Source organism: Lysinibacillus capsici (assembly GCF_003367505.1).
GTDB lineage: Bacteria > Bacillota > Bacilli > Bacillales_A > Planococcaceae > Lysinibacillus > Lysinibacillus capsici.
In genome coordinates this window covers 173,015-222,908 of the sequence record NZ_PXXX01000008.1, presented here as the reverse complement: position 1 = coordinate 222,908, position 49,894 = coordinate 173,015, and the positions used below count along the sequence as shown (strand labels likewise).

The window sequence follows — 49,894 nt, the reverse complement described above, 5'->3', positions numbered from 1 at the left end:
CCGAAACCGTCTTTCAGTCTTTCACCATGAAGCAAAAGAGATTATTCGGTATTAGCCCCGGTTTCCCGGAGTTATCCCAAACTATAGGGTAGGTTGCCCACGTGTTACTCACCCGTCCGCCGCTAACGTCAAAGGAGCAAGCTCCTTTTCTGTTCGCTCGACTTGCATGTATTAGGCACGCCGCCAGCGTTCGTCCTGAGCCAGGATCAAACTCTCCATAAAAGAAATTTGATTAGCTCAAATTGTTTTGCTGGCATCATGTTTGATGTCCAAAATTTTTGTTTTGTTCACTAACCGAAGCTAGCTACTTAAAACTTTATTGATTACGTTTTGCTTGTTCAGTTTTCAAGGTTCATGTTTCTTTATTTCGTTGTCACCTCTTGGCGACTTATACATAATAACATCGATTATTCATGAAAGTCAACACTAAATCATAAGTTTTTTTAAAGAGATTCATTTTTTATTTTAATTTTAGAAACGAGGTTATCATTATGGTCCGTAAAACGTTGATTTCACTGCTTTTAATTGTAATGCTTTTTGCCTTTTTAAAGCCTATAAATTCAACGATGATTTCTGTATTTAATATTGCGAATGCACCAGTAGTGGTCACAAAAGGACATTATGGCACATCTCTTATTGTAGAGATCTCTTTCTCTGATGACTCTCTATTAGAATGGCTCCAAACGGTGAAAGAGCCTTATCCACTTCTACTTTTAGATGCTGATTGGATAAAACGGTCACCCGAGCATTTAAAAATTATCCAACAACGAAAATTGCCTACAGGATTACTTGGGCCGGATGATTCAGTAGAAGAACCCGTTGACATTGCACTCATCCAAAAGGATATTGATACTTACGAAAAATATTTAAAAGAAAAACCTTTATGGTTTGCTACCCGAAATCATCAATATTCACAGGATTTACAGAAAGCCTTATTCCAACAACAAATGAATTTACTATCTCCTTCGCTTATTTGGCAAGGTGAGAAAACTCCGAAATTACAAAAAGGTGATTTTGTCTTTTTCCCGCTCCATCAAAATAATCAAATATCCTTTAAAGAGCTTAACACTCTCATACAACAGCATAAGTTTATGTCGATTGAAGAAAATATATTTGGTTATAAGGTTCAAACTAAAAAAGCGCCATAAAAAAATTGCCTCCAATACAGCGAGGCAATTTTTTCCTTATGCGTTTTTAGCCTGTTCACGACGAGCTTGGCGTCGTGCTTCTAATTTTTGACGATCTTCATCAGATTTTGCATTATATTTAGGTAATACTAATAATTGATACGCATTAACCGCCAATAATGGGAATAATAAAAGAGCAACATACTCATTAATATTTTCATCGCGACCCATCAAGGCAATTGTCCATTCCAACGTTGTAATGACAATCATAAAGAATAGTGCCGAAATCATTACATGTTTTTTCCCTGTTAATTTTACTTTTTGAACAGCTGTTGCTATTGCCCCAAAAATGAGGACAATTAATAGTCCTACATAGAACAACCAGCTTTGCCCATCCTTCACACCAGGAATAAAGCGGAAGAAAATTATATCGAAAATCGTTATGGCAATTAATAATAGCTGTACCCAATTCCATAATGTCAGTGTTCTAAAAATATTAACACCTACCTGATGAAGTGTTAAATAAGCAAAAAAGCCAGCTTGCGCTATAACACTCATTGTAAACCCTAAGAAAACCATCCATAAAAGTCCAGCGAAAAACTCACCCCATTGACCGTTTGCTATGTATGGTTGGAAGAATTCCCAGCGAATAAATAAACTAAAAACTCCGTTGACTGCACCACCAACGAGCATTGCAAAGAAGAAAAACTTTGCCCAATTTCGTATCGTCACAACTAAAAGTCCCCCAATTTCTCAATATATCTGTCCTTATTTTATCAATGCCTTGTTAAAAAAGCTATTTCTCATCCTAACCAATACATAAAGTCCTGAGAAATGTGAACAATAATTGAAAGAGTCTATCTAGAGAAAGGACTGATTGTCGATGCGAAAATTCACCTTATTACTGATTCTAATGCTTTTTCTTTCTGCCTGTTCACAAGATAAAACCTCTACCATGTCCTATGATGAAATAAAAAAAATCATGATTGACTCTTTACAAACAGAGGATGGTAAAAAGGCATTGCGACAGCTTTTAGAAGAGCCGAGTTTCCGTGAGCTCTTGATTTTAGAGCATGATGAAGTGAAAAAAGCTACCGAGGAAACTTTACTTTCCAAGGAAGCAGAAGACTTTTGGAAAAAAACCTTTGAAGATCCAAAGTTTAAAGAAACTGTTGCGAAAAGTATGCAAAAACAGCAACAGGATATTATGAAGAACTTAATAAAAGATCCGACTTTCCAAAAGGATATGGAGGCATTTTTCGGGCAACCCGATATGCAAAAGCAGTTGGAGACTATCCTTAAATCATCCAATATGCGCAAGCAAATGGAGGAAGTTGTAAAGGAAACGATCGAAAGCCCTTTAATGCAATCTAAATGGCAGGAACTTATTAAGAAAAGTGGCGAAACAGGTTCATCAGGAAGTGGCGATAAGAAAGAAGCGAGTGGCGATAGTGGTGGCGGATCGGATAAGGGACAAAAAAGTACCGAGTAACCTTGGTAATGTAAAAACGGATTTCCCCATAAAACTGGTGGAAATCCGTTTTTTATTATTTATTTAATTTATCGATGATTTTCGTCGCGATGTCTAAATAAATTTGTCCTGTTGTATGTTTTTCAGCGTATACAGAAGGAGCAAAATCTTCATCTGTCCAATCTGGTTGCCCAAGCGGGATTTGTCCAAGCAACTCTGTACGTAGTTCGTCAGCTAGCTTTGGTCCTCCTCCTTGCCCAAAGACAAATTCTCGGTCACCTGCTTTAGATTCAAACCAAGCCATGTTTTCGATAACTCCTAAAATTTCATGGTCTGTTTGAAGCGCCATTGCCCCTGCACGAGCTGCAACAAATGCTGCTGTTGGGTGTGGAGTTGTTACAACAATTTCTTTTGATGATGGCAACATTTGATGGATATCTAATGCAACGTCACCTGTGCCAGGAGGTAAATCTAATAATAGATAATCTAATTCACCCCACTCAACATCACGGAAGAATTGATCTAATACTTTACCAAGCATTGGTCCGCGCCATACGATCGGTGCGTTATTTTCTACAAAGAAGCCCATTGAAATCATTTTTACCCCAAAGCGATCTACTGGGAAAATACGATTATCGACTACCTTAGGCATATCCGTTACACCCATCATATCAGGTACACTAAATCCATAAATATCTGCGTCAATTAAGCCGACTTTCTTTCCTAGACGAGCTAAAGCAACAGCTAAGTTTACTGATACTGTCGATTTACCAACTCCACCTTTACCAGAAGCAATTGAAATTACTTGGACTGTGCTTAATGGAGATAAAATATCTTGTGCTTCCGACTCTGTTGCTGTGCCACGGAAGCTTTGCAATTTTTCTGTTGATAGTTCTTCAAAACGAATACCAACAGTGTTTACACCTGCTTCTTTCAACACCTCAACAACTTTCATTTGTAGTTGTAATTGTTCCGGTGTATTCAGTTTAGCAATGGCAATTTTTACACTGACATGATTTTTTTCTTCTTTTATTGCTACGTTCGTAATACCATCTGTTTCTGCAAGCGATTTATGTAAAAATGGATCTTGTAGTTGTCCCAGTATTTCTCGTACTTGTTGTTCAGTAATCACGACGAACACTCCCCTTATATTGTCTCAATATTAGTATATCATAATGATTTGATTTACGTTGTAGATGTTGCTCTACTCAATTTTGGCTAATAAATAGTCTTCTATACCTTCAACTATGGCATCTGCCATTTTTTCTTGATAGTTTTTGTCCACTAATAATGCTCGTTCCTCATCATTACTAATAAAACCAGTCTCCACTAAAGCTGCAGGTACTTCCGCTTTCTTCAATAAATAGATTTGCTTAATAGACAATGCTTCACGATCTGTATTTTTTAAATTAGTGCGAATGGATTCTTGAATACTCTTGGCAAGAATCTCTCCATCAGCATGTCCTTCCTTATGGTAAAATACCTGTGCGCCACGCCATTTTGTTTCAGGAATGGCATTTGCATGAATAGTTATAAATACATCTGGCTTTTCCTTTTCCACGATATCCTTTCTTAGGAAGATATCTTGCTTTTTCCGTTCTCTCATTGTTCCATATTTTTCTGATGGCGCATGCTCATCGATTACATCACCATTTTTCGTTCGTGTCATTATAACCGTTGCGCCTTTTTTCTTTAATTGCTTCTCTACATGCTGAGCAATTGCAAGTGTAATATCCTTTTCAATCACTTCGCCCTTTGAAGCTCCTCCGTCCTCACCACCATGCCCTGCATCAATGACAATTTTTATGCCACCAAGTGGGTCCGGTAAGAAGAAGTTACGGTCCGAAGCATTTGTTTCATATGCCACGACCACTATACTCATAAGCATAATTACTCCTAGTGCAAGCCAGCGCTTCACCCATATACACCACCCTTTTACATTTAGTGTACGAAATTAGTGGATGAACTATGCCAGAAAGTAAAAAAAACTCCCAAGTCACAAACTTGAGAGTTTTAATTTCTTCTATATTAAGGGAGGAAGAACAATTTTATTGGTTTGTAAAAGTAGGTTTGAATTCACCTGTATATGGCTCATGCTCTACAAATACAGTTATATCATTGCCATCTTTGTCTTTACCTGTTCGTTTATACGTGAACTTCTTATCGTTGATTTCTGTAATTTCAAGAGCTACACCATACTTATTATCACCGACAGAAACATGCGCTCTTATTTTATTATCATGAATGACATTAAAGTAACCATAGTCTCCACGACTTTCACCTGTTTCAGGATTAAAGAACTCATATTTGTTAGTATTTGCATCATACTTTGCAATGCTAATGAAATTTGAATTGAATTCTGTTACATCATTACCCGCTTCATCTAACACAACTGTTCCATGCCATAGTGTATCAGCGAGAATTTTATCTCCGTCAACGTCTGTAACAATTTGACCTGTAGAAGCATCTAACGTTTTATCGGAATCAGTAAATGCCAGTTCTTTTTCTTTATATGGAATATGTTCCACGAATATTTCTACATCATTGCCCGCAGCATCTTTACCTATTCTCTTATAAGTAAAGATACTATCGTTTAGCTCAGTGATCTCGACAACTGCTTGGTAGTTTTTTGATTCGGAAATTAATATTCTTTGTTTCCCATCATTTGTGATAAAGAATGTCCCTTTATCCTCACGGCTTTTACCTGTAGCCGCGTCAAAGAATTCATAATGACCTGTCTGGGCATCATATTTTGCTAAGCCAATGAAGTTTGCGTTCTCCTCCGTTAAATCATTGTTATCTTGATCATAAACCTTTGTACCTTGCCAATTTGTACCACTTAGAACATTAGCCATTTCTTGTCCCTTTGTTAATTGCTCTTTGGCAGTATTTTCTGTTACAGTACTTTCTGTTTTAACTTCCTCACTATTTGTCTTATTACCTTTTGCAGGCTCCTTATCTTGACATGCTGCCAGTAATGCAATAGCAGCAACAGATACTATTAATATTTTTTTCATACCTACTTACCTCCATTGGTTAGTTTATATTTTGAGTTACATCAAACCCATAATGACAATTTTTAAAAATGAAAGGTTTGTTGTACCTTCTAAAAACTATATTAAAGTGGAATGTTAAACTCCCCCTAAATAATTTCTTAAAAAAACATAAACTTATACGAAAATATTTTTAATATATATTAAATCTGTACACTAATAGTGAGGTTTATGTAAAAAGCTATTTATTTTTTTCTACATATACTTAATTTATGGGTGATCGACATTTCTCACAAACGAGTACTTCAACATTATTTATTATAGGAAAAAGCTAAGCCTAGCATATCTTTTTAATATTACTCGTATAATTCGCAACATGTTACCATATTTTTATAAACGGAAAAGTAGGCTACAGTGATATACCATTAGTCATTTGGCTGTTTTAACCAAAGAAAAGAGGGTGGAAAAATGAATGATCAATTAATACTTTCAGCAGCGAACGGTGATACTGATAAAGTATTAGCACTTCTGCAAAAAGGCATCAATATTAATACAACGGATCAGAATGGAAGAACCCCTGTCTTAGCTGCCACTTATAATAACCAGGTGGATACTGTGAAGGTGCTCATTCAACATGGTGCTGATATTAATATTAGAGATAATAACCTTGAGAACGTACTTTTACATGCAGGGGCATCAGGCTATTTAGAAATCGTTAAACTTGCCATATCTGCAGGGGCAGATACAAAGCTAACTAATCGCTTTGGTGGAATTGCCATCATCCCTGCATCCGAACGTGGACATGTTGAGGTGGTCCGAGAGCTACTTAATCACTCGGACATTCATGTCAATCACATTAATAATTTGCATTGGACAGCTCTATTGGAGGCAGTCATATTAGGCAATGGTGGGGAGAAACATCAAGAAATTGTGCAATTATTGGTGGATCATGGTGCTGATATAACTATTGGAGATCAAGATGGTGTCACACCATTGCAGCATGCAAAAAAACTAGGCTTTTATGAGATTGAGCAAATTTTAAAAGAAGCTGTACCCGAACGAAATAACAGTTAACACTATAGGAGATATTTTCATATACTTTTCTAGATGGCCTCACTTCGGAATTAGCTTACCTGTTGCATCAATTTCACCTGCAATTTCAAAAGAAATAACGTTAAGCAATCTTTGGGTTACTTCACAGATTGCTTTTTATGATGGAATGACAAAAAGACTCTTTCCTCGAAAGTAGAAAGAGTCTTAGGATAGATGTTTCGTCTGCCTCTGACTCCGTAAAGACCAAATCATCTTTAAACGGTACGCCATTTGTAAAGGTTACGAATTCTCTTCTGGTAATAGAATAATAACAGTAGTTCCTTTTCCTTCTTCACTATATATACGAAAACTGGCATTTCTCATAAGCTTAAATTTTTTCAAAGGATTCGTAAATCCAATACGTGAGTTTTCTTCATTTACTAATCGTTGCAACTTTTCTTCTGAGATACCGACCCCATTATCATAAATTTTAATACGTATAAATTGACCTTCTCGTTGCACACTCACCTCAATAGTACCACCTTCTTTTTTCTTCGAAATCCCGTGAAAAACTGCATTTTCAACTATAGGCTGAATTGATAATGCTGGAATCAAAGATTGAATGGACTCATCAATATCATACGCAACTGTAAGACGATCACCAAAGCGCATTTTTTCAATATAGAGATATGCTTTTACAAGATCTATTTCATCTTCTATTGAAACCATGCTGTTACGATAATGGACATTTAGCTTGGCACGGAAATAGGTGGCTAAACTGTATAACGCCTCTCGTGTATTCTCTATATTTGTATAGCTTAAGCCGATAATAGTGTTAAGTGTATTGTAGACAAAATGAGGAGTTACTTGCGCATATAAATAATTCATTTCATCTTCAATCGCATCAATGGAAGATTGTCGAACCGCTAGTAATGATTGAATACGCACTAGTAATTCATCCATCGTAATCGGTTTTTGCAGATAATCATTTGCCCCAACTTGTAAAGATAACACTAAATCCGAATGCTGCATAATTGCTGTTAAAACTATAATCGGTAATTCCAACATATCGTATTGCTTTCGTACTTGTTTGCATAATTCATAGCCTGACATACCATTCATCATTAAATCGACTAACATACAATCTACTTTATGTTTCTTTATATAATCCATCGCTTCAAACCCATTATCTACTCCAATAACGGTATAGCCTTTTTGAATTAATGCGTCCACTAGTACTTTTATATTCACATGATCATCATCAACAATAAGTATGGCTTTGTCATTACCTTTATGCAGTAATGGTAAATCTAGCTGTAGTATAGTATTATCTGCTCGATTGCCTATCTGGTGTTGTGTTTCAATATCTAGTTTTTCGAGTGTGGCAAGTGGCACCGTAAATGTAAAAATTGTTCCAACACCTAATGTACTTGTTACATGAATTTCCCCATTTAACTGTTCTACTATATTTTTTGAGATACTTAATCCTAACCCAAGACCCCCACTTTTTTTACCTTTCTTTACTTGATAAAAAGAATTAAAAATTCGATCTAAGTCTTGTGATGGTATACCAATTCCAGTATCGCTTACTTGTATTTCCATATAATCATTACGTACACTAGCTAAGACTGTAATTTGCCCATGTTTTGTATGTTGCAGAGCATTATAGAGTAAATTATAAAGCACTTGTTTCAATCGTAATTCATCTGTATACATATGGGGTAAATTAGAATCTACTGCACTCATTAACCTTATGGATGTATCACTCGACATTAAACTACGAATTTCCTCAATTACTTCATCAATTACGCTTATCGGAACAACACGAGGGATAACACGAACTTCTCCGGTCATATGATTCGAAGAAATCAATAAATCCTCTACTAAATAACCTAAACGTTGCGCGACATTATGTATTAAAATAACATTTTCTTGTTGCTCACGCTTTAAAGGTCCTTGTACACCTTCCATTAATGATTTGGATATATTTAAAATACCATTTAAGGGCGTACGTAATTCATGAGACGTTTTCAATAAAAACTCATCCTTCATTTGATTATGCATCAAAAGCTCTTCCGATAACGCTTGAACTTCCTTAAAAGATGTATTTGCTCGGAAGCTAAGCAGAGATGCAAAACTATATAGCGTAAAAATAAACAATAATTGTTCACTATAAACCATAGGTATATCGAAAATGTAATACATTACCATTAAAAAAGTATAACAAGTAAGAGATACTAAAAGAATTAGAATATAATGTGAGCCATCTACACCTTTCACAAGCACACGTAATAGCACAAACACATTATAAAGCCCAACTGGAATAAAAATTACTGCAAAGATTATTTGGGAAAGAACTAGATTTTCTATTGGTATAATCATGCTATTTTTTGTCATCGGGTTGTAAATCCCATAGATAAAAAAAAGTAAACCTAACAAAATACTAATAATATAAATCGCTTTTTTCCTCATAAACTCCGGATACAAATAATAGAGAAATAATGCTAAACAAACATCAACAAGTGGTAAAATCCCTAATTGTAAACGCACTTGTTCATTTATAGTTAAATGTGTAAAAATAAGGAAAAATACTTTTTCATTTGTAAACGACATGTACAGTCCGAATAATATAGTGAATAACCCCAAAAACAATTCTTCTTTTCGCTTCCGATTTTGACTATACGATATAATATAAATTGCACCGAATACAATATAACCAATACATACAAACGATTCTGCTAAAATTTTCATGCTAAAATCTCTTTGAATAGCTTCCTTTGTTCCAAACTCAATAGGAAAAGTAATACCAGATTTTGGATAATTATAATTCCCGACATGAATTACTATATCAAGCATTAGATTCTCACTTTGTGCAAACACCGTATATTTATCATCATTTTCGAACTTAAAGTCCTTTAAGGTTTCACTCGGATTCCCCTTACTACCTACATCTTTTCCATTTATGAAAACACGGTTAGATTGACGAATTGAACGAATATATAATCCATATTCCCCTTCAACTGGTACATTTATCTTAACATGATACGTTCCTACAGTAAGTCCTTCCTCATTTGGTTCTACAAAGCTATTCCAAGTAGCTGGCACCTCAATTGGTATTTTCTCGCTCTCGTACGCGTCGAATGAATCGCTTGATGCTATTAAGATATTTGGATAGAAAGACCATTCTCCATCTAGTTTTAAAATAGTCTTTTCTTGTAGTTCCTTTTCTTCAATCGTAACGATCCCATTCTGCGCAATCGGCTGACTACTACTAACAAAATACTCTCCATTGCCAATAAAGTATACGATAATAAATAGCATGATAATGGTCAAAGTAATGCTAATATTTTTTTTCACTATCCCCCCTCCCCTATTTTGAACACAATTATATATAACATCAAACTATCAGTTAGTTAGAATGAAATCCATTATGCAATATGACTTTCACCTGTATTTCATTAGTCCTCTTAGGCATCCTATCATAGGGCTGTTAAACAAATTCTGAACAAATCCTATTGTTTTTGTTATCGACGTAAAAAAAGCTCCTCTCAGGTAAACCTGAGAAGAGCTTGAAATCGTTGATATAACAACGATATTAACGTTTTGAGAACTGAGGTGCACGACGAGCGCCGCGTAGACCTGGTTTTTTACGTTCTTTCATGCGTGAATCACGAGTAAGTAATCCAGCTGATTTTAATGCAGCACGGAAATCTGGGTCTACTTGAAGTAGAGCACGAGCGATACCGTGACGAACAGCACCAGCTTGACCAGTGTATCCACCACCGTTAACGTTTACGTGGATATCATAGCTTCCTGTAGTTTCAGTAGCTACTAATGGTTGTTTAATTACTTCGCGTAATGCAGCGAATGGTACGTATTCTTCGATTTCACGTTTGTTGATAACAATTTTACCTGTACCTGGTACTAAACGTACGCGAGCTACAGAGCTTTTACGGCGACCAGTGCCGATGTATTGAACTTGTGCCAAAGTAATATCCTCCTCTTAATTTATATTATCCGCGAAGCTCGTATGCTTCTGGTTTTTGTGCAGCATGTGGATGCTCTGTTCCAGTGTAAACATTAAGTTTAGTGAACATTTTGCGACCTAAAGAGTTTTTAGGAAGCATTCCTTTAACTGCTAATTCGATCATTCTTGTTGGGTACTTATCTAGCATTTCACCAGCAGTACGTGTTTTTAAACCACCCGCAAATTGAGTGTGGTGACGGTATAATTTACCCTCTAATTTGTTACCAGTTAAATGGATTTTGTCAGCGTTGATGATGATTACGTGATCACCTGTGTCAACGTTTGGTGTGAATGTTGGTTTATGTTTACCACGTAAGATTGCAGCTACTTCAGAAGCTAAACGTCCAAGAGTTTGGCCTTCTGCATCAACTACTAACCATTTACGGTCTACTTCGTGACCTTTAGCCATGAATGTTGTACGCATGTATATATCCTCCTAATCGATTCGATTACCGTTATTTTTCATTAGACTACACTATAAGTTTCGGGGCTTATTTGTGGTGGTAATGAAAATACCATCTGTTATCATATAATGAATGACTTTTAAAGTCAAGCAATTTCATTAAACACCTGGTGAAGTTGTTCAGAATTATAGAACGCCACTAATAGAACACTTTTTCTAAGTATAGCCCTTGTGGTGGAGCGGTTTTTCCTGCCTTATCACGATTACCTGAAGCAACTACATAGGACACATTGTCAATCTTACGTCGACCTATCCCAACCTCCCAAAGAGTACCTGCAATAATACGTACCATATTATATAAGAAGCCATTCCCTTCAATCACCATATGTAGCTCTTCACCATGCCATTCAAATTGTAACAATGTTACTGTGCGTACTTTATCTTTCACGCTTGTATTCGCAGCGCAAAAACAAGAAAAGTCATGTGTACCAATAATAGCCTTAGCTGCCTCTTGCATCGCCTCTACGTTAGGTTTGACCCCATTGGTCTCCACAGTATAATATCTGCGGAATGGACTTTGGATAGGCTCACAAGACCAAATATAGCGATATCTTTTTCCAGCCACATCGTAACGCGCATGAAAGTCATGTGCCACTTCCTCAACCGATAATACACGAATATCTCTTGGCAGTTGCACATTCAAAGCCTTACTATATTTTTCTGCTGGAATGGCAAGTGGTGTGTCGAAATGCAATGTTTGCCCTGTCGCATGTACTTTAGCATCTGTACGACCACTTGCGGTTACCTTAACCTGTTCTCCCTTATGCATAATAGCTAGAACACGCTCAAGCTCAGCCTGCACTGTGCGTTCACCTGGCTGCACCTGATAGCCCGAAAAAAGTGTGCCATCATAGCTTATAATTACTTTTAATCGTCGCATATAGCCTACTCCTTTAACTTCTATAGAAGAATAGCAATACGCCTATTGCTACTAATAACACAATCGCAAATGTGTCCCCCATATCCCATTTTAACCTACGGTACCTAGTGCGTCCTTCACCACCACGATAGCCTCTTACTTCCATCGCTGTTGCTAAATCCTCAGCCCGTTTAAATGCACTGACAAAGAGAGGCACAAGCAATGGTACTACTGCCTTTATACGGTCCTTAATTGGCCCAGATGATAAATCAGAGCCTCTTGCCATTTGTGCCTTCATAATTTTATCCGTCTCATCCATTAAGGTTGGAATAAAGCGTAATGAGATGGACATCATTAAAGCCAATTCATGTACGGGTACTTTTATTGCTTTTAAGGGATTCAGTAGAACCTCGATACCATCTGTAATGGAAATCGGTGATGTAGTTAACGTTAAGATTGACGTCATAAATACTAATACTAGAAAACGAATTGAGATAAATATTCCCCGCCTAATCCCTTCGTCATAAATCGTAATGAATTTTGATTCAAACACAGGGACGCCTTCCTTCGTCATGAAAATATGGAGAAGGAATGTGAAGGCCATCAAAAAGAGTACTGGTTTGAGTCCATTTATTAAAAAGTATAGACGAATGCGCGATACTAATACAATCAGTAGCGTGAATGCGAGTAACATAGCATATGTCACGGTATTATTGGCTAAAAACACAATAATAATAAAGGCGAACACAAAGATCAGCTTTGACCGTGGATCAAGTTTGTGTACAGGTGAATCACCAGGTAAGAAGCGACCAAAGATCATTTTTTCCATCATGACTCTGCACGCTCCTCTCTAAGGGCTTGAGCAATTTCAGTAGCAAGCTCTTCCTCTGTTAAGCAAACCTTAGACAAGGAATGCCCCATCATGTGCTCAATCTTTTGCTGAAAGCGGACAATACGTGGTGGCTCTAAACGGAATTCCTTTAATGTTGCAACATCTTTAAAAATAACTCGTGGTGATCCATTTAAGACATTCTTCCCTTCATGCATAATCACAATATTATCTGCATATCGAGCTGCATCCTCCATACTATGGGTTACTAGAATGGTTGTGAGATGACGTTCTTGATGGAGCTGATAAAACATATCCATAATTTCCTTTTGACCACGTGGATCAAGACCTGCTGTTGGTTCATCTAAGACAATAACCTCAGGGTCCATCGCCAAAACGCCTGCAATCGCTACTCGACGCATTTGACCACCTGATAAATCAAACGGTGATTTATCCAAAACGTTATCTGGCAAACCGACTAAGCTGACAAGTTCTCTTGCACGAGCTTCAGCCTCCTCCTCTGATATACCAAAGTTCATTGGGCCAAACATAATGTCCTTCAACACGGTCTCTTCAAATAGTTGATGCTCTGGAAATTGAAAGACAATGCCGACCTTTTGTCTTACAGCTTTTAAATCCTTTGCTTTTTTCCCAGCTACAATAAGACGATCCCCTATATGTACTTCTCCTGAAGTAGGTCTTAGAAGTGCGTTAAAATGCTGCAAAATCGTTGATTTCCCAGAACCGGTATGGCCAATTATCGCTTGATAAGTATGAGATGGAATGTCAAAATCCACATCGAATAATGCCCGTTTTTCAAAGGGCGTTCCTTGTGCATAGGCATAGCTTACTTGTTGAAGTTTGATGTCCATAAATCATTCACCAACTCTTCTTCTGTCATATGTTGCCCCATTAATGGAACACCTTCCTTTTGCAATAGCTTTGATAACTTCAAGGCAAATGGCAAATCTAGTCCAAATTCAACTAGCTTGTCCCCAAGTGCAAAGATTTCAGCAGGTGTACCTTCTGCAAATTTCTTACCATCATTCATAAAAAGAACACGATCCGCTAACATTGCCTCTTCTAAATCATGGGTAATAGATAAAACTGTTAATCCTGTTTCTGCACGTAATGTTTGAACCGTTTGTAACACCTCTGCACGCCCCTGAGGATCTAACATGGATGTAGCCTCATCTAAAATTAAAAGCTTCGGCTTTAATGCAAGTGCCCCAGCAATGGCTACACGCTGTTTTTGTCCACCAGATAAATGATGTGGCTCATGGTCTAAAAACTGACTCATTTTTACCTGTTCGAGTGCCGCATGTACACGTTTTACCATTTCTTCAAAGGGGATACCGTTGTTTTCCAAGGCAAATGCTACATCATCCTGTACCGTTGCTCCAACGAATTGATTGTCAGGGTTTTGAAAGACCATTCCCATTAAAGAGCGAGATTCCCAAAGATTTTCTTCATTCAAGGGTTCTCGCAAAATTCGTACATCTCCCTGTTGAGGAAACAATAAACCATTCATCAGCTTGGCAATAGTGGACTTACCAGAACCATTATGTCCTACTATAGCAATCCACTCACCTTCTTCCACAGCAAAGCTAACATTTTCAACAGCATTACGACTATTTGGATTTTCTGGTGTATATGAAAAAGTTACATTATTTAAAGATAAAATTTCAGGCATATCTAGAACTCCTCTCCCTACGCTCAGCTCTACTAATTAACTTACACTTTTTTATGTATGAATTCTACTACAATCCGTATGTCGATAAAAGAAAAATACTACAATAACAACTCAAATTGATATTGGTTTAATAAATAACAAAATAACACCCATATATTAAAAAAAGCACCACAAATTGGCGCCATCTAATCTAATAAAAAAGCGCGCACCTCATTCGATAGAAATGCGCTAGTCGTTACATTTACAAGAAATATGGGTGCTCAAGCCCTTATTTCTCCTGAATGAGGTGCGGAGAGCTAAACGAGACGCCACACTAATAAGTGTCCGCTCATCATAACGCTCAGCTTAATTATTTGTCGTATAAATCATTTATAAAGAAAGAGGGTGGTGATTCCCACCCTCTTCACCACAAGTTTTCTCTTATGATTAAACTAGTTCAATCACAACAACAGGTGCACCGTCGCCACGACGAGGACCTACTTTAAGAATACGAGTGTAACCACCTTGACGCTCAGCATAACGTGGTGCAACATCATCAAATAACTTTTGAAGTGCAAATGATGTTGATTCGTTACCTTCTGCATCAGTCGTTGTTACTAGTTCACGACGGATAAATGCAGCAGCTTGACGGCGTGCATGTAAATCTCCGCGTTTACCTAAAGTAATCATTTTTTCAACAGCTTTACGTACTTCTTTAGCGCGAGCCTCAGTAGTTTCGATACGCTCGTTGATGATTAAATCAGTAGCTAAGTCACGTAACATCGCTTTACGTTGAGAACTTGTACGACCAAGTTTTCTGTAACCCATGGATGTTTCCCTCCTTTATAGAAAAAAATCTGATCTTGTTAGTTGTGTTTAAATCGCTTAGTCTTCTTTGCGTAATCCTAAACCAAGCTCTTCTAACTTCGCTTTTACTTCTTCTAATGACTTGCGTCCAAGGTTACGAACTTTCATCATGTCGTCTTCTGATTTATTCGCAAGTTCTAGTACTGTATTAATACCAGCGCGTTTTAAACAGTTATAAGAACGAACAGAAAGATCAAGCTCTTCGATAGTCATCTCTAAAACTTTTTCTTTTTGATCTTCTTCTTTTTCGACCATGATTTCAGCAGTTTGTGCCTCATCTGTCATGCCAACGAAGATGTTAAGATGCTCGGTTAAAATTTTTGCTCCGAGCGAAATCGCCTCTTTCGGACCGATGCTGCCATCTGTCCACACATCAAGAGAAAGTTTGTCGTAGTCAGAAGACTGACCAACACGAGTATTTTCCACTTGGAAATTGACGCGTGATACTGGAGTGTAAATAGAGTCGATCGGGATCACGCCGATAGGAAGATCCTCACGTTTGTTTTGATCAGCAGGAGTGTAACCACGGCCGCGTTGTGCATACATACGCATACGTAAATGACCGTTTTTAGCGATTGTTGCAATATATAGATCTGGGTTTAAAATTTCTACGTCACTGTCATGTGTAATGTCAGCAGCCGTAACTGTACCATCGCCTTTAACATCAATCTCAATAACTTTTTCTTCGTCAGAGTAGATTTTAAGAGCTAGTTTTTTCACGTTCAAAATGATTGAAGCTACATCTTCTACTACGCCTTCTACAGTTGAGAATTCGTGAAGAACACCATCAATTTGAATTGAAGTGACAGCAGCTCCTGGTAATGAAGACAGAAGGATACGACGTAAAGAATTACCCAAAGTGTTTCCATATCCGCGTTCAAGCGGTTCTACAACAAACTTTCCATATTTGGAATCTTCGCTGATCTCCACCGTTTCAATCTTTGGTTTTTCAATTTCGATCATTTTATTTACCCTCCTTCAAAACATCGAATGTATAGGTTCTTTCCATCATAGATTCGATCGTCAATGACGTATCGTTTATTATCTGCACAAGACAGTCTGTACAAAAAATGATGTTCTCATACAATATGAGACGCACCCATTACACGCGACGACGTTTTGGCGGACGGCAACCATTATGAGGAACTGGAGTAACGTCTTTAATAGCAGTTACTTCTAAACCAGCAGCTTGAAGTGCACGAATAGCAGCTTCACGACCAGCACCAGGACCTTTAACAGTTACTTCCAACGTTTTCAGACCATGTTCAAGGGATGTTTTAGCAGCAGTTTCTGCAGCCATTTGAGCAGCGAATGGTGTAGATTTACGTGAACCACGGAAACCAAGAGCACCAGCACTTGACCAAGATACAGCGTTACCTTGCATATCTGTAATCGTTACGATTGTATTGTTAAATGTAGAACGAATGTGTGCGATACCAGATTCGATATTCTTTTTCACACGACGTTTACGAGTTTGTTGTTTACGAGCCATGTTAAGAAGGAACCTCCTTTACCAATTATTTTTTCTTGTTCGCAACTGTTTTACGAGGACCTTTACGCGTACGCGCATTGTTCTTCGTATTTTGACCACGAACAGGTAAGCCACGACGGTGACGGATACCACGGAATGAACCGATTTCCATCAGACGTTTAATATTTAATGAAGTTTCGCGACGTAAGTCACCTTCAAGTTTGTATGAATCTAATTGTTCACGGATTTTGTTTAACTCATCTTCAGTTAAGTCGCGTACGCGTGTATCTTCTGAAATACCTGCATCAGCTAGTACTTTCTGAGCTGTAGTTTTACCAATACCGAAAATGTACGTTAATGAAATTACCACGCGTTTGTCGCGAGGAATATCAACACCAGCAATACGTGCCATGTACGTTGTGCACCTCCTTTAGAATTAACCTTGTTTTTGTTTATGTTTAGGATTTTCACAGATTACCATTACTTTACCGCGTCGGCGAATTACTTTACATTTTTCGCAGATCGGTTTCACAGATGGTCTCACTTTCATCTAACCTAACCTCCTTAGTAGTCCGGAGCGCAAAAGATTATTTAAAACGGTATGTGATACGACCGCGAGTTAAATCATAAGGAGATAACTCAATAGTAACCTTATCTCCAGGTAGAATACGGATAAAGTGCATACGAATCTTACCAGATACGTGTGCTAGAATCACATGTCCATTTTCTAATTCTACCTTAAACATCGCGTTTGGCAAAGTCTCAACAACTGTCCCTTCGACTTCAATTACATCATCTTTCGCCATCTACTCTGTCTCCTCTCTATATGCAAATTAAAGTTCTCATCGTTACATCAAACGGATATCTGCTGCAACTTTAGAAGCAACCTCGTTTCAACATATGTTTGGATTGTATGAGAGATGTTTGAAAGACGCTCGTCTGGTTTCGCTTCACACAATCCACGGAATATACAGAACCAGTAAGGGCACTGAATCTCCCATGTTTACACGAATACCGGAATGTCTTGGATGAGATATTCATACCCGTTACACAGATGCTTCCACGAAACCCATTATACTCCTCCAAAAGGTATGTTGCACTTTTAAGAAGAAATATATACCGGGCACAATATGCTTTTGCAACTCTCAAAAAAATTATGTTTCGTTGTTGCTCCCGCATGCCTCCCGCGGAAGCAGTACTCTGCGCCCGGAGCCGGGTATCAGCTGCGGCTGCTCTGTAATAGAGCATCAAGATCAGCAAACACTTTGTTAATATCTTGCTGTCCATCTATATTAGTTAACACGCCTTTAGCTTGATAGAAATCAAGTAGAGGTTGTGCTTGTTTCATATTTACTTCCAGACGGTTCGCAACCGTTTCAGGATTATCATCTGCACGTGTATAAAGCTCGCCACCATCTTTATCACATTTCCCTTCCTCAGCAGGAGGATTGAAAATTAAATGATAGGATGTACCACAAGTTTTACAAATACGTCTACCTGAAAGACGAGCAATTAACTCATCCTTTTCAACTTGAATGTTTAATGTATGCTCAATAGCTTTACCTAGGTCAGCAAGAATGCTATCTAAGGCTTCAGCTTGAGGAACAGTACGTGGGAAACCATCTAATAAGAATCCTTTTTCACAATCAGGTTTAGCCAGTCGCTCACGAACAATACCAATCGTTACTTCATCAGGTACAAGTGCACCTTGATCCATAAACGACTTAGCTTGTAAGCCTAGTTCAGTACCTTCTTTAATTGCAGCACGGAACATATCGCCTGTAGAAATATGAGGAATTGCGTACTTCTCAACAATTTTATCTGCCTGCGTACCTTTACCAGCACCTGGCAGACCCATTAAAACGATATTCATTAGGAAATATTCCTCCCACAAAAGGTTTGCTGATTAAAGGAAACGATGGAACGTTCCCTAAAAACCAACATTATTTCATAAAGCCTTTGTAGTGACGTTTAACAAGTTGAGATTCTAGCTGCTTCATCGTTTCGAGCGCTACGCCGACTACGATAATAATACTAGTACCACCGATCTGCACTGAGGCAGGTAGATTCATAAAGTTTATGAATATAACCGGCATTACTGAAATAACAGTTAAGAAAATCGCGCCGACAAATGTCAGACGATATAACACGCTTGTTAAATACGTTTGAGTGTTTTCACCAGGACGAATACCTGGAATATAAGCACCTTGCTTTTTCAAGTTATCTGCCACATTTTCTGGATTCACTTGTACGAATGCATAGAAATATGTGAATGCGATGATTAATGCCACATAAATAATCATTCCAACAGGTTTTGTATGATCAAACGTGTTATTAATGAAAGTAGTAACATTATTTTCACCGAAGAACGGAACTAACGTACGAGGTGTCATCAGAAACGCTGAAGCAAAGATTACAGGAATAACCCCTGCAGCATTTACTTTTAACGGTAAATGAGTTTGTTGACCACCAGTTTGTTGATTTCGCCCAGTAACTCGTTTTGCATATTGAATTGGAATTTTACGTAGTGCTTGTTGCACGTAGATAACTCCAATAACAACCGCAAGCAAGATTAAAACAAGTAGACCAAGGATAATTAGGTTGATAAATAGCTTATCACCCGCACCCTCGATTTGTTGTGCATAGATTTGGTTGATACCTGTAGGTAATGCCGCAACGATACCTGCGAAGATTACAACAGAAATACCATTACCAACGCCATGCGCAGTAATTTGATCAGCAAGCCATACTAGGAATGCTGTACCCGCTGTTAATACAATAGAGATTATAACATATGTTAAAACTCCTTCTTCCTTAATCAATGACCCGCCATACATTCTATTAAAACCAAATGACATCGCGAATGATTGAATAAAAGCAAGAATAATAGTAAAGTAGCGTGTAAATTGCGCAAGTTTACGTCTTCCGACTTCACCTTGCTTTGCCCACTCAGCAAACTTCGGTACTACGTCCATTTGCAATAACTGAACAATAATTGAGGCTGTGATGTAAGGCATAATCCCCATTGCAAAGATGGAGAAGTTCTTTAAAGCACCACCGCCAAAAGTATTCAGGAAACCAACGAGGTTAAACTCATCAGTTGCCTTTAATACATTAGCGTCAACGTTAGGTACTGGAATGAAAGTTCCAATACGAAAAACGATTAACATTAAAAGTGTGAAAATGATTTTATTTCTTATATCTCGAACACGCATAAAGTTAGAGATTGTCTGAAACATTAAATCACCTCAGTAGTTCCGCCGGCATTCTCGATTGCTTCTTTCGCTGAAGCTGAGAATTTATGAGCTTTGACAGTAAGCTTTTTATTAAGAGTTCCGTTGCCTAGAACTTTAATTCCAGCTTTTTCATTGCTCACTAGACCAGTTTCAAGTAATAATGCAGCAGTTACCTCTGCACCGTCTTCGAAACGGTTTAAAGCATCAAGGTTAACGATCGCGTATTCTTTACGGTTAATGTTCGTAAAGCCACGTTTTGGTAAACGACGGAATAATGGGTTCTGACCGCCTTCAAAGCCTGGGCGTACACCGCCACCAGAACGAGCGTTTTGACCTTTATGACCTTTACCTGCTGTTTTACCGTTACCAGAACCGATACCACGACCAACGCGGTTGCGTTGCTTACGAGAACCTTCTGCTGGTTTTAACTCATGCAGTTTCATAGTGGGTGGCACCTCCTTGTTCAATAATTGGAAATTAAATTTCTTTTACAGTAACTAAGTGAGCTACTTTATCAAGCATACCGCGAGTAGCTGCGTTATCAGCTTTCTCTACAGTTTGGTGTAATTTACGTAAACCTAAAGCTTCAACAGTTTTGCGTTGTGCAGGTTTAGTACCAATCACAGATTTAGTAAGGGTGATTTCTAATTTGTTAGCCATTATCTTTCCCCCCTTATCCTAATAGTTCTTCCACTGATTTACCACGTAATTTAGCTACGTCCTCTACGCGTTTTAATTCAGTTAAACCTTGAATTGTTGCACGCACCATGTTAATTGGTGTGTTAGATCCAAGTGATTTTGAAAGAATATCAGTAATACCAGCAAGTTCTAGTACAGCACGTACTGGACCACCAGCGATAACCCCTGTACCAGGAGCAGCAGGTTTGATTAGGATTTCTCCTGCACCAAAGCGACCTTGCACTAAGTGTGGAGTTGTTCCACCTACGCGTGGCACTTCGATTAAGTTTTTCTTCGCATCTTCAACAGCTTTGCGGATAGCATCTGGCACCTCTTGAGCTTTACCAGTACCGAAACCTACATGACCGTTTCTATCGCCAACTACAACTAATGCTGTGAAGCGGAAGCGACGTCCACCTTTAACAACTTTAGCAACGCGGTTAATAGTAACTACGCGTTCTTCAAGTTCTCCAAGTTTGTTTGCGTCAATACGACTCATGAAATGTGTCCCTCCTTCTTATTAAAATTCTAAACCGTTCTCACGTGCAGCTTCAGCTAAAGCTTTAACACGTCCATGATATAAGTAACCACCACGGTCAAATACTACAGCAGTAATATTTTTTTCCGCAGCGCGTTTTGCGATTGTTTCACCGACTTTAGTTGCTGCGTCAACATTGCTACCAGCACCTTCGAAACCATTTTCTTGAGAAGATGCGCTAACAATTGTTACGCCTGCTACGTCATCGATAAGTTGCGCGTAAATGTTCTTGTTAGAACGGAATACGTTTAAGCGTGGACGCTGAGCAGTACCCGAAATTTTAGAACGAACGCGAGCATGACGTTTTTTACGAACCTGATTTTTATCTTGTTTCGTAATCACAAGGGTCACTCCTTTCTAATGCTTAAGCTGCATTATTTACCTGTTTTACCTTCTTTACGACGAACATATTCGCCTTCATAACGAATACCTTTACCTTTATAAGGCTCTGGTGGACGAACGTCACGGATGTTAGATGCAAGAGCACCAACGCGTTCTTTGCTGATACCTTTAACGATGATCTTAGTGTTTGAAGGAACTTCAATTTGTAGACCATCTTCAGGTGTGAACTCTACTGGATGAGAGTAACCTACGTTAAGTACAAGTTTATTACCTTGTAATTGCGCACGGTAACCTACACCGATAAGTTCTAAAGCTTTTTCGAAACCTGCAGAAACACCAGTAACCATGTTCGCAAGAAGCGCACGAGTAGTACCGTGGTTTGTGCGGTGTTCTTTTGAATCAGAAGGACGTACTACAGTGATTACGTTACCCTCTTGCTCAATTTTCATATCTTGGTGGAAAGAACGAACAAGTTCGCCTTTAGGACCTTTAACAGTAACAGTGTTGTCAGCTGCAACAGTAACAGTTACGTTAGCTGGTACCTCGATAATTTTTTTACCTACACGAGACATTTAGTTGCACCTCCATTCATTTATTGCTAATTACCAAACGTATGCTAGAACTTCGCCGCCAACTTGTTTAGCGCGAGCTTCTTTATCTGTTAATAAACCTTGTGAAGTTGACACTAAAGCGATACCAAGACCGTTCAATACTTTAGGTACTTCATTTGTTTTAGCATATACACGTAAACCAGGTTTAGAAATACGTTTTAAGCCAGTGATAACGCGCTCGTTATCTTTTCCATATTTTAAGAAAATACGGATGATACCTTGTTTGTTGTCTTCCACGTATTCTACGTCACGTACGAAACCTTCACGCTTTAAAATTTCAGCGATTTCTTTTTTCACGTTGGAAGCTGGTACTTCTAACTTCTCGTGACGAACCATGTTCGCATTACGAATGCGAGTAAGCATATCTGCAATCGGATCAGTCATTGTCATTACATTTACCTCCTTCCCAAATTAGGGGATTACCAGCTGGCTTTTTTCACGCCAGGAATTTGTCCCTTATATGCAAGTTCTCGGAAACAAATACGGCAAAGTTTGAATTTGCGATATACTGAATGTGGACGACCACAGCGTTCACAACGTGTATACTCTTGCACTTTAAACTTTTGCTTACGTTGTTGTTTAACGATCATAGATTTTTTAGCCACGTTTTCGCCCTCCTTGTTTGATTACTTTTGGAACGGCATACCGAATTGTGTCAATAACTCGCGAGCTTCTTCGTCAGAGTTCGCTGTCGTTACGATCACGATGTCCATACCGCGTACTTTTGAAACTTTATCGTAATCGATTTCTGGGAAAATTAATTGTTCTTTAACACCTAGTGTGTAGTTACCGCGACCATCGAATGCTTTTTTAGAAACACCACGGAAGTCACGTACACGAGGTAGTGAGATAGAAATTAATTTGTCCAAGAATTCATACATACGCTCACCGCGTAATGTAACTTTAGCACCGATAGGCATACCTTCACGAAGACGGAAACCTGCGATCGATTTTTTAGCTTTAGTTACTACTGGTTTTTGACCAGTGATAATTGTTAATTCTTCAACAGCTGCATCTAACGCTTTAGAGTTTTGAACTGCATCACCAACACCCATGTTGATAACGATTTTCTCAACTTTCGGTAGTTGCATAACTGATTTATATCCAAATTTGCTCATAAGAGCTGGAGAAACTTCATTTAAATATTTTTCTTTTAGGCGGCTCATGTGTGTACCTCCCTTCTATTTATACTAATTAGTCGATTACTGCACCTGATTTTTTTGCTACACGAACTTTTTTACCGTTTTCGATTTTATAACCTACACGAGTCGGCTCGCCAGATTTAGGATCGATTAGCATTACGTTCGAAACGTGAATTGCAGCCTCTTGGCTAACAATACCACCTTGTGGATTCAATTGGTTAGGTTTAACGTGTTTTTTCACGATGTTCACACCTTCAACAAGAACGCGATCTTGTTTTGGGAAAGCAGCAAGGATTACGCCTTCTTTGCCTTTATCCTTACCAGTGATTACCTTAACCTTGTCACCTTTTTTTACATGCATGCTGTCGCACCTCCTTGATTGGCACTGTCATGAAATTAAAGAACTTCTGGAGCTAGAGAAACGATTTTCATGAAGTTGCTGTCACGTAGTTCACGTGCAACAGGTCCGAAAATACGAGTTCCGCGTGGTGATTTATCATCACGAATAATTACACAAGCATTTTCATCAAATTTGATGTACGTGCCGTCTTTACGACGAACGCCTGATTTAGTACGAACGATAACAGCTTTAACAACGTCACCCTTCTTGACAACGCCACCTGGTGTTGCTTTCTTAACTGTACAAACAACGATATCACCGATGTTAGCAGTTTTACGGCCAGAGCCACCAAGCACTTTAATTGTAAGAACTTCACGTGCACCTGAGTTGTCAGCAACTTTCATACGACTTTCTTGTTGGATCACTTAGGTTACCTCCCTTCGGAAATTGGTTGTTCCGAAATAGTTATTAAATAATAACCGCTTTTTCTACAACTTCTACTAGACGGAAACGTTTAGTAGCTGATAGCGGGCGAGTTTCCATGATACGTACGATATCACCGATTTTCGCTGTGTTTAACTCATCATGAGCTTTAAACTTTTTAGAGTATTTTACACGCTTACCATAAAGCTTGTGCTTTTTGTAAGTTTCAACTAAAACAGTAACAGTTTTGTCCATTTTATCTGAAACAACGCGGCCCGTGTAAACTTTGCGTTGATTGCGCTCAGTCATACTTGAAAACCTCCTTTATCAGTTATTTGCACTGATTTCTCTTTCACGAATAACAGTTTTCATACGCGCGATTGCTTTACGCACTTCACGAATACGAGCTGTGTTTTCTAATTGACCAGTCGCCAATTGGAAGCGAAGGTTGAAAAGCTCTTCTTTCAGTGATTTCACTTTTAATTCTATTTCAGAAGTAGCAAGGTCACGGATTTCATTAGCTTTCATTAGATTCACCACCAGTTTCTTGACGTTTTACGATCTTACATTTAACAGGAAGTTTGTGTGATGCTAAACGAAGTGCTTCACGTGCAACTTCTTCAGATACGCCAGCAATTTCGAACATTACTTTTCCTGGTTTAACTACTGCTACCCAACCTTCAGGAGAACCTTTACCAGAACCCATGCGGACTTCTAGAGGTTTTTTAGTGTAAGGTTTATGTGGGAAGATTTTAATCCAAACTTTACCGCCACGTTTCATGTAACGAGTCATCGCGATACGAGCAGATTCGATTTGACGGTTAGTAATCCAGCTAGCAGTTTGAGCTTGTAAGCCCCATTCGCCGAAAGTTACTTCTTTACCGCCTTTCGCTTCGCCACGCATGTTGCCGCGGTGTTCACGACGGTATTTAACGCGTTTAGGCAATAACATATTATTTGCCTCCTTCCACAGATTTCTTCGTAGGAAGAACTTCACCACGGTAGATCCATACTTTAACGCCTAATTTACCGTAAGTAGTATCAGCTTCTGCGTGTGCATAATCGATGTCAGCACGTAGAGTATGAAGTGGAACAGTTCCTTCACTATAGTGTTCAGCACGCGCGATATCAGCGCCACCTAAACGACCAGATACTTGTGTTTTAATTCCTTTTGCACCAGCGCGGATTGTGCGTTGGATCGCTTGCTTTTGCGCACGACGGAATGATACACGATTTTCTAATTGACGAGCGATGTTTTCAGCTACTAGACGAGCGTCAAGATCTGCACGTTTGATTTCAATGATGTTGATGTGTACACGTTTACCAGTTAAATCGCTAAGGTATTTACGAAGATTTTCAACTTCAGTACCACCTTTACCGATTACCATACCTGGTTTCGCAGTGTGAATTGTAATGTTTACACGGTTTGCAGCACGTTCGATTTCTACTTTAGAAACTGAAGCGTCTTTAAGAGCCGTTTCAATATATTTACGCACTTTGATGTCTTCGTGAAGTAGAGTTGCATAGTCTTTTTCAGCGTACCATTTTGACTCCCAGTCACGAATAATACCAACGCGTAGTCCTATTGGATGTACTTTTTGACCCACGGATTAACCCTCCTTCTTCTCAGATACCACTAGAGTAATGTGGCTTGTGCGTTTGTTAATTGCGCTTGCACGTCCTTGTGCACGTGGACGGAAACGTTTTAAAGTTGGACCTTCGTCAACGAATACTTCAGAAACTACTAAAGAGTTGATGTCAAGATCGTAGTTGTGCTCAGCGTTAGCAACTGCAGATTTTAATACTTTCTCAACGACTGGAGACGCCGCTTTTGGAGTATGACGTAAAATTGCAACTGCTTCACCAACTTGCTTACCTCGGATTAAGTCTACAACTAGACGTACTTTGCGAGGAGCAATGCGTACTGTACGAGCGATAGCTTTAGCTTGTGTCATTAGGATTTACCTCCTCTCAAAATTAGCGTCTTGTTTTCTTGTCGTCTGCACCGTGACCTTTATAAGTACGTGTCGGTGCGAACTCACCAAGTTTATGGCCTACCATATCTTCTGTTACGTATACAGGAACATGTTTACGTCCATCATATACAGCAATCGTTAAACCGATGAAGTTCGGGAAGATTGTAGAACGGCGTGACCAAGTTTTGATAACTTGTTTTTTCTCAGAAGCCTCTTGCGCTTCCACTTTTTTCATTAAGTGGTCATCGACAAAAGGTCCTTTTTTCAAGCTGCGACCCATGTAGGAACCTCCCTCCGTGATTCCACCACGGCTCTCACATAGAACCGTAGTTTAACCACTTTATTTTTTACGACTACGGATGATAAATTTATCCGATTTGTTTTTCTTCTTGCGAGTTTTGTAACCAAGTGCTGGTTTACCCCAAGGAGTCATTGGTGATTTACGTCCGATTGGAGAACGTCCTTCACCACCACCGTGTGGGTGATCGTTAGGGTTCATTACAGAACCACGAACTTCTGGGCGTTTACCTAACCAACGGCTACGACCTGCTTTACCGATGTGTACAAGTTCGTGTTGTTCGTTACCAACTTGACCGATTGTAGCGCGGCAAGTAGCTAAAACTAAACGTACTTCACCAGATTGTAAACGAACGATAACGTACTTATCTTCACGACCAAGTACTTGCGCAGAAGTACCAGCTGAACGTACTAATTGTCCGCCTTTACCAGGTTTTAACTCGATGTTATGGATTGTAGTACCCATTGGAATGTTTGCTAATGGTAAAGTGTTACCTACTTTAATATCAGCATCTGGACCAGAAACGATTGTTTGACCAACCTCTAGACCTTTTGGTGCTAAGATGTAAGCTTTTGCTCCATCAGCGTAGTTGATTAATGCGATATTCGCAGAACGGTTTGGATCATATTCAATAGTAGCAACTTTTGCCGGAATGCCATCTTTAACACGTTTGAAATCGATAACACGGTATTGCTTCTTATGACCACCACCATGATGACGAACAGTGATTTTACCTTGGTTGTTACGACCAGCTTTGCGTTTAGTTGGTTCAAGCAATGATTTCTCAGGCTTGTTAGTTGTAATTTCCGCAAAGTCTAATGACGTCATGTTACGACGACCATTAGAGGTAGGTTTATACTTTTTAATCGCCATTGTGTTTTCCCTCCTTCTTGAGTGTTCAAATCATAAATCCGTTAGGATTACATTTCGAATAATTCAATTTCTTTGCTATCAGCAGTTAGTTTAACGATCGCTTTACGACGTTTGTTAGTGTAACCACCGTAACGGCCTACGCGTTTGAATTTACCTTTGTAGTTAAGAACGTTTACTTTCTCAACTTTTACGCCAAAGATTTCTTCTACAGCGTCTTTTACTTGAGTTTTGTTAGCGCGAGTGTCTACTTCGAAAGTATACTTTTTCTCTGCCATAAGTTCTGAAGAACGCTCAGTAATGACCGGACGTTTTAAAATATCACGTGCTTCCATTATCCAAGCACCTCCTCAACTTTTTCTACTGCAGACTTAGTGAATACAACTTTATCATGACCTAATAGATCAAGAACGTTGATTCCGTTTGCAGTTAAAACTGTTACACCTGGGATGTTACGAGCAGATAATGCTACGTTTTCATCTAGGTCAGCAGTTACGAATAAAGATTTTTTCTCTAAAGAAAGATCTTTAAGGATTTTTGTGAATTCTTTTGTTTTTGGTGCTGCTAGAGTTAGAGCATCAAGAACTAAGAAGTTTTGTTCTACTACTTTAGCTGATAAAGCAGATTTAAGAGCTAAACGACGAACTTTTTTAGGTAATTTATAAGAATAGCTACGTGGAGTAGGACCGAATACGATACCACCGCCGCGCCATTGTGGAGAACGGATAGAACCTTGACGAGCACGACCAGTTCCTTTTTGACGCCATGGTTTACGACCACCACCAGCAACTTCAGAACGGTTTTTAACCTTGTGATTACCTTGACGAAGAGAAGCGCGTTGAGCAACTACTGCGTCGAATAATACTGCTTCATTTGGCTCGATTCCGAAGATCGCATCGTTTAATTCGATTTCACCAACTGAAGCACCTGTTTGACTAAGTACAGATACTTTTGTCATTCCTGTTTCCTCCTTTCCTTAAGTGATTACTTAGCTTTAATTGCAGTTTTTACTGTAACTAGAGCTTTTTTAGAACCAGGAACATTACCTTTAACAAGTAGTAAGTTACGATCTGTGTCAACTTTCACGATTTCTAAGTTTTGGATTGTAACTACATTGCCACCCATTTGACCAGGTAATTTCTTTTGTTTGAATACGCGGTTCGGAGCAACTGGACCCATTGAACCAGGACGACGGTGGTAACGAGAACCGTGGGCCATAGGACCACGAGATTGTCCGTGGCGTTTGATAACACCTTGGAAACCTTTACCTTTAGTAACTCCTGTTACATCGATTACATCGCCTTCTGCGAAAATTTCTACTTTGACTTCTTGACCAACTTCGTATTCTTCCACGTTCACGTTGCGGAATTCACGAATGAAGCGCTTAGGAGCAGTGTTCGCTTTTGCTACGTGACCTTGTTCTGGTTTGTTAGAAAGCTTAACGCGCTTGTCTTCGAAACCAACTTGAATTGCTTCGTAGCCGTCTGTTTCAACAGTTTTCTTTTGAAGAACTACGTTTGGAGTAGCTTCGATAACTGTTACCGGGATTAAATCGCCGTTTTCAGCGAAAACTTGTGTCATACCAATTTTTCTACCTAAGATTCCTTTAGCCATTTGTCACACCTCCTGTAAGTTTTAAAAGTTATATTGTTTTTACCATTAAAGTTTGATTTCGATATCAACGCCAGATGGTAAATCAAGTTTCATTAACGCGTCAACAGTTTGTGGTGTTGGGTTAACGATATCGATCAGACGTTTATGCGTACGCATTTCGAATTGTTCACGAGAATCTTTGTACTTGTGAACCGCACGAAGAATTGTGTACACAGACTTCTCAGTTGGAAGTGGAATCGGACCTGATACACTTGCACCTGAACGTTTTGCAGTTTCCACAATTTTCTCAGCAGATTGATCTAAAATACGGTGATCATACGCTTTTAAACGAATACGAATCTTTTGTTTTGCCATTATTTTCCCTCCTTCTCGCCTATTTTCTAGACATTCTCCACGAAAATTTTCCCACACACCGCCATGGCAAAGCGGCCGGGTGTGTCGGCAACCTCTCGCTTCATCGCAGTCAAAGACCAACATTCAACATTATATACAATAAAAAAAGAATAAGCAAGTCTTTTCGCTAAATTCTTTTAAATGTTGCAGATATTCTTAGTACTACTATTTCTTCGCTTTATTAAGCCGTTTATTAGTATATAAAATTTCTATACATATTGCAACACTTAAGGTTGTCATATCAACATTTTCGCACATTTCAAATAACTCAAAAAAGAAAAAAGTAGTTTCTATATAATTATAGAAACTACCTCCTTATTATAGAAAGAACACACAGGCAATCCAACCAAATAGGATTAGTGGTATGTTAATGAAAATAAACGTAGGAACACAGGTATCCCAAATATGATGATGCTGGCCATCAACATTAAGGCCTGCTGTTGGCCCTAATGTAGAATCGGATGCTGGAGAACCTGCGTCTCCTAGAGCACCAGCTGTACCGATTAAGCATAATATCGCTAAAGGACTCATATCTAAACCTTGTGCTAGCGGAACAAATAGTGTCGCGATTATAGGAACTGTAGCGAAGGACGAACCAATCCCCATCGTCACAACTAATCCTATGATTAACATGATGAAGACAGCAAGACTTCTATTTCCTTCTAATACAGTAAGTGAATTTGTAATTAAGCTGTCCACATCACCTGTTGCATTGATTACCGCCGCAAAACCATTTGCCGCAATCATAACAAAGCCAATAAAGGCCATCATCTTCATTCCTTCAGAAAGAATCTCATCTGCTTCTCTCCATTTAAGAGCACCTGTAAAATACATAATCATAATACCTGCAAACGAGCCTACAATCATTGAGTCTGTTAACACTTGAGCGCATAGTGATATTACTAGTGCCAGAGCTGTAGAAAACATAATGAATTTGCTGACGTTTACATTTAAAGATTCCATCTCCACTTCACTATGCTTATAATGTCTTGGTTTGCGGTATACAGCGAAGGCAATTATCAATCCGATTAGCATTCCTAATACGGGAATACCCATTGCTGCAGGGACATCACGTGAAGAAACAGCCATTCCTGCCTCTGACACTTGTGTAGCAACGATATCTTGAAAGATTGCTCCAAAACCAGCAGGTACAAAACTATAAGTACCAATTAAGCCTACTGCAATCAACGTTGCAATTATACGTCGATCGACTTCTAGCATATTTAAAATCTTTAAAATAGGAGGTATTAATAATGGAATGAAGGCAATATGAATAGGAATAACATTTTGAGATAAAATAGACATCACAAAAATAAGGAAGAAAATTAATACCTTCACAAGTCCTTTTCTATTACTTTCACCCTTTAATATTTTTAACATCCCGGCTATCATTAATTCGGGTATTCCTGTTTTGGCAATGGCGATTGCAAAACCACCAAGTAAGCCATAACTTAATGCAATGGTTGCTCCTGCTCCTAATCCTTCTGTAAATGATTGGACTGTTGACTCAATGCCCATCCCACTAGTTAGACCACCTACAAATGCTCCTAGAACTAACGAGAGAACTACATTGATGCGAAGCAAGCTTAATATTAACATAACGGCAACAGCCGCAATTACTGCATTCATTGTTACACTCTACTTTCATACACTAAATTACTAACATGTTAAACTTTATTATTCTGATAATTGAAAGTCAAGGTTTTTTGTAACTTCTATATTTTTTGCACTAAAAAAACAGTGTAATGATAACCACCACACTGTTTCCGAGTTTCCTCTTATTTAATATTACAACGACTGACGTACAACCTTTTTATAGTAGCCTACCGATAGAATAGCAAAAATCGTATATAAAGCTATATAACAGCACATTGCAATCCACAAGGGAGCTGTTAACTCTGTCCCAAATAAAAACCATCCTGACTTAACAGCAAAGTAGCTATGCAATAACCCAATAACTAATGGAACACCGAAATTAAAGGCCTGTTTCATATAAATACCCTTCATGATATCTTTTTCAGCAAAACCAATCTTTCGTAGGATTGTATAGGAATCACGTTCTTCCTCCGCCTCAGACATTTGTTTAAAGTATAGAATACTACCTGTGGTCATTAAAAACGCTAACCCTAAAAATGCTGTTGTAAAGATGGTAAGACCCAATGATTCAATATTGTCTTTACGTTTTCCTTCATAGGATGATTGTGTATATTGCTTTGTCTGCCCTTTATCATCTACAGCCGTAATAATACCTGCATTTGATTGAATATATAATTTTTCTGCTGTTGCAATATCTTCGTTAGATTTTAAAGTAATTGTTGTTTGATGATGCCAAGGATAAAGAGCTGCCTGTGTAGTTAAACTTTTAAACATATCATCTGTCACAACAAAGATAGGTCCACCACCCCCAGCCGTTACAATACCACTTATCACGCTTTTATCGTGGATATCAACGACATGAAAAGTTTCTTCAAGTTCTCCTGCAGATACTATTAAATCATGATCTTTCTCTAACGGGAACATTTCAGCCATATAACCACCATAGTTTGTTAAGATAACCTCATTCCCTGAAAGCTTAGCCTCGGGAACACTCTGCTGGTAATCTGAAAGTGGAATGGTATAAATTGTGCCTTCCATTGTATATAAAGGGTTATCCTGCTGTTTTTTAGACATCAATTGACCTACAGCAGCGGTTACTCCCTGAAGACGGTAGTCAATTTTATCATAAGCAATATTATTTTCCTCTAACTTCTCTAAAAATTCCTCCCCTTGCTCTTCAAGCAATATGAAATCACCAGGTACTTGGCTATATGCAGATGCTTCCGAGGAGTAGTAGGCGATATAGGAAAGAGTCGTCACGCCTAGAGAAACGCCTGTTAACACAGTGATTAGTGTTAATGACTTTGCATTGCTCTTCATACGATGCATGATGGGCGTTAATGCTAATACATCCTTTATGGATAAATGCCCTTTTTTCTTTAGGCGAATAGTATTCATAATAAATGCTACAGAGAAACGAAAAACAAGGAATGTTCCACCAATTGTAGTAGCTAAAATAATTATCATATTGATAAATAAATTACCAGCAGATTCGATATCGAACAACTTTGTCGATGCATAGTAGCCATAAACAATCAGTATAAGACCCAAAAAGCCAATAACCATCTGGAACGCACTAAAACGTCTCACACGCTCATCTGCTTGTTTTGCTGCACTAAATAATGATAACAATGACACATGATGAATCATCCAAGCCATCTGTATAAGAACAATGATTAATAAGATAGTAAAAACAATCATCGACTGCATTAAAGCTTGTGTACTAAAAGTCATGGTTACAAGAGCTTCTTTTTCAAGCACTCGAAGCAAAATCATTGCAAACACACGAGAGCTAAAGAAGCCTGCCAACATACCTATAATAACGGCTCCAACAAATAAGAGAATGTTTTCAACCGCTAATAAACGCACGATTAGCCCCTTAGTCATGCCGATCAGTTGATACAAACCTATTTCCTTACTACGACGCTTCATAAATAAATGGTTTGCATACAGAACGAAGAATAAAACGATAAAATAAAGAATATAAGTTGCTGCCTTAAATCCGGCCGTAGCTGTTCCACTCATTTGAACAGCAGCCCACACCTCCGTATTATTTTGCAAGGTGACAAACGAAAAGTATAAGGTAACACTAAAAATAAGTGCAAAGAAATATAGATAGTAGTGCTTCATATTTTTCTTCATACTTCGAAGTACTAACTTACTAAGACTCATACCCGTCACCGCCTAGCACACTTTGTGTATGCATGATTTCTTTGAAAAAGGCCTGCCTTGTTTTATCGCCCTTATAAAGTTCACTATAGATAAGGCCATCCTTTAGAAATAACACACGTGTACAGAAACTTGCGGCTACAGCATCGTGTGTAACCATCATAATTGTCGCTTCTTTTGTTTCATTTATATTTTGTAGATTTTGAAGCAGGGCTGTAGCTGATTTAGAATCTAGTGCACCAGTGGGCTCGTCTGCAAATACCAATGACGGATTGGTAATAAGTGCACGTGCAGCTGAGGTACGCTGTTTTTGTCCACCTGATATTTCGTTGGGGTATTTATTTAAAATTTCCGTGATTCCCAACAAAGAAGTGAGTTCCTTCACTCGACTTTCGGCAACAGCTTTTGGTAACTTACTGATGGCTAACGGTAGAAGAATATTTTCTTTTACTGTCAAGGTATCTAATAAATTATAGTCTTGAAATATAAATCCCAGCTGCTCTCTTCGGAAGTTTGCTAAAGCCTTTTCTTTCATACCACGTAAACTATGACCGTTTATCTCAATAACACCTTCTGTCGCAAAGTCAATTGAGCATAAGACATTTAAAAGCGTTGTTTTACCAGAGCCAGAAGGTCCCATAATACCTACAAATTCTCCTCTATTCACTTCTACATCAATACCCTTTAATACTTCCTGAGCCGTTGATTTTTTTCCATACACTTTCTTTATTTTACGTCCTATTAAAACTGTCACTTCATAACGCCCCTTTCTATAGTTCAAGTGTACCCTGTCAAACCTAATCATTCGTGCGTTTTACATGACAATATAAAAAGGTAGGTGACATTTTCGTCATCTACCTGTTAGTTTCGCATATTCATTTTGTAAGGGGAAACGTAGTGTAAATAGCGAGCCTTCACCAACTTTAGATTGAACATTAATACGAATACCAATTTTATGGGCTACATTAGATGCTAAATAGAGACCCATACCTGTAGATTGAGAGGATTCCCTTCCCGCTGTTCCTGTATAAGATTTTTGAAAAATCCGAGGTAAATCGTCTAAAGGTATACCCCTACCTATATCTTTAATATGTAGTAATGTTGCACCTGTAGAATCATGTTCTGTAAAGATTGTTATCTCAGAATTTACTGGGCTATACTTGATGGCATTCGAAAGAATTTGTCGAATAATAAAAGCAAGCCACTTGCCATCTGTCATAACCATCTCTGTCAGTTCACCAATTTCAAAGCCAATGCCTTTTTCAAGACACCAAGCTTGCATAGCTCGGATTTCTTTATAAATAATGGGCTTCAGTTCAATCTCAGTTAAATAATTATCTTTTTCAATAGCGTATAATCTTGTTTGATGCAGTTGTTGATCAACCAAAAGATGTAATCTTAGCCATTCATTCTCTAATTTTCGACGTAGCTGTAAATCCTCAATATGTTCAAACATTAAATTAATGGCAGTTAAAGGTGCTTTTACTTCATGGACCCAAGCTAATAGTTCATCAGAATGTTCCTGTATCTGCACTTTGGCTTGATTTAACTCTAAATTCTTTTCAAAAAAGGCATCCTCCATTTTTCGAAAGTATACTTCTTGGAAAGGAGATAAAGCTAAACTATTTCTATGTGCATCATCAAGGTGGCTATCCATATTTCCCAGGAAATCTTTTAATTTCCCAACTTCGATGACATAGCGACACCAAAAAAAGAGTATAAAACATACAAGTAAACTAACGTTTACATACCAAATGGAAACTCCATTTAAACCAACATCTAAAGAAAATAGCACATTTAGAATTATCAGAGTAAAAATAAAAAATCCTATCCAAGCAAAGCGTTCTCTAATAAATAATAATAACAATTTCCCTCACATCCCTCAGCATACTGCCATATAACCAAGTCCCTTTTTTGTTAGTATTACCTCATGTAAACCAATATCCTCTAGCTTTGTACGTAACCGATTAACGTTTACAGACAAAGTATTATCGTTTACGAAACGTTCGTCATCCCATAGTTTTCTCATTAGCTCGTCTCTTGAAACGATATGATTAGCCTGCTCCACTAATATTCTTAAAATAAAAAGTTCATTTTTTGTTAAAGAAGCAATGGCACCATTATACATAATTTCACTTCTCGCATAATCAATTATGGCATCGTTAAAACGTGTAACATCCATTTTTTCTTCAACGTAATCATAGGTTCTACGTAAAATAGCCTGTGCTTTTGCGAGTAAAACTTCCATATGAAAAGGCTTTTGAATAAAATCATCAGCCCCCATTTGCATAGCCATCACCATATCCATCGGGTGATCTCGGGAAGAAAGAAAAAGGATTGGCACTTTGGATAAATGACGAATTTCACGACACCAATGAAAGCCGTCATAGGCAGGCAATTGAATATCGATTAGCACGAGATGGGGCTTCTCCTCTATAAAGTCATCCATCACCTTCTGAAAATTTTTAGGTCCGACCACGTTTAGTGACCACTGCTCAAAACGTTCTTGAATCATGCTAAAAATAGAAGGATCATCTTCAATCAGCAAAATTTTCATGTCCATACTTAGTTCCCCTTTCCCTTTAATTATTTACGCTAGAGGACATGCTTGTGGTTATGTACACATACACTAATTAAAACTCTAATTTTTCTTTATTTTAACACAAAAAACCAATCTGTAGGCGTCCCTACAGATTGGTTTGGAATTAGCAAGAGCTAAAATTATTTTTGGATAGAAGCAACTACGCCAGCGCCTACAGTACGGCCACCCTCACGGATAGAGAATTTAGTACCTTCTTCAAGAGCGATTGGAGCGATAAGTTCAACTGTCATTTCGATGTTATCACCAGGCATTACCATTTCAACGCCTTCTGGTAAGTTACAGATACCTGTTACGTCAGTTGTACGGAAGTAGAACTGAGGACGGTAGTTAGAGAAGAATGGAGTATGACGGCCACCCTCTTCTTTTGATAAAACGTAAACTTCAGCTTTGAAGTTAGTGTGTGGAGTAATTGAACCTGGTTTAGCTAATACTTGACCACGTTGGATTTCTTCACGAGCAACACCACGTAGTAAAGCACCGATGTTGTCACCAGCTTCAGCATAGTCTAATAATTTACGGAACATTTCTACACCAGTTACAGTAGTAGATTTAGCTTCTTCAGCGATACCGATGATTTCAACTACGTCACCAACTTTAACTTGACCACGTTCAACACGGCCAGTTGCAACTGTACCACGACCAGTAATAGAGAATACGTCCTCTACTGGCATCATGAATGGTTTGTCAGTTTGACGTTCTGGAGTTGGGATGTAAGAATCTACAGCGTCCATTAATTCAACGATTTTTTCTTCCCATTCTGGTTCACCTTCAAGAGCTTTAAGAGCAGAACCTTTGATTACAGGAATATCGTCACCTGGGAAGTCATATTCAGATAGTAGGTCACGGATTTCCATTTCTACTAATTCTAATAATTCTTCGTCGTCAACCATATCACATTTGTTCATGAATACTACTAAGTATGGAACACCTACTTGACGAGATAAAAGGATGTGTTCACGAGTTTGTGGCATTGGGCCGTCAGCAGCAGATACTACTAAGATACCGCCGTCCATTTGAGCAGCACCAGTGATCATGTTTTTAACATAGTCAGCGTGTCCTGGGCAGTCAACGTGTGCATAGTGACGAGTTTCAGTTTCGTATTCTACGTGAGAAGTATTGATTGTGATACCACGTTCTTTTTCTTCTGGAGCGTTATCGATATCAGCGTAAGATTTAGCTGTACCACCCATTTTTTTAGAAAGAACTGTAGCGATTGCAGCAGTTAAAGTAGTTTTACCATGGTCAACGTGTCCGATTGTACCAATGTTAGCATGCGTTTTAGAACGGTCAAATTTTTCTTTAGCCATTAGAGATTGCCTCCTCAAAATTGTATGTTTTAGATTTAAAATTTATAGAATGAATGCTGATAGAGAACGGGCCCATCCCCTATCCTGCAATCATAGCTTACAAATTAGTTATACTTTATGCAAGATGAAATTTCAATTATTCACCTTTATTTTTTTTGATGATATCTTCAGAGATTGATTTTGGTACTTCTTCATAATGATCGAATACCATTGAGAATACACCACGACCTTGCGTTGCAGAACGTAAAGTTGTTGCATATCCAAACATTTCTGAAAGTGGAACCATCGCACGAACAACTTGAGCGTTACCGCGAGCTTCCATACCTTCTACGCGACCACGGCGAGAAGTGATGTTACCCATGATATCACCAAGATATTCTTCAGGAATTACAACTTCAACTTTCATCATAGGCTCTAAAAGAACTGGACTACATTTTGATGCAGCAGCTTTAAGTGCCATTGATGCAGCGATTTTAAATGCCATTTCGTTTGAGTCAACATCATGGTATGAACCATCGAATAATTTCGCTTTGATGTCGATTAATGGGTAACCAGCGATTACACCGCGGTCAAGCGAGTCACGAAGACCTGCTTCTACAGCTGGAATATATTCACGTGGTACTACACCACCAACGATAGCATTTTCGAATTCAAAGCCTTTACCCTCTTCATTTGGAGAGAACTCGATCCATACGTCACCGTATTGACCACGACCACCTGATTGACGAGTGAATTTACCTTGAACTTGAGCAGAGCCACGGAATGTTTCACGGTAAGATACCATTGGAGCACCTACGTTAGCTTCTACTTTAAATTCACGGCGCATACGATCAACTAAGATATCAAGGTGAAGCTCACCCATACCTGAGATAATTGTTTGACCAGTTTCTTGGTCTGTATGTGCACGGAATGTTGGATCTTCTTCTTGTAGTTTTTGTAAAGCTTGACCCATTTTATCTTGGTCAGCTTTTGATTTTGGTTCTACAGAAAGAGAGATAACTGGTTCTGGGAACTCCATAGACTCAAGGATAACAAGGTTTTTCTCTTCACAAAGAGTGTCACCAGTTGTTGTATCTTTAAGACCTACAGCAGCTGCGATATCACCAGCAAATACTTTTGAAATCTCTTCACGGCTGTTAGCGTGCATTTGTAGGATACGACCTACACGTTCACGTTTACCTTTTGAAGAGTTTTGTACGTATGAACCTGATTCAAGAACACCAGAGTACACACGGAAGAACGTTAATTTACCTACGAATGGGTCAGTCATAACTTTAAATGCTAAAGCTGAGAATGGCGCTTCGTCTGATGATGGACGTTCAGTTTCATCACCATCTGGAGTTGTACCTTTAATAGCTGGTACATCAACTGGTGATGGTAAGTAATCGATAACTGCGTCAAGCATTTTACGAACACCTTTGTGTTTGAATGCTGTACCACAGATTACTGGGTAGAATTCTACAGCGATTGTCGCTTTACGGATAGCCGCTTTAAGCTCTTCTTTTGTAATTTCTTCACCAGCAAAGTATTTTTCCATGATTTCTTCGTTAACTTCAGCGATTGCTTCGATTAACTTCTCACGGTATTCTTCAGCTTGCGCTTGGAATTCTTCAGGAATTGGTTGACCTTCACGTAATGCTGTACCTTCTTCGTTATCGTAGTAAGTTACATCCATTTCAACTAGGTCAATAATTGCTTTGAACTCATCTTCCGCACCAATTGGTAATTGGATTGGATGAGCATTTGCTTGTAAACGCTCGTGTAAAGTACCTACAGAATATAGGAAATCTGCACCCATTTTATCCATTTTGTTAATGAATACGATACGTGGTACACCGTAAGTTGTAGCTTGACGCCATACAGTTTCTGTTTGAGGTTCAACACCAGATTGAGCATCAAGTACAGTTACTGCGCCGTCAAGTACACGTAAAGAACGTTCTACTTCTACAGTGAAGTCTACGTGTCCAGGAGTATCGATGATGTTTACGCGGTTGCCTTTCCATTGAGCTGTTGTCGCAGCAGAAGTGATTGTGATACCACGTTCTTGCTCTTGCTCCATCCAGTCCATTTGAGAAGCGCCTTCATGAGTTTCACCGATTTTGTGAATCTTACCTGTGTAATAAAGGATACGCTCAGTTGTTGTTGTTTTACCAGCATCAATGTGAGCCATGATCCCAATATTACGAGTATTCTCTAGTGAGAATTCGCGTTTCATTAGGTATTTCTCCTTCCATATTGGGCTTATGCTATGTTTAGATTACCAACGGTAGTGAGCGAATGCTTTGTTCGCTTCTGCCATTTTGTGCATATCTTCACGTTTCTTAACTGATGCACCAGTGTTGTTAGAAGCATCAAGGATTTCGTTAGCTAAACGCTCTTCCATAGTTTTTTCACCACGAAGACGAGAATAGTTAACTAGGTAACGAAGACCTAAAGTTGTACGACGTTCTGGGCGTACTTCAACTGGTACTTGGTAGTTAGAACCACCAACACGGCGAGCACGTACTTCAAGAACTGGCATTACGTTATTTAGAGCAGCTTCGAATACTTCGATTGGATCTTGACCAGAACGTTCTTTAACTAGTTCGAACGCACCGTATAAAATCTTTTGAGAAGTACCTCTTTTACCATCAATCATCATTTTATTGATTAAACGAGTTACTAGTTTTGAATTATAAATTGGATCTGGTAACACGTCACGTTTGGAAACAGGACCTTTACGAGGCATGTGTTTTCCTCCTTTCATTGAGTAAATATATAGTGGGATTTAAATTATTTTTTTTCTTTAGGGCGTTTTGTACCGTATAAAGAACGTGATTGCATACGACCGTTTACACCAGCAGTATCAAGAGCACCACGAACGATATGGTAACGAACACCCGGTAAGTCTTTTACACGACCGCCACGGATAAGAACAACACTGTGCTCTTGTAAGTTGTGGCCTTCACCAGGAATGTACGCTGTAACCTCGATTTGGTTAGTTAAACGTACACGAGCGTATTTACGTAACGCTGAGTTTGGTTTTTTAGGCGTCATTGTACCTACACGAGTACAAACACCACGTTTTTGTGGAGATTTAACATCAGTTAAAGATTTTTTAAATGAGTTATATCCTTTGTTTAACGCTGGTGAATTTGATTTCGTGATTTTAGATTTACGAGGCTTACGTACCAATTGGTTAATTGTAGGCATCGATTTTTCCTCCCTTCATTCCTTCTTTTTTTAATACCACACATCCAGGTGGTTCATTTTTTGGGTAAAAACAAAGTCTTTGTGCATTTTACACAAAAACTACTCTACAGTAATCGCAACTACCGCAGCTCCAACATGGATTCCACAGGCTTTGCCCAGTTCCTTTTTGGACTCAACAAGAATAACTGGTATACCGATTTCTCTCGCGAAAGATATGGCCGAATCGGTTACCCAATTGTCTGCATCAAGTGCCACAAAAAGTTCTTTCACTGAACCAGCTCGCATTGCTTTTACTGCTTGCTTTGTACCTATGATTGTTTGACTAGCCCTTACTTTATCATAAGACATTTACATATCCTCCGAAGTACAGACAGTTAACTATCAACCTTCAATATATTATCATTACTCATTTACACTGTCAACTAATATCTTGAAAAAGTCCGAAGAGATGATGAAAATATACATCTCTTCGGCCTAATTTAATGTTTATTCAGCAGAAACGACTTCTGTGTCAAGCTCATCTTTTTCGATGCGGATTTGACGATAACGTTGCATACCAGTACCTGCAGGAACAAGTTTACCGATAATTACGTTCTCTTTTAATCCAAGAAGTTCGTCACGTTTACCCTTAATTGCTGCATCTGTTAACACACGTGTTGTTTCTTGGAACGATGCTGCAGATAAGAATGATTCTGTTTCAAGAGAAGCTTTTGTAATACCAAGGATAACAGGGCGACAAGTTGCAGGGTTTTTGCCATTCATAACAGCGTCTACGTTTGCCTCTGAGAATTGGTGGATATCTAGTAATGAGCCAGGTAGTAATTCTGTATCTCCAGCTTCAATTACACGCACTTTACGAAGCATTTGGCGAACCATTACCTCAATGTGTTTATCCCCAATTTCTACCCCTTGCATACGGTATACTTTTTGAACTTCTTTTAATAAATATTCTTGAACAGTTGAAACGTCTTTGACTTTTAGCAATTGTTTTGGATCGATAGAACCTTCTGTTAAAACTTGACCACGTTCTACATTATCACCTTCGATAACTTTCAAACGTGCGTTATAAGGTGCTTGATACTTACGAGTTTCTACGTCACCTTGAATTGTAATTTCTTTTAAGCCTTCACGAATTTCTGTGATATCTGAAACCGTACCAGCAATTTCTGAAATAACAGATTGACCTTTTGGATTACGTGCTTCAAAGATCTCTTGGATACGTGGAAGACCTTGTGTAATATCATCACCAGCAACCCCACCTGTATGGAATGTACGCATTGTTAACTGTGTACCTGGTTCACCGATTGATTGAGCCGCAATAATACCAACTGCTTCCCCAACTTCAACCTTCTCACCTGTCGCCAAGTTCATGCCGTAACATTTTTTACAAACGCCGTGTTTTGTATTACATGTAAATGCTGAACGGATTGTCACTTCTTCAATACCAGCCTCGATAATTGCACGAGCGATATCTTGGTCGATTAAACCGTCTTTTGCAAGAATTACTTCACCAGTTTCAGGGTGGAAGATTGTTTTCTTCGTATGACGACCAACAATACGTTCATCTAGAGCTTCAATTAACTCTGTGCCTTCCATTAATGCACCAATCGTTAAGCCACGGTCAGTACCACAGTCATCTTCACGAACGATAACATCTTGTGCAACGTCAACAAGACGACGCGTTAAGTAACCTGAATCGGCAGTTTTTAGGGCTGTATCGGCAAGACCTTTACGAGCACCGTGAGTTGAGATGAAGTACTCTAATACTGTTAAACCTTCACGGAATGAAGATTTGATTGGAAGTTCGATAATACGACCAGCCGGGTTGGCCATCAGACCACGCATACCAGCTAGCTGAGTAAAGTTAGATGCATTACCACGGGCACCTGAATCAGACATCATGAAAATTGGGTTTGTTTTCTCAAGTGACTTCATCAGCTTCGCTTGAATTTCATCTTTTGCAGCACTCCAGCTTGAAATAACGCGATCATAACGCTCATCCTCAGTAATGAAACCACGACGGAATTGCGCTTGAACTTTATCTACTTTCTCTTGAGCTTCTGCTAAAATTTCACCTTTATCAGGTAATACCACGATATCAGATACACCTACAGTAATACCTGCACGTGTTGAATATTTGAAACCTAGGTTTTTCATACGGTCAAGCATTTTAGATGTTTCCGTAATGTGGAAACGTTTAAATACTTCAGCAATGATATTTCCTAAGAATTTCTTACGGAATGGGTTTACAACAGGTACTGATGCAAAGTATTTACGCAATACAGCTGTACGTTGTGCATCAATTTTCCCTTTTTCATCTAAATTATTATAAGCACTATCTGATTCAAGCTCTTTAAGTGTTTCTTCATCAATTGTTAACTTAGCAAAGTATTTTTCTGGTGTTACTTGCTCTAAGTTGAAATCAGTTGGCTCATTAATATAAGGGAATGATTCCGGTAAGATTTCATTAAAGATTACTTTACCGACAGTTGTTAATAAGAACATATTATTTTGTTCTTCAGTGAATGTCGGATTATTTAATGAACTTGCTTTAATTGCGATACGTGTATGCAAGTGTACATGACCTGTATCATAGGCAATTAAAACTTCATTTGGACCATAGAAAACAGTACCTTCACCACGTGCGCCTTCACGTTCAAGTGTTAAGTAGTAGTTTCCTAATACCATATCTTGAGAAGGTGTTACAACAGGTTTACCGTCTTTTGGATTCAGGATGTTTTGTGCAGCAAGCATTAGAAGACGAGCTTCAGCTTGAGCTTCAGCTGATAATGGTACGTGAACCGCCATTTGGTCACCATCGAAGTCAGCATTATAGGCTGTACATACTAATGGGTGAAGACGAATAGCACGACCTTCAACTAGTGTTGGTTCAAATGCTTGAATTCCAAGACGGTGAAGCGTTGGTGCACGGTTTAGTAATACTGGATGCTCACGGATAACATCTTCTAAAACGTCCCATACGTCGTTATTTAAACGTTCGATTTTACGTTTAGCAGATTTAATGTTATGAGCAAGACCACGCTCTACTAATTCTTTCATAACGAATGGCTTGAATAATTCGATAGCCATTTCTTTTGGTAAGCCACATTGGTACATTTTTAAGTTTGGACCTACTACGATAACCGAACGACCAGAGTAGTCAACACGTTTACCAAGTAGATTTTGACGGAAACGACCTTGTTTACCTTTCAACATATGTGAAAGTGATTTTAACGGGCGGTTACCAGGACCTGTTACAGGACGTCCACGACGACCATTATCGATTAATGCATCAACAGCTTCTTGTAACATACGTTTTTCATTTTGTACGATGATGCTCGGAGCACCTAAATCTAATAAACGTTTTAAACGGTTATTACGATTAATTACACGACGGTACAAATCGTTTAAATCTGAAGTCGCGAAACGACCACCATCTAATTGCACCATTGGACGAAGCTCTGGTGGAATAACAGGTAGTACATCTAGAATCATCCATTCAGGTGAGTTTCCTGAGTTACGGAAAGATTCAACAACTTCTAGACGTTTAATGGCACGAGTACGTCTTTGACCTTGAGCAGATTTTAACTCCTCTTTTAAAGATTGTGTTTCATCTTCTAGGTCGATTTTACCTAATAATTTTTTGATTGCTTCTGCACCCATTGATGCTTCGAATGTATTACCGAATTTTTCACGGTATGCACGATACTCTTTTTCAGATAGTAATTGTTTACTTTCTAAATTAGTAGCACCTGCATCGATCACAACGTATGAAGCAAAATAGATAACTTCTTCAAGAGCACGAGGTGACATATCTAAAATTAGACCCATACGGCTAGGAATACCTTTGAAGTACCAGATATGAGAAACTGGTGCTGCTAATTCGATATGTCCCATACGTTCACGACGAACTTTAGCACGTGTTACTTCAACGCCACAACGATCACAAACTACGCCTTTATAGCGTACACGTTTATATTTCCCACAGTGACACTCCCAGTCCTTAGTTGGACCAAAAATACGCTCACAGAATAAACCATCTTTTTCTGGTTTTAGTGTACGGTAGTTAATTGTTTCAGGTTTTTTAACCTCTCCATATGACCAAGAACGAATCTTGTCAGGTGATGCTAAACCAATTTTCATATATTCAAATTCATTAACGTCTATCAAGGAGCCTACCTCCCTCTAGTATAGGTCTTTATAAAGACTCTTTTACGCAGCTCGATAATCGTTTGCAAAGATTGCCTCTTTGGCAAAGGATTAGAAATAGAATGATTTATTAAAAGAAAAAGCCAGGCAGGGCGTTAAATCCTGCCCGGCTAATTTGAAAAATAAGTTTGACCAAATTCACATTTGTGAATTTGGTTTTCCATTATTCAAAAGACTCTACTGGCTCTTCTTCTGTATCTGGCTGTGGTGCAATGTTAAGTGCATCAGCTGGCTGAAGATCGTCTTCTTCGTCTAAATCGCGAAGCTCTACTTCTTCATCATTAACTGTTAACATCTTAACATCCATACCAAGAGATTGAAGTTCTTTAATCAATACTTTGAATGACTCAGGAACACCTGGCTCTGGTACACTTTCACCTTTAACGATGGCTTCATATGTTTTCACACGACCAACAACGTCATCAGATTTAACCGTTAAGATTTCTTGAAGTGTATACGCAGCACCATAAGCTTCAAGTGCCCATACCTCCATTTCACCAAAACGTTGTCCACCAAATTGCGCTTTACCACCAAGTGGTTGTTGCGTAACAAGTGAGTAAGGACCAGTTGAACGTGCATGAAGTTTATCATCAACCATGTGAGCAAGTTTGATCATATACATGATACCTACTGATACACGGTTATCGAATGGTTCACCAGAACGTCCATCATACAGGATTGTTTTACCGTCACGGTTCATCCCAGCTTCTTCCATTGTTTCCCAAACGTCTTCTTCATTAGCACCATCAAATACTGGTGTTGCCATGTGAACGCCTAGATAACGAGAAGCCATACCTAAGTGTAACTCTAAAACTTGTCCGATATTCATACGGGAAGGTACACCAAGTGGATTTAACATGATATCAACAGGCGTGCCATCTGGCATGAATGGCATATCTTCTTCTGGTAAGATACGAGAGATAACCCCTTTGTTACCATGACGTCCGGCCATTTTGTCCCCAACACGAATTTTACGTTTTTGAACAATATAAGCACGAACTAATTGGTTAACACCTGGTGGTAATTCATCGCCATCTTCACGGTTAAATACTTTAACATCAAGAATGATACCGCCAGCACCGTGTGGTACACGTAATGAAGTATCACGAACCTCACGAGCCTTTTCACCGAAGATTGCATGTAATAAACGCTCTTCAGCAGTTAATTCTGTAACCCCTTTAGGCGTTACTTTCCCAACAAGAATATCACCGTCACGTACTTCCGCACCAATACGGATAATACCACGTTCGTCTAGGTTACGAAGTGCATCTTCTCCGACGTTTGGAATATCACGAGTGATTTCTTCTGGTCCAAGCTTTGTATCACGAGATTCTGATTCATATTCTTCGATATGAACAGATGTATAGACATCGTCTTTTACAAGGCGCTCACTCATAATAACAGCATCCTCATAGTTAAAGCCGTTCCAAGTCATGAATGCAACCAGAACGTTACGTCCAAGAGCTAGTTCGCCTTTTTCCATTGATGGACCATCTGCTAAAATGTCACGAGGTTTCACACGTTCGCCTACTTTTACAAGTGGACGTTGGTTATATGAAGTACCTTGGTTAGAACGAATGAACTTCTGTAATTTATATTTTGTTAAATCGCCTTTAACCTCTTTGCCGTCTACAACTTCAATGCGGCGTACATGGATAGAGCGAGCTTCAACGTGCTCAACAATACCATCATACTTCGCTACTACAGCTGCACCTGAATCACGCGCATCAACATGTTCCATACCAGTACCAACGAATGGTGCTTCTGGGTTAAGTAGTGGAACTGCTTGACGTTGCATGTTGGCACCCATAAGTGCACGGTTCGAGTCATCGTTTTCTAAGAACGGTATACATGCAGTCGCTGCAGAGACAACTTGTTTAGGAGATACATCCATGTAGTCCATTTGCGCTTTATTGAATACCGTGTTATCACCACGGAAACGACCTACTACTTCATCATTTACAAAAGTACCATCTGGATTTAACGGTGAATTTGCTTGTGCTACATAGTAGTTATCTTCTTCATCAGCTGTTAAATAATCAATTTGCTCCGTTACTCGACCTGTTTCGTGGTCAATACGACGATAAGGTGTTTCAATGAAGCCAAATTTATTAACTTTGGCAAATGAAGATAATGAGTTGATTAACCCAATGTTTGGACCCTCTGGTGTCTCGATCGGACACATACGACCATAGTGAGAGTAGTGAACGTCACGTACTTCGAAGCCAGCACGCTCACGCGTTAAACCACCAGGACCTAATGCAGATAGACGACGTTTATGCGTTAACTCTGCTAATGGGTTTGTTTGGTCCATGAATTGTGATAATTGAGAGCTTCCGAAGAACTCTTTAATCGACGCAATCACTGGACGGATATTGATTAATTGTTGTGGTACGATCGCAGCTGTGTCATTAATTGACATACGCTCACGTACTACACGTTCCATACGAGACAAACCGATACGGAATTGATTTTGTAGTAACTCACCAACAGAACGTAGGCGACGGTTACCTAAATGGTCAATATCATCTGTTGCACCTACTTGGTAAAGTAAGTTAAAGAAATAGCTTACTGAAGATAAAACATCAGCAGGTGTAATATTCTTAACTTCTTCATCAATGTACGCATTACCAATGATATTAATTTCTTTTTGAGCTTCATCCTTTGGAGCATAAATCTTAATAGATTGGATGGTTACATCATCTTCAAGCACTCCACCGACTTGTGATAAAGTGCGGTAACCAATACCTTTTGATGAATCTTCTAGGTAAGGTAGAATTTTATCTAAAGTACGACGATCTAGTACTGTACCTTTTTCTACTAAAATTTCGCCTGTTTCTGGATCTACAAGCGTTTCAGCAATCGTTTGGTTGAATAAACGATTTTTAATGTGAAGCTTTTTATTCATTTTGTAGCGACCAACATTCGCTAAATCATAACGTTTAGCATCGAAGAAACGAGAGTATAATAAACTCTTCGCACTTTCTACTGTTGGTGGCTCACCTGGACGTAAACGTTCGTAGATTTCTAAAAGCGCTTTTTCTGTACTTTCAGAGTTATCTTTTTCTAACGTATTACGCAGATACTCGTTATCACCGATAATATCGATAATTTCTTGATCTGAACCGAAACCTAATGCACGTAGTAACACTGTTACTGGTAGCTTACGAGTACGATCAATTCGCACATAAACTACGTCTTTCGCATCAGTTTCATACTCTAACCAAGCACCACGGTTTGGAATAACTGTAGCTCCAAAGCCTTTTTTACCGTTTTTATCAGTTTTATCATGGAAATACACACTTGGTGAACGAACTAATTGTGAAACGATAACACGTTCAGCACCGTTGATAATGAACGTACCTGTTTCTGTCATTAACGGGAAATCACCCATGAAGACATCTTGTTCTTTCACTTCGTCTGTTTCTTTGTTGTAAAGACGTACTTTCACACGTAATGGAGCTGCGTAAGTAACATCTCGCTCTTTACACTCATCAACATCATATTTAGGCTCACCTAATGAATAATCGATGAATTCTAATGAAAGATTACCTGTAAAGTCCTCGATCGGCGAAATGTCACGGAACATTTCACGTAAACCTTCTTCAAGGAACCACTCGTAAGACGCCGTTTGAATCTCAATCAGATTTGGAAGCTCAAGCACCTCTTTAATACGCGCAAAGCTTCTACGCTGGCGGTGTTGTCCGTACTGAACTAGTTGACCTGTCAACTCATTCACCCCTCAATAAAGCGATATTAGGTCTTTGCAAAATCATACAAATAGTGTATGATTTCGAAAGACAAAAAGAAAACGAGTCTTCAAAAAGATCTCATTTTCGGTTAACTAAACTTATCTTGGCAAGTATACCCATATTAAAACAATTCTATACAAAAAGGGCATACGACCTCAAAATAATATTTTTGCATTGTATCATATTATCATAGCCGATTTGTCAAGTCAATAAATTATACATATTTCATTTATTTTTTTGCGCGTACTATCCAGTACCCTTTTTTCTTTTCTACTACATCGACTTCTGAAAACTTTTCTTCTAAGTAACTTACTGTCGATGGCGCTCCTTGTTTCTTCTGAATGACTACCCAGAGTTCACCCGAAGACACTAGCCGATCGTAAGCTCCATCGTAAAAGCGGAAAATCGTTTCCTTCCCCGCACGAATTGGTGGATTCGTTAAGATAGCTGCTGCATCTACATCTTTATCAACCATCGATAGGCCGTCACTCACAAATATTCGCACATTTTGAACACCGTTCACTTGCGCATTTTTTTGCGAAAGCGCAACTGCACGTTCATTAATATCCATCATAAAAACGGTACGGTCTGGATTAGTTTTGGCAATCGATAACCCTATCGGCCCGTATCCACAACCTACATCAAAAATCGCACCATCAATATCAGGCATTTGAAAAGCGTCTATTAAAACACGGGATCCAAAATCTACTTCGCTTTTACTAAATACACCTGCATCCGTTTCGAATGAAAACGTATGCCCTAGTAACTTGAATGTCCAGTGACGTGGTTTACTTTCAGTTTGAGGCTTACTTGTATAATAGTGATCTGACATTTTCACGCCTCCTCAGAATGAAGAAAAAAGCTCGCCAAAATGACGAGCTTTCCTTTTGTTAAAAAGTAACGCGAGATTACTTAACTTCTACAGATGCGCCAACTTCTTCAAGTTTAGCTTTGATTTCTTCAGCTTCATCTTTAGAAACGCCTTCTTTAAGAGCTTTAGGAGCGTTATCTACTACTTCTTTAGCTTCTTTAAGACCTAAACCAGTGATTTCACGAACCACTTTGATTACTTTGATTTTTTCTGCACCAGCAGATGCTAATACTACGTCAAATTCTGTTTTTTCTTCAGCTGCAGCAGCACCACCAGCAACTACTGCTACTGGAGCAGCAGCTGTTACACCGAATTCTTCTTCGATAGCTTTTACTAAATCGTTTAATTCAAGAACTGTCATAGCTTTGATAGCTTCTAAGATTTGCTCTTTATTCATTATAATTTCCTCCTAATTGGATAATGTTTTATTTTTTGCGATCAGGCCGCAGAAGTATTAGTGCGTACTAAATTACGCGCCTTGTTCTTCTTTTTGTTCTGCAACAGCTTTTGTTGCAAGTGCGAAGTTACGCACTGGAGCTTGAAGTACAGATAAAAGCATAGAAAGTAGACCTTCGCGTGATGGAAGTTCTGCAAGTGCTTTAACATCTTCAACAGAAGAAATAGTACCTTCAATAATACCAGCTTTAATTTCTAAAGCTTCGTTTTTCTTAGCGAACTCGTTGATGATTTTAGCAGGCGCTACAACATCTTCATTTGAGAACGCAATTGCGTTAGGACCAACTAATACTTCGTTGATTCCTTCAAGGCCAGCAGCTTCAGCAGCACGACGAGTTAAAGTGTTTTTGTAAACTTTGAACTCAACGCCAGCTTCACGAAGTTGTTTACGAAGCTCTGTTACTTGTGCAACATTAAGACCACGGTAATCCACAACTACTACAGAAGCAGCGCCTTGGAATTTTTCAG

Annotated in this window: 57 protein-coding genes, 1 rRNA gene and 2 pseudogenes (1 of these 60 only partly in view); 3 read left to right on the top strand and 57 right to left on the bottom strand. The window is 38.7% G+C overall.

Features of this window, described 5'->3' with window-relative positions:
- Positions 1-222: ribosomal RNA gene (locus C7B89_RS05400) — 16S ribosomal RNA — on the bottom strand; the annotation flags it as partial.
- Positions 223-491: 269 nt separating this feature from the next.
- Between C7B89_RS05400 and C7B89_RS05395 the strand changes: the two genes are divergently transcribed.
- Positions 492-1,148 (top strand): hypothetical protein, encoded by a 657-nt coding sequence (locus C7B89_RS05395; protein WP_115673262.1) that lies wholly within the window; start codon positions 492-494, stop codon positions 1,146-1,148.
- A 36-nt stretch (positions 1,149-1,184) separates the two neighbouring features.
- Here C7B89_RS05395 and C7B89_RS05390 read toward each other — a convergent pair whose 3' ends face one another.
- Complete coding sequence (locus tag C7B89_RS05390) at positions 1,185-1,859, bottom strand: KinB-signaling pathway activation protein (RefSeq protein ID WP_054548969.1); 675 nt, start codon at positions 1,857-1,859, stop codon at positions 1,185-1,187.
- Between the two features lie 151 nt (positions 1,860-2,010).
- Here C7B89_RS05390 and gerD point away from each other — a divergent pair, with 151 nt between their 5' ends.
- The gene (gene gerD / locus C7B89_RS05385) at positions 2,011-2,619 is read left to right on the top strand and encodes a spore germination lipoprotein GerD (RefSeq protein ID WP_004233763.1); all 609 of its coding nucleotides are present in this window, start codon (positions 2,011-2,013) and stop codon (positions 2,617-2,619) included.
- A 55-nt stretch (positions 2,620-2,674) separates the two neighbouring features.
- Here gerD and C7B89_RS05380 read toward each other — a convergent pair whose 3' ends face one another.
- The 3 genes and pseudogenes from C7B89_RS05380 to C7B89_RS05370 form a co-directional block, all read right to left on the bottom strand.
- The gene (locus C7B89_RS05380) at positions 2,675-3,730 is read right to left on the bottom strand and encodes a P-loop NTPase (RefSeq protein ID WP_115673261.1); all 1,056 of its coding nucleotides are present in this window, start codon (positions 3,728-3,730) and stop codon (positions 2,675-2,677) included.
- Between the two features lie 72 nt (positions 3,731-3,802).
- A complete protein-coding gene (locus C7B89_RS05375; RefSeq protein WP_115673260.1) occupies positions 3,803-4,516 on the bottom strand; it encodes an N-acetylmuramoyl-L-alanine amidase in 714 nt (237 codons plus the stop codon).
- A 130-nt stretch (positions 4,517-4,646) separates the two neighbouring features.
- Positions 4,647-5,474: pseudogene (locus C7B89_RS05370) on the bottom strand (DUF4822 domain-containing protein); the annotation flags it as partial.
- 585 nt (positions 5,475-6,059) lie between these two features.
- On the opposite strand from C7B89_RS05370, the gene C7B89_RS05365 reads away from it, so the two are divergent.
- The gene (locus tag C7B89_RS05365) at positions 6,060-6,665 is read left to right on the top strand and encodes an ankyrin repeat domain-containing protein (protein WP_054548968.1); all 606 of its coding nucleotides are present in this window, start codon (positions 6,060-6,062) and stop codon (positions 6,663-6,665) included.
- 258 nt (positions 6,666-6,923) lie between these two features.
- Here C7B89_RS05365 and C7B89_RS05360 read toward each other — a convergent pair whose 3' ends face one another.
- The 52 genes and pseudogenes from C7B89_RS05360 to rplJ form a co-directional block, all read right to left on the bottom strand.
- Entirely contained in the window at positions 6,924-9,980 is a 3,057-nt protein-coding gene (locus C7B89_RS05360) for a sensor histidine kinase (protein ID WP_115673258.1), read from the bottom strand.
- 238 nt (positions 9,981-10,218) lie between these two features.
- Entirely contained in the window at positions 10,219-10,611 is a 393-nt protein-coding gene (rpsI, locus tag C7B89_RS05355) for a 30S ribosomal protein S9 (RefSeq protein WP_004233744.1), read from the bottom strand.
- Positions 10,612-10,636: 25 nt separating this feature from the next.
- Complete coding sequence (gene rplM, locus C7B89_RS05350; protein ID WP_004233742.1) at positions 10,637-11,074, bottom strand: 50S ribosomal protein L13; 438 nt, start codon at positions 11,072-11,074, stop codon at positions 10,637-10,639.
- Between the two features lie 178 nt (positions 11,075-11,252).
- Positions 11,253-11,993 (bottom strand): tRNA pseudouridine(38-40) synthase TruA, encoded by a 741-nt coding sequence (gene truA, locus C7B89_RS05345; protein ID WP_103118993.1) that lies wholly within the window; start codon positions 11,991-11,993, stop codon positions 11,253-11,255.
- Positions 11,994-12,006: 13 nt separating this feature from the next.
- The gene (locus tag C7B89_RS05340) at positions 12,007-12,804 is read right to left on the bottom strand and encodes an energy-coupling factor transporter transmembrane component T family protein (protein ID WP_004233739.1); all 798 of its coding nucleotides are present in this window, start codon (positions 12,802-12,804) and stop codon (positions 12,007-12,009) included.
- Positions 12,801-13,673: an energy-coupling factor ABC transporter ATP-binding protein gene (locus tag C7B89_RS05335; RefSeq protein WP_115673257.1), complete on the bottom strand. Its 873-nt coding sequence runs from the start codon at positions 13,671-13,673 to the stop codon at positions 12,801-12,803. Before C7B89_RS05335 ends, C7B89_RS05340 begins: the two co-directional genes overlap by 4 nt.
- Positions 13,649-14,494: an energy-coupling factor ABC transporter ATP-binding protein gene (locus C7B89_RS05330; RefSeq protein WP_115673256.1), complete on the bottom strand. Its 846-nt coding sequence runs from the start codon at positions 14,492-14,494 to the stop codon at positions 13,649-13,651. Before C7B89_RS05330 ends, C7B89_RS05335 begins: the two co-directional genes overlap by 25 nt.
- Before the next feature lie 426 nt (positions 14,495-14,920).
- Complete coding sequence (gene rplQ, locus C7B89_RS05325; protein ID WP_008181938.1) at positions 14,921-15,301, bottom strand: 50S ribosomal protein L17; 381 nt, start codon at positions 15,299-15,301, stop codon at positions 14,921-14,923.
- A 57-nt stretch (positions 15,302-15,358) separates the two neighbouring features.
- Positions 15,359-16,303 carry a DNA-directed RNA polymerase subunit alpha gene (locus C7B89_RS05320; protein ID WP_004233733.1) on the bottom strand — a complete coding sequence of 315 codons (945 nt, stop codon included), beginning with the start codon at positions 16,301-16,303 and terminating at the stop codon, positions 15,359-15,361.
- A gap of 139 nt (positions 16,304-16,442) precedes the next feature.
- The gene (rpsK, locus tag C7B89_RS05315) at positions 16,443-16,832 is read right to left on the bottom strand and encodes a 30S ribosomal protein S11 (protein WP_004233731.1); all 390 of its coding nucleotides are present in this window, start codon (positions 16,830-16,832) and stop codon (positions 16,443-16,445) included.
- A 25-nt stretch (positions 16,833-16,857) separates the two neighbouring features.
- The gene (gene rpsM / locus C7B89_RS05310) at positions 16,858-17,223 is read right to left on the bottom strand and encodes a 30S ribosomal protein S13 (protein ID WP_004233729.1); all 366 of its coding nucleotides are present in this window, start codon (positions 17,221-17,223) and stop codon (positions 16,858-16,860) included.
- 24 nt (positions 17,224-17,247) lie between these two features.
- Positions 17,248-17,361, bottom strand: coding sequence for a 50S ribosomal protein L36 (rpmJ, locus tag C7B89_RS05305; protein WP_000868344.1), 114 nt, complete (start codon positions 17,359-17,361; stop codon positions 17,248-17,250).
- 37 nt (positions 17,362-17,398) lie between these two features.
- Positions 17,399-17,617: a translation initiation factor IF-1 gene (infA, locus tag C7B89_RS05300; RefSeq protein WP_004233690.1), complete on the bottom strand. Its 219-nt coding sequence runs from the start codon at positions 17,615-17,617 to the stop codon at positions 17,399-17,401.
- 86 nt (positions 17,618-17,703) lie between these two features.
- A pseudogene (locus C7B89_RS05295) lies at positions 17,704-17,781 on the bottom strand (type I methionyl aminopeptidase); the annotation flags it as partial.
- 249 nt (positions 17,782-18,030) lie between these two features.
- On the bottom strand, positions 18,031-18,684 hold the full coding sequence (locus C7B89_RS05290; RefSeq protein ID WP_004233689.1) for an adenylate kinase: 654 nt from the start codon (positions 18,682-18,684) through the stop codon (positions 18,031-18,033).
- A gap of 70 nt (positions 18,685-18,754) precedes the next feature.
- Positions 18,755-20,050, bottom strand: a complete 1,296-nt coding sequence (gene secY, locus C7B89_RS05285; protein ID WP_004233672.1) for a preprotein translocase subunit SecY — start codon at positions 20,048-20,050, stop codon at positions 18,755-18,757.
- Entirely contained in the window at positions 20,050-20,490 is a 441-nt protein-coding gene (gene rplO, locus C7B89_RS05280; protein ID WP_004233670.1) for a 50S ribosomal protein L15, read from the bottom strand. Before rplO ends, secY begins: the two co-directional genes overlap by 1 nt.
- A gap of 34 nt (positions 20,491-20,524) precedes the next feature.
- On the bottom strand, positions 20,525-20,707 hold the full coding sequence (gene rpmD / locus C7B89_RS05275) for a 50S ribosomal protein L30 (RefSeq protein ID WP_004233668.1): 183 nt from the start codon (positions 20,705-20,707) through the stop codon (positions 20,525-20,527).
- Between the two features lie 13 nt (positions 20,708-20,720).
- Complete coding sequence (gene rpsE / locus C7B89_RS05270; RefSeq protein WP_004233664.1) at positions 20,721-21,224, bottom strand: 30S ribosomal protein S5; 504 nt, start codon at positions 21,222-21,224, stop codon at positions 20,721-20,723.
- Between the two features lie 21 nt (positions 21,225-21,245).
- Entirely contained in the window at positions 21,246-21,605 is a 360-nt protein-coding gene (gene rplR, locus C7B89_RS05265) for a 50S ribosomal protein L18 (RefSeq protein ID WP_004233662.1), read from the bottom strand.
- Positions 21,606-21,637: 32 nt separating this feature from the next.
- Positions 21,638-22,177 carry a 50S ribosomal protein L6 gene (rplF, locus tag C7B89_RS05260; protein WP_048395570.1) on the bottom strand — a complete coding sequence of 180 codons (540 nt, stop codon included), beginning with the start codon at positions 22,175-22,177 and terminating at the stop codon, positions 21,638-21,640.
- Positions 22,178-22,207: 30 nt separating this feature from the next.
- Positions 22,208-22,606, bottom strand: coding sequence for a 30S ribosomal protein S8 (gene rpsH / locus C7B89_RS05255; RefSeq protein ID WP_008181717.1), 399 nt, complete (start codon positions 22,604-22,606; stop codon positions 22,208-22,210).
- A 29-nt stretch (positions 22,607-22,635) separates the two neighbouring features.
- Positions 22,636-22,821, bottom strand: coding sequence for a type Z 30S ribosomal protein S14 (locus tag C7B89_RS05250; protein WP_004233656.1), 186 nt, complete (start codon positions 22,819-22,821; stop codon positions 22,636-22,638).
- A gap of 21 nt (positions 22,822-22,842) precedes the next feature.
- Positions 22,843-23,382, bottom strand: a complete 540-nt coding sequence (rplE, locus tag C7B89_RS05245) for a 50S ribosomal protein L5 (protein ID WP_004233654.1) — start codon at positions 23,380-23,382, stop codon at positions 22,843-22,845.
- A gap of 28 nt (positions 23,383-23,410) precedes the next feature.
- Positions 23,411-23,719, bottom strand: a complete 309-nt coding sequence (rplX, locus tag C7B89_RS05240) for a 50S ribosomal protein L24 (RefSeq protein WP_004233652.1) — start codon at positions 23,717-23,719, stop codon at positions 23,411-23,413.
- Between the two features lie 35 nt (positions 23,720-23,754).
- Positions 23,755-24,123, bottom strand: coding sequence for a 50S ribosomal protein L14 (rplN, locus tag C7B89_RS05235; RefSeq protein WP_004233650.1), 369 nt, complete (start codon positions 24,121-24,123; stop codon positions 23,755-23,757).
- Between the two features lie 43 nt (positions 24,124-24,166).
- Complete coding sequence (gene rpsQ, locus C7B89_RS05230) at positions 24,167-24,430, bottom strand: 30S ribosomal protein S17 (RefSeq protein ID WP_004233648.1); 264 nt, start codon at positions 24,428-24,430, stop codon at positions 24,167-24,169.
- An 18-nt stretch (positions 24,431-24,448) separates the two neighbouring features.
- Positions 24,449-24,649, bottom strand: a complete 201-nt coding sequence (gene rpmC / locus C7B89_RS05225) for a 50S ribosomal protein L29 (RefSeq protein ID WP_004233646.1) — start codon at positions 24,647-24,649, stop codon at positions 24,449-24,451.
- A complete protein-coding gene (rplP, locus tag C7B89_RS05220) occupies positions 24,639-25,073 on the bottom strand; it encodes a 50S ribosomal protein L16 (protein WP_004233644.1) in 435 nt (144 codons plus the stop codon). The genes rpmC and rplP overlap by 11 nt, the downstream gene beginning before the upstream one ends.
- Before the next feature lies 1 nt (position 25,074).
- Complete coding sequence (gene rpsC, locus C7B89_RS05215) at positions 25,075-25,728, bottom strand: 30S ribosomal protein S3 (protein WP_004233642.1); 654 nt, start codon at positions 25,726-25,728, stop codon at positions 25,075-25,077.
- A 3-nt stretch (positions 25,729-25,731) separates the two neighbouring features.
- A complete protein-coding gene (gene rplV, locus C7B89_RS05210; protein ID WP_004233639.1) occupies positions 25,732-26,076 on the bottom strand; it encodes a 50S ribosomal protein L22 in 345 nt (114 codons plus the stop codon).
- A gap of 22 nt (positions 26,077-26,098) precedes the next feature.
- Positions 26,099-26,377, bottom strand: a complete 279-nt coding sequence (gene rpsS, locus C7B89_RS05205) for a 30S ribosomal protein S19 (protein ID WP_004233637.1) — start codon at positions 26,375-26,377, stop codon at positions 26,099-26,101.
- Between the two features lie 60 nt (positions 26,378-26,437).
- Positions 26,438-27,268, bottom strand: a complete 831-nt coding sequence (gene rplB, locus C7B89_RS05200; protein WP_009373990.1) for a 50S ribosomal protein L2 — start codon at positions 27,266-27,268, stop codon at positions 26,438-26,440.
- 47 nt (positions 27,269-27,315) lie between these two features.
- Positions 27,316-27,600: a 50S ribosomal protein L23 gene (gene rplW, locus C7B89_RS05195; RefSeq protein WP_004233628.1), complete on the bottom strand. Its 285-nt coding sequence runs from the start codon at positions 27,598-27,600 to the stop codon at positions 27,316-27,318.
- Positions 27,600-28,223, bottom strand: a complete 624-nt coding sequence (gene rplD / locus C7B89_RS05190) for a 50S ribosomal protein L4 (RefSeq protein WP_004233626.1) — start codon at positions 28,221-28,223, stop codon at positions 27,600-27,602. Before rplD ends, rplW begins: the two co-directional genes overlap by 1 nt.
- A 26-nt stretch (positions 28,224-28,249) precedes the next feature.
- The gene (gene rplC, locus C7B89_RS05185) at positions 28,250-28,879 is read right to left on the bottom strand and encodes a 50S ribosomal protein L3 (RefSeq protein WP_004233625.1); all 630 of its coding nucleotides are present in this window, start codon (positions 28,877-28,879) and stop codon (positions 28,250-28,252) included.
- A 45-nt stretch (positions 28,880-28,924) separates the two neighbouring features.
- Complete coding sequence (gene rpsJ / locus C7B89_RS05180) at positions 28,925-29,233, bottom strand: 30S ribosomal protein S10 (protein WP_004233624.1); 309 nt, start codon at positions 29,231-29,233, stop codon at positions 28,925-28,927.
- 357 nt (positions 29,234-29,590) lie between these two features.
- Complete coding sequence (locus C7B89_RS05175) at positions 29,591-30,901, bottom strand: Na+/H+ antiporter family protein (RefSeq protein WP_115673255.1); 1,311 nt, start codon at positions 30,899-30,901, stop codon at positions 29,591-29,593.
- A gap of 159 nt (positions 30,902-31,060) precedes the next feature.
- On the bottom strand, positions 31,061-33,040 hold the full coding sequence (locus C7B89_RS05170; RefSeq protein WP_115673254.1) for an FtsX-like permease family protein: 1,980 nt from the start codon (positions 33,038-33,040) through the stop codon (positions 31,061-31,063).
- Positions 33,030-33,791, bottom strand: coding sequence for an ABC transporter ATP-binding protein (locus C7B89_RS05165; RefSeq protein WP_048395566.1), 762 nt, complete (start codon positions 33,789-33,791; stop codon positions 33,030-33,032). Before C7B89_RS05165 ends, C7B89_RS05170 begins: the two co-directional genes overlap by 11 nt.
- Before the next feature lie 96 nt (positions 33,792-33,887).
- Positions 33,888-34,904, bottom strand: a complete 1,017-nt coding sequence (locus C7B89_RS05160; protein ID WP_115673253.1) for a sensor histidine kinase — start codon at positions 34,902-34,904, stop codon at positions 33,888-33,890.
- A gap of 15 nt (positions 34,905-34,919) precedes the next feature.
- Complete coding sequence (locus C7B89_RS05155; RefSeq protein ID WP_115673252.1) at positions 34,920-35,600, bottom strand: response regulator transcription factor; 681 nt, start codon at positions 35,598-35,600, stop codon at positions 34,920-34,922.
- Positions 35,601-35,758: 158 nt separating this feature from the next.
- Entirely contained in the window at positions 35,759-36,946 is a 1,188-nt protein-coding gene (gene tuf, locus C7B89_RS05150; protein WP_004233614.1) for an elongation factor Tu, read from the bottom strand.
- A gap of 136 nt (positions 36,947-37,082) precedes the next feature.
- On the bottom strand, positions 37,083-39,161 hold the full coding sequence (fusA, locus tag C7B89_RS05145) for an elongation factor G (RefSeq protein ID WP_048395562.1): 2,079 nt from the start codon (positions 39,159-39,161) through the stop codon (positions 37,083-37,085).
- 42 nt (positions 39,162-39,203) lie between these two features.
- Positions 39,204-39,674: a 30S ribosomal protein S7 gene (gene rpsG / locus C7B89_RS05140; RefSeq protein WP_004233610.1), complete on the bottom strand. Its 471-nt coding sequence runs from the start codon at positions 39,672-39,674 to the stop codon at positions 39,204-39,206.
- 44 nt (positions 39,675-39,718) lie between these two features.
- Positions 39,719-40,138, bottom strand: a complete 420-nt coding sequence (rpsL, locus tag C7B89_RS05135) for a 30S ribosomal protein S12 (RefSeq protein WP_004233609.1) — start codon at positions 40,136-40,138, stop codon at positions 39,719-39,721.
- 99 nt (positions 40,139-40,237) lie between these two features.
- Positions 40,238-40,486: a ribosomal L7Ae/L30e/S12e/Gadd45 family protein gene (locus C7B89_RS05130; RefSeq protein ID WP_004233607.1), complete on the bottom strand. Its 249-nt coding sequence runs from the start codon at positions 40,484-40,486 to the stop codon at positions 40,238-40,240.
- Positions 40,487-40,624: 138 nt separating this feature from the next.
- A complete protein-coding gene (gene rpoC, locus C7B89_RS05125) occupies positions 40,625-44,308 on the bottom strand; it encodes a DNA-directed RNA polymerase subunit beta' (protein ID WP_048395560.1) in 3,684 nt (1,227 codons plus the stop codon).
- Between the two features lie 202 nt (positions 44,309-44,510).
- A complete protein-coding gene (rpoB, locus tag C7B89_RS05120; protein WP_175400790.1) occupies positions 44,511-48,086 on the bottom strand; it encodes a DNA-directed RNA polymerase subunit beta in 3,576 nt (1,191 codons plus the stop codon).
- Positions 48,087-48,328: 242 nt separating this feature from the next.
- The gene (locus C7B89_RS05115) at positions 48,329-48,931 is read right to left on the bottom strand and encodes a class I SAM-dependent methyltransferase (RefSeq protein WP_036077767.1); all 603 of its coding nucleotides are present in this window, start codon (positions 48,929-48,931) and stop codon (positions 48,329-48,331) included.
- A gap of 76 nt (positions 48,932-49,007) precedes the next feature.
- Positions 49,008-49,367: a 50S ribosomal protein L7/L12 gene (gene rplL / locus C7B89_RS05110; RefSeq protein ID WP_004233598.1), complete on the bottom strand. Its 360-nt coding sequence runs from the start codon at positions 49,365-49,367 to the stop codon at positions 49,008-49,010.
- A gap of 72 nt (positions 49,368-49,439) precedes the next feature.
- On the bottom strand, positions 49,440-49,894 hold the 3' portion of the coding sequence (gene rplJ / locus C7B89_RS05105; protein ID WP_103119000.1) for a 50S ribosomal protein L10. It continues 46 nt past the right edge of the window; 455 of the gene's 501 nt are visible here — the last part of the coding sequence; its start codon lies beyond the right edge, outside the window; it ends in the stop codon at positions 49,440-49,442.

Bases quoted from the DNA above. Each gene is read 5' to 3' on its own strand.
- C7B89_RS05395 (WP_115673262.1), top strand. From the start codon at position 492: ATGGTCCGTAAAACGTTGATTTCACTGCTTTTAATTGTAATGCTTTTT.
- gerD (WP_004233763.1), top strand. From the start codon at position 2,011: ATGCGAAAATTCACCTTATTACTGATTCTAATGCTTTTTCTTTCTGCC.
- C7B89_RS05365 (WP_054548968.1), top strand. From the start codon at position 6,060: ATGAATGATCAATTAATACTTTCAGCAGCGAACGGTGATACTGATAAA.
- rplM (WP_004233742.1), bottom strand. From the start codon at position 11,074: ATGCGTACAACATTCATGGCTAAAGGTCACGAAGTAGACCGTAAATGG.
- truA (WP_103118993.1), bottom strand. From the start codon at position 11,993: ATGCGACGATTAAAAGTAATTATAAGCTATGATGGCACACTTTTTTCG.
- C7B89_RS05340 (WP_004233739.1), bottom strand. From the start codon at position 12,804: ATGATGGAAAAAATGATCTTTGGTCGCTTCTTACCTGGTGATTCACCT.
- C7B89_RS05335 (WP_115673257.1), bottom strand. From the start codon at position 13,673: ATGGACATCAAACTTCAACAAGTAAGCTATGCCTATGCACAAGGAACG.
- C7B89_RS05330 (WP_115673256.1), bottom strand. From the start codon at position 14,494: ATGCCTGAAATTTTATCTTTAAATAATGTAACTTTTTCATATACACCA.
- rplQ (WP_008181938.1), bottom strand. From the start codon at position 15,301: ATGGGTTACAGAAAACTTGGTCGTACAAGTTCTCAACGTAAAGCGATG.
- C7B89_RS05320 (WP_004233733.1), bottom strand. From the start codon at position 16,303: ATGATCGAAATTGAAAAACCAAAGATTGAAACGGTGGAGATCAGCGAA.
- rpsK (WP_004233731.1), bottom strand. From the start codon at position 16,832: ATGGCTCGTAAACAACAAACTCGTAAACGTCGTGTGAAAAAGAATATC.
- rpsM (WP_004233729.1), bottom strand. From the start codon at position 17,223: ATGGCACGTATTGCTGGTGTTGATATTCCTCGCGACAAACGCGTGGTA.
- rpmJ (WP_000868344.1), bottom strand. From the start codon at position 17,361: ATGAAAGTGAGACCATCTGTGAAACCGATCTGCGAAAAATGTAAAGTA.
- infA (WP_004233690.1), bottom strand. From the start codon at position 17,617: ATGGCGAAAGATGATGTAATTGAAGTCGAAGGGACAGTTGTTGAGACT.
- C7B89_RS05290 (WP_004233689.1), bottom strand. From the start codon at position 18,684: ATGAATATCGTTTTAATGGGTCTGCCAGGTGCTGGTAAAGGTACGCAG.
- secY (WP_004233672.1), bottom strand. From the start codon at position 20,050: ATGTTTCAGACAATCTCTAACTTTATGCGTGTTCGAGATATAAGAAAT.
- rplO (WP_004233670.1), bottom strand. From the start codon at position 20,490: ATGAAACTGCATGAGTTAAAACCAGCAGAAGGTTCTCGTAAGCAACGC.
- rpmD (WP_004233668.1), bottom strand. From the start codon at position 20,707: ATGGCTAACAAATTAGAAATCACCCTTACTAAATCTGTGATTGGTACT.
- rpsE (WP_004233664.1), bottom strand. From the start codon at position 21,224: ATGAGTCGTATTGACGCAAACAAACTTGGAGAACTTGAAGAACGCGTA.
- rplF (WP_048395570.1), bottom strand. From the start codon at position 22,177: ATGTCTCGTGTAGGTAAAAAAATTATCGAGGTACCAGCTAACGTAACT.
- rpsH (WP_008181717.1), bottom strand. From the start codon at position 22,606: ATGACAATGACTGATCCGATTGCAGATATGCTTACTCGCATTCGTAAT.
- rplE (WP_004233654.1), bottom strand. From the start codon at position 23,382: ATGAGCCGCCTAAAAGAAAAATATTTAAATGAAGTTTCTCCAGCTCTT.
- rplX (WP_004233652.1), bottom strand. From the start codon at position 23,719: ATGCATGTAAAAAAAGGTGACAAGGTTAAGGTAATCACTGGTAAGGAT.
- rpsQ (WP_004233648.1), bottom strand. From the start codon at position 24,430: ATGACTGAGCGCAATCAACGCAAAGTTTACACGGGCCGCGTTGTTTCA.
- rpmC (WP_004233646.1), bottom strand. From the start codon at position 24,649: ATGAAAGCTAATGAAATCCGTGACCTTGCTACTTCTGAAATAGAATTA.
- rplP (WP_004233644.1), bottom strand. From the start codon at position 25,073: ATGTTATTGCCTAAACGCGTTAAATACCGTCGTGAACACCGCGGCAAC.
- rplV (WP_004233639.1), bottom strand. From the start codon at position 26,076: ATGACACAAGCTAAAGCTATCGCTCGTACAGTACGCATTGCTCCTCGC.
- rpsS (WP_004233637.1), bottom strand. From the start codon at position 26,377: ATGGGTCGCAGCTTGAAAAAAGGACCTTTTGTCGATGACCACTTAATG.
- rplB (WP_009373990.1), bottom strand. From the start codon at position 27,268: ATGGCGATTAAAAAGTATAAACCTACCTCTAATGGTCGTCGTAACATG.
- rplW (WP_004233628.1), bottom strand. From the start codon at position 27,600: ATGGAAGCACGTGATATTTTAAAACGTCCGGTCATTACTGAGCGTTCT.
- rplD (WP_004233626.1), bottom strand. From the start codon at position 28,223: ATGACAAAAGTATCTGTACTTAGTCAAACAGGTGCTTCAGTTGGTGAA.
- rplC (WP_004233625.1), bottom strand. From the start codon at position 28,879: ATGGCTAAAGGAATCTTAGGTAGAAAAATTGGTATGACACAAGTTTTC.
- rpsJ (WP_004233624.1), bottom strand. From the start codon at position 29,233: ATGGCAAAACAAAAGATTCGTATTCGTTTAAAAGCGTATGATCACCGT.
- C7B89_RS05175 (WP_115673255.1), bottom strand. From the start codon at position 30,901: ATGAATGCAGTAATTGCGGCTGTTGCCGTTATGTTAATATTAAGCTTG.
- C7B89_RS05170 (WP_115673254.1), bottom strand. From the start codon at position 33,040: ATGAGTCTTAGTAAGTTAGTACTTCGAAGTATGAAGAAAAATATGAAG.
- C7B89_RS05155 (WP_115673252.1), bottom strand. From the start codon at position 35,600: ATGGACATGAAAATTTTGCTGATTGAAGATGATCCTTCTATTTTTAGC.
- tuf (WP_004233614.1), bottom strand. From the start codon at position 36,946: ATGGCTAAAGAAAAATTTGACCGTTCTAAAACGCATGCTAACATTGGT.
- fusA (WP_048395562.1), bottom strand. From the start codon at position 39,161: ATGAAACGCGAATTCTCACTAGAGAATACTCGTAATATTGGGATCATG.
- rpsG (WP_004233610.1), bottom strand. From the start codon at position 39,674: ATGCCTCGTAAAGGTCCTGTTTCCAAACGTGACGTGTTACCAGATCCA.
- rpsL (WP_004233609.1), bottom strand. From the start codon at position 40,138: ATGCCTACAATTAACCAATTGGTACGTAAGCCTCGTAAATCTAAAATC.
- C7B89_RS05130 (WP_004233607.1), bottom strand. From the start codon at position 40,486: ATGTCTTATGATAAAGTAAGGGCTAGTCAAACAATCATAGGTACAAAG.
- C7B89_RS05115 (WP_036077767.1), bottom strand. From the start codon at position 48,931: ATGTCAGATCACTATTATACAAGTAAGCCTCAAACTGAAAGTAAACCA.
- rplL (WP_004233598.1), bottom strand. From the start codon at position 49,367: ATGAATAAAGAGCAAATCTTAGAAGCTATCAAAGCTATGACAGTTCTT.